Origin of the sequence: Amycolatopsis sp. NBC_01488, assembly GCF_036227105.1 — a bacterium.
In the GTDB taxonomy this organism is placed as follows: domain Bacteria; phylum Actinomycetota; class Actinomycetes; order Mycobacteriales; family Pseudonocardiaceae; genus Amycolatopsis.
In genome coordinates, this window is the sequence record NZ_CP109434.1 from 5,664,667 (window position 1) to 5,722,337 (window position 57,671).

The window sequence follows — 57,671 nt, forward strand, 5'->3', positions numbered from 1 at the left end:
GGCTGTTCCTGCCGATGATCCCCGAAGCCGTGGTCGCCTGCTACGCCGTCGCGCGGCTGGGCGCGGTGCTCGTGCCGCTGTTCTCCGGGTTCGCGCCGGGAGCCATCGCCGCCCGGCTGCGGGACGCCGACGCGAAGGCGGTGATCGTCGCGGACGGGACAGTGCGGCGCCGCCGGGAAGTCGCGATGAAACCGTTGCTGGACGCGGCTTTGCGGTCGTGCCCGTCCGTGCGGCACGTCGTCGTGGCCGGGGAGTCCGGGTGGACGGGGCTGCCGGACGGCGAGCCGGTCGCGGCGGAACCGATGGCCGCCACGGGCACGCTCCTGCTCGCCTACACCTCCGGAACCACCGGAAAGCCCAAAGGCGCGGTGCACACCCACGCCGGGTTCCTCGTCAAGACGGCCAGCGAGGTCGCCTACTCCTTCGACGTCGGCGCGGACGGCGTCTTCTGCTGGATCACCGACATGGGCTGGATCATGGGCCCGCTGTCGATCTTCGGCACGCACGCCAACGGCGCGACCCTCGTGCTGTACGAAGGATCACCGGACGTGCCCGACCTGGACCGGTTGTGGCGCCTCGTCGAACGCCACCGCGTCACGATGCTGGGGGTGTCGCCGACGCTGATCCGGACGCTGCGGACTTCGTCGCCGGCGTCCTTCGACCTCTCCTCGGTGCACACACTGGGCTCGACCGGCGAGCCGTGGGACCCGGACTCCTACGAGTGGCTGGCGGTCGAGGTCTTCGGCGGCCGCGTTCCCATCATCAACTTCTCCGGCGGCACCGAGGTCGGTGGGTCGTTCCTCGCGCCGTATCCGGTCGAGCCGATCCGCAGCTGCTCGCTCGGCGGGCCGTCGCTGGGGATGGACGTCGACGTCGTCGACGACGCCGGGCACCCGGTGCGCGGCGAGGTCGGCGAGCTGGTGTGCCGCCAGCCGTGGCCGGCGATGACGCGCGGGGTGTGGAAGGACGACGAGCGCTACCGGGAGGCGTACTGGTCGACGTTCCCCGGGATGTGGCGCCACGGTGACCACGCGCTCGTCGACGCCGACGGCCAGTGGTTCCTGCGCGGCCGTTCCGACGACGTCATGAACATCGCGGGCAAGCGCCTGGCTCCGGCCGAGGTGGAAGCGGTGCTGACGGCACATCCGGCGGTCGCGGAGGCGGCCGCGGTCGGCGTCCCGGACCCGAAGAAGGGCGAGACGGTATGGGCGTTCTGGGTCCCGCGCGCCGGGGCTGCCGAGGACGTCTCGGCGGAGCTGCGGGACCTGGTCGCGGCCGAGGTCGGCAAGCCCTTCGCGCCGAGCCTCGTCCGGCGGGTGACGCAGCTGCCCAAGACACGCTCGGCGAAGATCCTGCGCCGCGCGGTCCGGGCGGCCGCGCTCGGCCAGGACCCGGGCGACCTGTCCGGCGCGGAAAACCCGGAAGCCCTGGAAGGCATCCGCGCGGCCGTCGCCGACGCGTGATTGACGCCGTAACTCGCGTGATCAGCGGCGTAACTCGCGTGATCGGGCGCGCATCTCACGTGATTGAAGGGGCATCTCGCGTGATTGGCGGGGCATCACCGTGATGCCCCGCCAATCACGGGTGATGCCCGCCCAATCACGCGTGATGCCTGTCGGATCACGAGTCTTCGACGAGGATGTCCGTGCGCTCGTCGACCTGCAGGACAGCTTCGGCGTACGCGTGGACGTGCCGGCTCATCCGGCGGACGGCCGCGTCGGGGTCCTGGGCGCGGATGGCGTCGGTGATCGAGCGGTGGGCGCGGACCGTGGTCTTGCGGACCTCCGCGTCGACGAACTCCTCGTTCTCCGTCGCCGCGTAGATGGCCCGGGACAGCGCGGTCATCAGGCCGGTCAGCAGCTCGTTGTGGCTGGCCGTCGCCACCCCGACGTGCCAGTCCACGTTGGCCTGCAGGAACTGCGCCAGGCTGCCGGACGAGTCCGCGATCGCCTTGTTCGCCGCTTCCAGCCGGTCCAGGTCCGCGTCGGTGCGGTTGCGGGCGGCCAACCGAGCACAGAACGGCTCGATCGCTTCGCGCGTTTCCAGCAGGTCGGCGAGGCGGATCTGCTGGCCGCGGATGAGCAGGCTGACCGACGACGCCACCGAGTCCTGGCCCGGGCGCTGCACGAACGCACCGCCGGCCCGGCCGGTCTTGATCCGCACCAGGCCCTGGACCTCGAGGATGCGCAGCGCTTCCCGCACCGTCGTGCGGCTCATCGCCGTCTGGGTCACCAGTTCGCGTTCCGGCGGCAGCGCGGTGCCCTCCGGGTACTCGCCGTTGAGGATGCGTTCGCGAAGTTCGTTCGCGAGCACGTCAGAGGCCTTCGGCACCTCCATCGGAGCGAGCCGGACCGGCGATCGGACGGTCTTGGGCTCCTGCGCGCGAGCGCCCGTCATGTGGTTCTCCCAACAAGTGGTCTAACGGTCTGACCTAAGTTACCATTTTCGCAGTATCGTCCGCGATGCATTGAAGCAGTAGTCGGCACCGGAATCCGGGAGGCGCGGGCATGCGGTGGACCCTGACCGAGGACCAGGAACTGTTCCAGGAGTCCTTCAAAGGCTGGCTGGAGCGGTTCGCTCCGACGGACCAGGTGCGGCGCTGGCTGGAGTCCGGTGATCCCACGCCGTTCGAACGCCGCTTCGTCGAAGAAGGCTGGTTCACCGTCGGCACGGCCGAAGAACACGGTGGTCAGGGCGGCGGCCTGGTCGAACTCGCGCTGGCCGCCGAAGAACTCGGCCGTTCCGCGGCGCCCTCGGCCGCGTGGCTGGCCGCACTGCTGGCCGCTCCGTTTTTGTCCGGAAAGCCCGAGCTGGCGGCCGCTTCCCTGGAGGACGGCGAATTCGTCGTACTCGCCCTGAGCGCCGACCGTCCGCTGGACGCCGACGGTCGAGCGGGCGAGTACGTGCTCGCCGGCGATCGGGCGCGACGATTCCTCGTGCCGGACGGCGATCGGGTGCTGCTCGCCGAGGCTTCCGCGGTGCCCCGCAAGCTCTTGGACCGGAGCCGGTCGGTCGCCGACCTTGCGGTGCGGGCCGGGGAGACCGTGGTTCCCGAGGGGGCCCGGAGCTTGCGGCGGCAGGCGGCCTTGCGGGCCGCGGTGCTCGTCGCGGCCGACAGTCTCGGTGCGGCGGAACGGATGCTCGAACTCGCGGTCGAATACAGCAAGCAGCGTCACCAGTTCGGCGTCCCGATCGGCTCGTTCCAGGCCGTCAAGCACGCGGCCGCCACCATGCTGGTGGACGTCGAAGCAGCACGCTCGCTCGTCTACTACGCGGCCGCGTCGGTCGAGGCCGGTCACGAGGACGCGGCTTTGCACGCGGCCGCGGCCAAAGCCCAGGTCTGTGCGGCAGGGGAGCGGATCGCCGACAGTGCGCTCACCGTGCACGGCGCCATCGGCTACACCTGGGAGCACGACCTGCAGCTGTTCTACAAGCGCGCCAAGCTGAACAACCGTCTCTTCGGTGGCCCCGGCGTCTGGAACGAGCGTCTCGCCGCCGCGCTTCCGCTGGTGCCGGTGGCCTAGATTTTTGGTCAGTCCTTTTGTATAGTTAGTCCATACAAGGAGTAGCGGGAGACTTGCTGTGGACTTTGAGCTGACCGAAGACCAGGCCACGATCCGGGCGGCGGTGGCCGACCTGGCGGGCAAGTTCGACGACGACTACTGGCTCGCCAAGGACGAGGCCCACGAGTTCCCGGCCGAGTTCTACGACGCGTTCGCCCAGGGCGGCTGGCTCGGGATCACCACGCCGGAGGAGTACGGCGGCCACGGCTTCGGCATCACCGAAGCCGCGCTGCTGCTGGAAGAGGTCTCCGCGTCGGGTGGCGGGATGAACGCCGCCAGTTCGATGCACCTGTCGATCTTCGGCATGCACCCGGTGATCAAGCACGGCTCGGAGGAGCTGAAACGCCGGACGCTGCCGAGGATCGTCACGGGCGACCTGCACGTCTGCTTCGGCGTCACGGAACCCGGCGCCGGCCTGGACACCACGCGGATCACGACGTTCGCCCGCCGCGACGGCGACCACTACGTCGTCAACGGCCGCAAGGTCTGGATCTCCAAGGCGATGGAGTCCGAAAAGGTCCTTCTGCTGACCAGGACGACCAAACTCGAAGACGTCGAGAAGAAGACCGACGGGCTCACGCTGTTCCTCACCGACCTCGACCGTGCGCACGTCGACATCCGGCCGATCCGCAAGATGGGCCGCAATGCCGTGACGTCGAACGAGCTGTTCATCGACGACCTGCGCGTGCCCGTCGAGGACCGCGTCGGCGAAGAGGGCGAAGGCTTCAAGTACCTCCTCGACGGCCTCAACCCCGAACGGATGCTCGTCGCCGCCGAAGCCCTCGGCCTCGGCCGGGTCGCGCTGAAACGCGCCGTCCGCTACGGCAACGAACGCGAGGTGTTCGGCCGGCCGATCGGGATGAACCAGGGCCTGCAGTTCCCGCTGGCCGACTCGCTCGCCCGGCTCGACGCCGCGGAACTGGCCCTGCGCAAGGCGACCTGGCTCTACGACAACGGAAAACCCTGCGGCCGCGAGGCGAACACCGCCAAGTACCTCTGCGCCGACGCCGGGTTCCAGGCGGCCGACCGCGCCCTGCAGACCCACGGCGGCATGGGCTACTCGGAGGAGTACCACGTCGCGCGGTACTTCCGCGAAGCTCGGCTGCTCAAGATCGCCCCGCTGAGCCAGGAGATGGTCCTCAACTACCTCGGCTCGCACGTCCTCGGCCTCCCCAGGAGTTACTGATGTTCCGACTCAACGGCCGCGCCGCCCTGGTCACCGGGGCCGGCGGCGGCATCGGCGCGGCGGTGGCGAAAGCGTTCGCCGACGCGGGCGCCAAAGTCCTCGTGACCGACATCGACGAGCAGGCGGCCAAGACGACCGCCGAAGCCATCGGTGCGGAGTACTGCGTACTCGACGTCCGCGACGCGCAAGCCGCGGCCGACGCGGCACGCCAGGCGGCGGCCCTGGCGGACGGCACCTTGCACATCTTGGTCAACAACGCGGGCGCGATCGCCCCGGCGATGTTCCCCGACCTCACCGAAGAGGCGTTCCGCCGCATCCTCGACATCCACGTCGTCGGAAGTTTCGTCTGCAGCAAGGCCGTCCTGCCCTACCTGCCGGAGGACGGGACCGGCCGGGTCATCAACGTCACCTCCGCCGCCGGTCTGACCGGCACGATCGGTCAGGCCAATTACGGCGCCGCGAAGGCCGGGATCATCGGCTTCACCAAGTCGCTGGCCAAGGAACTCGCACGCCGCAACGTGACCGTGAACGCGCTCGCGCCGCTGGCCGCGACGGCGATGACCGAGAACATCCGCGCCAACGAGAAGCTCGCGGCGAGGACCCTCGCCCGGATCCCGCTCGGCCGCTGGGCCGAGCCCGACGAGATTGCCGGCAGCTTCGTGTTCTTCGCCTCGGACGCCGCCGGGTACATCACCGGCCAGGTCCTCCCGGTCGACGGCGGGACGGTGATCTGATGCGCCACGGACGCGAAGTGCTCATCGCCGAAGCCGTGCGGACCCCGATCGGGAAATCCCACCCGGAGCGGGGCTGGTACCGCGACACGCACCCGAACACGATCCTCGCGGCCTGCTACACCGAGCTGCTGACCCGCGGCGGGTTCGCGCCGGACGTCGTCGAGGATCTCGTGATCGGCTGCACCGCGCCGTTCGGCGAACAGTCGCGCAACATCGGCCGCAACGCCTGGCTCCAGGCCGGCTACCCGCCCGAGGTCCCGGCCGTGACGCTCGACCGGCGGTGCGGTTCCGCGCAGACGGCGATCGAGATGGCGGCGGGTCTGGTCGGCACCGGCACCCACGACGTCGTCATCGCGGGCGGCGTCGAGCACATGGGGCACGTGCCCATCGACTCGCCGGTGAAGATCCAGGAACTGTACGGCGACCCGTGGCCGCCCGAGCTGCGCGACCAGTACGCCTTCGTGCACCAAGGCGAAAGCGCCGAGCTGATCGCGGACCGCTGGGACATCGGCCGGTCCGAACTGGACGAGTTCGCCGCCCGCTCGCACCGGCTGGCCACCGAGGCCCGGGACGCGGGCCGCTTCGACGCCGAGATGATCCCCCTCGACCTGGCAGGGGAGACCCGCCGGAGCGACCAGAGCATCCGTCCCGGCACCAGCGTCGAGACCCTCGCCGGGTTGAAACCCGCGTTCCGCAAGGAGAACGGCCGGATCACCGCGGGCAGCTCGTCGCCGATTTCGGACGGCGCCGCCGCGGTTCTGCTCGCCTCCCGCGAGGCCGCCGAGGAGCACGGACTGCGGGCACGAGCGCGGATCGTCGACCAGCTGACCGTCGGCGTGGACCCGATCATCATGCTGACCGGGCCGATCCCGGCCACTCGCAAACTGTTGGACCGCAACGGCATGTCGGTCGGCGACATCGACCTCTTCGAGGTGAACGAAGCCTTCAGTTCCGTGGTCCTGGCCTGGGAACGCGAGCTGAAGCCGGACATGGACCGCGTGAACGTCAACGGCGGCGCCATCGCGCTCGGCCACGCGGTCGGCGCGACCGGCGCCCGGCTGGTGGCGACGATCGTCGCCGAACTGGAGCGCCGGGACGCCGAATTCGGTCTGGTCACGATGTGTTGCGGTGGCGGTCTCGGCACCGCGACGCTGATCCAGCGGCTCGGCGCATGATCGACCTCAGCCCCTACGTGCGGCCGGGCTCGGGCGTCTGGTGGAGCCAGGCGAGCGCCGAGCCGACCCCGCTCGTGCACGCCCTGCTCGACCAGGCCGACGCCCTCGGCCCGGTGCGCGCGTTCTGCGGCCTGAGCTGGGACGAACGCCTGACGCGGCAGCTGCCGGAGAGCGTCACGCTGTCGTCCTACGGCGCGCTCGGCGAGCTGCGGCGGCTCGACCGGCTCGACGTCGTGCCGTGCCACTACTCGGCCCTGCCGCGCCTGTTCGCCGAAGGCGCCCTGCCGTCCGATGTCGGCTTCGTGCAGGTCTCGCCTCCGGATGCCGACGGCAGGTGCTCGCTCGGCGTCGGCGTCGACTACATCGCCGACGCTCTCGAGCACACGCCGGTGCTGCTGGCCGAGGTCAACCGGCGGATGCCCGCGACCACCGGGACCCCGCGCATCCCGCTGAGCCGGTTCGCCGCGGTCGTCGAGACCGATCGGCCCCTGGCCGAAGCGCCGGCTCGCGCGGCCGACGACGTAGAGCTGGCCATCGCCCGGCACGTCGCCGAGCTGGTCGAGGACGGCGACACCCTGCAACTCGGCGTCGGGTCGCTGCCGACCGCCGTGCTCGACGCGCTGGCTGGACACCAGGACCTCGGTGTCCACTCGGGAATGATCTCCGACGGCGTGCTCCGGCTCGTCGAGAAAGGCGTGGTCACCGGCGCCCGCAAGGAGATCGACCGGGGGCTGGTCGTCACCGGCGCCGCTCTCGGCAGCACCGAGCTGTACGACCGGCTCTCCGAGCTGCCGGTCGAGTTCCGGCCCGCGAGCTACACCCACGCCCCGCACGTCCTGGCCCGGCTGGGTTCGTTCGTCTCGGTCAACTCGGCGATCGAGGTCGACCTGACCGGCCAGGTGGGCGCCGAACAGCGTCGCGGAGTCCACATTGGAGCGATCGGTGGACAAGTCGACTTCTCCCGGGCGGCCGCGCTGACCGGCGCGCGGTCGATCATCACCGTGCGCGCCCGCTCGCGACAGCACTCCACGATCGTCCCGAGGCTTGACGGGCCGGTCACCACCGGACGGTCCGATGTGGACCACGTGGTCACCGAGTACGGCGTCGCGCACCTGCGCGGCTGCGACCTGACCGAACGGGCTCGGCGGCTGGCCGCGATCGCGGCGCCCGAGTTCCGCGAAGACGTGCTGGAGGGAACGAAATGAGGCCAGACCGGGTGCACGTCCGCGAGGTCGGGCCGCGCGACGGGTTTCAGAACGAGCCCGAGCGCATCCCGACCGGCGAGAAGGTGCGGCTGATCAACGCGCTCGCCCGCACAGGCCTCAAGCGCATCGAGGTGGCGAGTTTCGTCCGCGCGGACGTCATCCCGCAGCTGTCCGACGGCGCCGAGGTGCTCGACCGGATCGACGTGCCCGGCGACGTCCGGCTGATGGTGCTCGTGCCGAACAGCAAGGGCCTCGACAACGCGCTGAAGGCTCGCGAGAAGTTCCACGAAGCCGCGATCTTCGTCAGCGCTTCGGAGACCCACAACAAGAAGAACGTCAACCGCGCGATCGCCGACACCATGGCCGACAACGACGTCATGGCCCGCCGGATCACCGACGCCGGACTCGGGTGCGCCGCGGTCATCGCGACGTCGTTCGGCTGCCCCTACGAGGGCAAGGTTCCCCTGGACCGCGTTCTTGGTCTGGCCGAACGCTTCGCCGAGGCCGGCGCGACCGAGATCGGTTTCGGGGACACCACGGGCATGGCGAACCCCGCGTACGTCTCGGAGTTCTTCGCCGCCGCCCTGGACCGGCTGCCGGGCGTCGAGGTCACCGCACACTTCCACAACACCCGCGGGCAGGGCTTGGCCAACGCCTTCGCCGCTCTGGAAGCCGGGTGCACGAGCTTCGAGTCGAGCTTCGGGGAGCTGGGCGGTTGCCCGGTCCCGCCCGGCTCCACCGGCAACATCGCCACCGAGGACCTGGTCAGCATGTTCCACGAGATGGGCGTTGCCACCGGAATCTCCCTGCCCGCGCTCATCGACGCCGCACGGGACGTCCAGGACGTCCTCGGCCGCAAGCTGACCAGCCATTCGATCGTCGCCGGCCCCGTCCAGTGGGCTCACGCGTAAAGGAGAGAACATGAGCAATCGCGTCGCCCTCGTCACCGGTGGTGCGCAGGGCATCGGGCAGGGCATCGCGCTGGCCCTCGGCGAACACGGGCACCGCGTCGCCATCGCCGACCTCAACCTCGAGGCCGCGCAGGCCACGGCCGAGAAGATCACCGCGGCCGGCGGCACCGCCCTCGCGGTGCAGGCCGACATCACCGACACCGCGTCCGTGCAGGCCGCGGTGAAGACGGTCACCGACGAACTGGGCCCGATCGAGATCGTCGTCAACAACGCCGGCTGGGACGACTTCATGAAGTTCGTCGACACCGACGAGGACTTCTGGGACCGCATCCTCGACATCAACTTCAAGGGCGCGCTGCGGGTGATCCGGACCGTCGTCCCGGGCATGATCGAGCGCGGCTTCGGCCGCGTGATCAACATCGGCTCGGACGCCGGCCGCGTCGGCTCGTCGCTGGAAGCCGTCTACTCGGGCGCCAAGGGCGGCATCATCGCCTTCACCAAGACCCTCGCCCGCGAGGTCGCGACCAAGGGCGTCACCGCCAACACCGTGTGCCCCGGTCCGACCGACACGCCGGCGCTGCGCAAGTTCGCCGACAGCTCCGGGCAGGACGCCGACAAGGTGCTCGGCGGCATGGTCCGCGCGGTCCCGATGAAGCGGCTCGCCCAGCCCGAGGACATCGCCGCCGCCGTCGCGTTCTTCGCCTCCGACGCGGCCGGGTACATCACCGGTCAGACCCTTTCGGTCAGCGGCGGATTGACCATGGCATGAGCGTGGACTGGAAAGAGGCAGGGTCTTACGAAGACATCCGCCTCGACTACAGCGGCGACGGGATCGCCAAGATCACGATCTGCCGTCCGGAGGTGCGCAACGCGTTCCGGCCGCAGACGTTGGTCGAGATCTCCGACGCGCTCGACGCCGCCCGCGAGGACACGTCGATCGGCGTGATCATCCTGACCGGCGAAGGTGAGCTGGCCTTCTGCTCGGGCGGCGACCAGCGCGTCCGGGGCGACACCGGGTACGTGTCCGAGCCCGGGCGGCCGGGCCGGTTCCACGTCACCGACCTGCACGTCCAGATCCGGCGGCTGCCCAAACCGGTGGTCGCGATGGTCGCCGGGTACGCGGTCGGCGGGGGACAGGTCCTGCAGCTCGTCTGCGACCTGGCGATCGCCGCCGACAACGCGTGGTTTGGTCAGACCGGTCCCCGCGTCGGCTCCTTCGACGGCGGCTTCGGCGCTGGGCTGCTCACCCAGCTCGTCGGCGCGCGCAAGGCCAAGGAGATCTGGTTCCTGTGCCGCCAGTACGACGCCCGCCAAGCCCTCGAAATGGGCCTGGTGAACACCGTCGTCCCGCTGAGCGAGCTGGAGAACGAGACCGTCGCGTGGTGCCGGGAGATGCTCGAGCTGTCGCCGTTCGCGCTGCGGCTGCTCAAAGCCAGCTTCCACGCCGCCGAGGACGGGCTCGCCGGGATCCAGCAACTTGCCCACGACGCCAACCTGCTCTTCTACGCCTCCGAAGAGGCCAAGGAGGGCCGCGAGGCGTTCAAGGAGAAACGCGCCCCCGACTTCGCGCGGTTCCCGCGCCGCCCCTGAACCAGTCCACTGTGGAGGAAGACGATGACTGACGACGCCGTCAGCGTCCGCGACGCCGGTCCTGGCATCCGCGTGCTCACCCTGGCCCGGCCCCCGGCGAACGCGCTGGGCCTGCCGATCATCGACGGGCTGAACGCGGCCCTGGACGACGCCGGGGACGCCAAGATCATCGTGGTCGCCTCCGAAGTGCCCGGGTTCTTCGCGGCGGGCGCCGACATCAAGCACATGTCCGGTATCGACGCGGCTTCGTTCACCGCCTACGGCGACCGCCTGCGCGGGGTGCTCGACCGGCTGGCCGCACCCGAGCGCGTCACCATCGCCGCGGTGGACGGGCTCGCGCTGGGCGGCGGCCTGGAACTGGCCATGGCGTGCACGCTGCGGGTGGCCGGCGCCGACGCCCGGTTCGGTCTGCCCGAGGTGAAGCTGGGTCTCATCCCCGGCGCCGGCGGCACGCAGCGGCTGCCGCGCTTGGTCGGCCGTGGCCGGGCCCTGGACATCATGCTCACTGCCCGGCAGGTGCCCGCGGCCGAAGCCCATGCCATTGGTCTGGCCGATCGGCTCGTCGACGCGGGCAAGGCCGAAGCGGCGGCGCTGGAGCTGGCGGAGAAGCTCGTCACGCTGTCCCGTCCGGCGTTGAGTGCGGTGGTCCGTGCGGTCGACGCGGCGTTCGACCTGCCGCTCGAGCAGGGCTTCCGCTACGAGGTCGAGCAAGTACAGGACCTCTTCGAAACCGGTGAGGCGCCGGAAGGCCTCGCCGCGTTCCTCGGCAAGCGCCCGCCGAAGTTCGCGTGAGGGGAAAGCCATGTACGGACTGACCATTTTCAGCGCGGGCGCCGGACCCGAGCGGTTCCGGCGCGCCGCGGACCTGGCCGTCCGGGCCGAGGAGGCCGGGTTCGACGCCGTCTGGACCGGCGAGCTGTACAACCGCTCGGCCACGGTTCCCATGGCCGTGCTGTCCCAGACCACCGAGCGGGTCCGGATCGGCTGCAACATCGCCTACGGGGTCGGCCGCACGCCGCTGGTCTGGGCCGCGGAAGCCCGTGACCTGGACGAACTGTCCGGTGGCCGGCTGGTGCTCGGCTTGGGCAACGGCACACCGCGGATGATGGAGGACTGGCACGGCGTCAGCGGCGAAGCGCCCGCTGAGCGGATGGAAGAGCTGGTCACCGTCCTGCGGAAGCTGTGGCGGCTGCACGAGGGCCCGGTCGAGCACGACGGCCGATTCTACCGCGTGCACCTGCGCCCGACCGCCGACACCGCACCACCGGTCCAGGAACGCCTGCCGATCTGGACGGCGGGCGTGAACCGGCTGATGGTCCGCGTCGCGGGCCGGGTCGCCGACGGGCTCGTCGGGCACCCGATGTACACCGGCCGCTACATCGCCGAGGTCGTGCGTCCCGAACTCGACGCCGGGGCGGCCGAAGCAGGCCGGGACCCCGCTGAGATCACGTTGATGGGGATCCTGATGTGCGCAGTCGACGAGGACGAGCAGGCCGCGCGTCGCCGGCTCGCCTTCGCGGTGGCCCAGTACGCCGCATCGCGCGTCTACGACCGGCTGTTCGCGCTGCACGGCTGGTCGTCGGCGCAGGAGCGGATCCGCGAGGCCGTCCGCGCCCGCGACGAAGAGGCCGTGGTCGCCGCCGTCCCGGACGAGGTGCTCGACGCCGTCGGGGTGGCCTGCCGCCCGGCCGACCTGCGGGCGCGGGTGGCCGAGCACGCCCGCGACTACGACCACCTGAACCTCGTCGTCCCGCCGTGGGGCCTGAAACCGGAAGAGGCGGAAGCCGCGACGCTCGCAGTCCTCGAAGGGATGCGCTGATGGAGACCATCGACCTGACCCGGCCCGCCGAGGGAGTCGTGCTGGCGACGCTGAACCGCCCGGACCGCTACAACGCCATGACGGTGACGATGTTCGCCGAGCTGGAGGACTTGGCGTTCACCCTCGGCGAAGACGACGACGTCCGCGCGGTCGTGCTGACCGGCGCCGGGAAGGCGTTCTGCGCGGGCTACGACTTGGACGACGCCGACGAGCTGGCCGGCCTGACCGCGTTGGGCATGCTCGACCGGCAGGAACGGGCCGCTCGGGGGCTTTCCGCCCTGCGCGCGCTGCGCGTCCCGGTGATCGCCGCGGTGAACGGCGCGGCCGCCGGCGGCGGGCTCTCGCTGGCACTGGCCGCGGACATCCGCCTGGCGGCCCGCTCGGCGAAGTTCAACGCCGCGTTCGTCCGAATAGGACTGTCGGCGGGCGACCTCGGCGCGTCGTGGCTGCTGTCCCGGACCATCGGGCCCGCGCTCGCCGCCGAGATCGCCTACACCGGCCGGTTCGTCCTGGCCGACGAAGCTGAGCGGATCGGGCTGGTGAACAAGACCGTCGACGACGACCGATTGCTCGACGAAGCCCTGTCGATGGCTCAGCTGATCTGCGCCAACTCCCCGGGCGGCGTGCAGCTGTCGAAGCGGGCGCTGCAGGCCAACATGGAGATCGGTTCCTACGCGGCCGCGCTCGAACTGGAGAACCGCGGCCAGGCGCTGCTCACCCGCGGCGAGGACATGCCCGAAGCGCTCGCCGCCTTCAAGGAAAAGCGCGCCCCGAACTTCACCGGACGTTAGGAGACCGCTGTGCCCGACTTCCGGACGCTCCTCGTCGAGGAACCCGAACCCGGTGTCCTGGTTCTGAAGCTGAACCGGCCGGACCGGATGAATTCGATGACCGTCGAGATGTTCGGCGAGATCCGTACTGCCGCGCGCGCCTTGCGTGACAGCGGCGCTCGCGCGCTCGTCCTCACCGGCGCCGGCGAACGCGCGTTCTGCGCCGGGTTCGACCTCGCCGAGATCGAGGTCATCACGCGCATGGGCGTGCGGGAGTTCCTCAAGTTCCAGGAGCTCGCCACGGGTGGTCTCGCCGCGCTGCGGCAGTTGCCGTTCCCGGTGATCGCCGCGATCCACGGGGCCGCGTCCGGCGGCGGGCTGTCGCTGGCGCTGACCGCGGACATCCGGCTCGCCACGCCGACGGCGAAGTTCAACGCCGCATTCGTCAAAGTCGGCCTGTCGGCGGGCGAGCTGGGTACGTCGTGGCAGCTGACCCGCCTGGTCGGTCCCGGCCGGGCCGCCGAGATCGCCTACACCGCAAGGATTGTCGAGGCTGACGAAGCGCTCCGGATCGGCTTGGTGAACCGGGTCGTGCCGAGCGAGCGTCTGCTCGACGAGGCCCTCGAGCTGACCCGGCAGATCGCGGGAAACTCGCCGGGCGGGGTGAAGCTGTCGAAGCAGGCCCTGCAGCGCAACCAGGAGATCGCGTCCTACGCCGGGGCCCTGGAACTGGAGAACCGCGGGCAGGCGCTGCTGACCCGCGGTGAGGACATGACCGAAGCGCTGGCCGCGTTCAAGGACAAGCGCCGGCCGCAGTTCACCGGAAGGTGAGGCATTCATGACGACGCTCGGAGACATCGACCCCGGTTTCGGGCCTGCCGACGACCTCCGGCACCGCCCCGCACCCGGCGGCCGGATGCGTGACAGCCTGTTCTGGGAACTGATCATGCCCGACGAACAGCTCGGCGTGCAGATCTACCTGTACCTGACCGACCGCGGCAAGACCGGCTACAACGTGTCGGTGTGGGGGCCTGATCCGGTCGCGGTGAAACTCTCGCAGGGCGTAGTCGGCGAAGACGAGGATCTCGACAACTTCCACTTCGACGGCCTGAGCGTCAAGCAGCCCGAGCTACGGCGCACGGCCTCGGTTTCCTACACGAGTGACGACGTCAAGCTGGAGTACAACTTCACGGCACTGCACGACGCGTTCAGCTACCGATCCAACCCGGACGGGCTGCCCGCGTGGTTCGCGGAGAACCGCCTGGAGCAGACCGGCCACGTGACCGGCTTCCTGGAAGTCGCGGGCAGGCGGATCGCGTGGGACCGCAAGGGCCACCGCGACCACTCGTGGGGCGTGCGGAACTGGGGCGTGCCACACCACTGGAAGTGGTTCATCGCCTACACCGAGAGCGGTCGGGTGGTGAACGGCTGGATCTGGATTGCCCGCGGTGAATGGGGTTTCGCCGGATACGTGGTCAATGACGGCGTCACGATCCCGGTGTCGCACATCCGCCACCACGCCGAGTACCACGACGACATGACGCAGAAGCGCCTGGAGGCCGACGTCGTCGACATCACGGGCGAAACGACCCGGCTGGTGCTGGACGCGTTCGGCGTCGTGAAGCTGCCGACTCGCGATCCCATGGGCACGGTCATCACCGAAGCCGCCTGCCGGGCGACCATCGACGGCGAGGAGGGGGCCGGTCAGTTCGAGACGCACTGGCCGGGCCAGTACCTCCAGCACCTGATCGAGAGTGCGCGGTGACCTGGGACTGGGACGCCTCTTCGCGCTCTCTTCTGGAGGGGTTCCTGACTTCGCGGGGCTTGTGTTCCGGCCCGGTGACGACCCGCCGCATCGGCGACGGCCATTCGAACCTGACGTTCCTGGTGACCGACGGCTCCCACCAGGTCGTCGTCCGGCGCCCACCGCCACCACCGGTGCCACCGGGCGCGCACGACATGCTGCGGGAGGCCCGGCTGGTCGGCGCGCTCGCGGGCACGGAGGTCCCGGTGGCTTCCGTACTGGCGGTGGCGTCCGCGGGCGAGGTGCTGGACGTGCCGTTCTACGTCATGAGCTACGTCGAGGGTCCGGTGGTCACCGAGCGGACGCCCGCTCCGCTGGACACGCCCTCCGCTCGCCGGGAGATCGGATTCGCGCTGGTGGACACCCTGGCGGCGCTGCACGCGGTCGACTGGCGTGCCCGCGGCTTGGCCGACCTGGGCCGGCCGGAAGGGTTCAACGCCCGGCACTTCCGCCGCATGGGCCGCCTTGTCGCGGACTCCGACGGTCAGCCGCCGCCGGAGTTCGCCGAGGTCCACGCCTGGCTGGCCGCGCACGTCCCGCCGGAGTCCGGCGCGTCGATCGTGCACAACGACTACCGGCTGGGCAACGTGGTCCTGGCCGCTCCGGGCCGCATCGCCGCGGTGTTGGACTGGGAACTCGCGACGATCGGCGACCCGCTCTTCGACGTCGGCTACTTCCTGGCGTCGTGGCCCTCGCCGGACGCTCCGCTGACGCCGACGGAGGAGTTGGGGATCGCGGCACTGGAGCCGGGGTATCCGACTCGGGCCGAGCTGGCGTCCCGGTACGCCTCGCGGACCGGGCGGGACCTGTCCACACTGGACTGGTACACGACGCTGGCGCTGTGGAAACTGGCGGTGCTGTACGAATACGGCCGCCGCCGCGCGGTCGACGAGTACTACGCGGATCCGGTGCTGGTGAAGTCGTTCCTGGAGGCGGCTCAGCGCGCGACGGGCTGACTCGGCCCGTCGCGGACGTTGATCGTTCAGACGCCGCACCACTTCTCCGTGAAGACCGCAGGATCACTCGCCGGCTCGCTGCGGGCCGCGATCTCGGGCGGCGGCAGGGAAACGCACTCAACGCCACTCGTGGATCCAGGTCAGGTGATACGAAGAGAGGACCCGGAGTCACCACGGGCCCTCTCTTCGGCCTTCAGACCGACCGCTGCGACTTCGCCGCCGCACTCGCCGCCTGGCTGCGTTCCCGGATCTCCCGCCAGTCCTCATCGGACAGTGACATCAGTCCGGCGAATGTCCCCGGTCCGGCCAGCCGTTGCCCACCGTCCATCGCGATCGTCTCGCCCGTCAAGTAATTACAGCCGTCCGAGAACAAGAACACCGTCAGGTTCGCCAGTTCCTCGATCGTGCCCGCGCGGCCCATCGGGATCTGGTCCGTCTGGGTCGCGCCCACCGCGCTGCTCTCGGTCGGGTTCAGCATCTCCCACGCGTAATCCGTCGGGATCGGGCCCGGTGCCAGCGCGTTGAGCCGGATCCCGTAGCGGGCCCACTCCACCGCCAGGGACATCGTCATCGCGTGCACCGCCGCCTTGGCCATCGCCGACGGCACCACGAACGCCGATCCCGACCACACCCACGTCGTCAGCGTGGACAGCACCACGCCCGGGAGACCCTCGGCGATCCACCGGCGGCCCGCCGCGTGCGTCGTGTTGAACGACCCGTTCATCACTGTCCCGCTCACCGCCTCGAACGCCCGCGTGCTCAGGCCGGCCGTCGGGGCGATGAAGTTGGCCGCCGCGTTGTTCAGCACGCCGGTGAGCGGTCCGTGGCGATCCCAGATCTCCGCCATCGCCGCGTCCACCAGGTCTCCCTTGCGGACGTCGACGGTCTGGAAGTGCGCACCGGCTTCGGAGGCCGCCTCGGCCAGCACCGACTCGCGCCGGCCCCACAGGTGTACCTCGGCGCCGTACGCGGTCAGGTGCCGCGCGACGCCGCGGCCGAGCCCCGTGCCGCCGCCGGTGATGAGGATCCGCTGGCCGGACAGCACGTCCGGGGCGAAGATCGGCTTCATCTGCCACCTTCCCGATCAGAGCCCGAAGCTCTTGCCGATGATCTCGCGCTGGATTTCGTTGGCACCGCCGTAGATCGGCGGGGCGAGCGCCTTCCGCACCTGGCTCTCCATGCCGTACTCGCTCGCGTAGCCCGCGCCGCCCATCAGCTGCATCGCTTCCAGGGTGACGAGCTTGGCGACCTCGGTGCACTTGAGCTTGGCCATCGCCCCTTCCCGGGCCAGCTGCTCCTCCTCGCCGGCGTCGATGCGCTCGGCGACCTCGTAGACGAAGGACCGGCTGCACGCGATCTCGGTCGCGAGGTCGGCGATGCGGTGCCGGACGGCCTGGAAGCTGCCGATGGTCCGCCCGAACTGCTCCCGCTCCTTGACGTAGGCGACGACGTCGTCGAGCGCCCGCTCGGCCGCGCCCAGCGACATGGCGGCGATGATCAGCCGCTCGACGCTGAGCCCGCGCATGAGGTGCCGCCACGCCTGGCCCACCTCGCCGACGACGTTCGCCGCCGGCACGCGGACGTCGGTGAAGTACAGGTCGTTGACCGTGTGGGTGGACATGGTCGAAATCGGGCGGATCGCGAGCCCGGAAGCGTCCGCAGGGACCACCAGCAGCGTCAAGCCGTCGTGCTTCTTGGCGCCGGTGGTCGTGCGGGTGAGCACCAGGACGTGGTCGGCCAGGTGCGCCGCCGTCGTCCAGGTCTTCTGACCGGTGATGACGTAGTCGCCGCCGTCGGCGACCGCCTTCAGCCGCGCCGAGCCCAGATCGGAGCCCGCACCCGGTTCGGACAGCGCGATGGCTTCGACCCGGCCCCGGCACAGGCCGCCGACGACGTCCTTCTTCTGTTCCTCGGTGCCGTAACGCAGGTAGGTCTGCGCCGCGGTGAGACCGGTTCCGTAGGCGTGGATCGGGGCGAGGCCGCGAGCCGTCTCTTCGAGGAAGAGGCATTCTTCGACCATCCCGGCGCCCGCCCCGCCGTACTCCTCCGGCACGGAGACGCCGAGCCAGCCGTGTCCGGCGAGCTTCTCCAGCAACGCCCGGCTGGTGTCGAGCGCGCCGCCGTCGGTGAGCGCGTCGCGCTGCGCGGAAGTGCCGCACTCGCGGGCGCAGAACTCACGCACCGCGGTGGCGAAGGTCCGTTGTTCGTCGGTGAACCGCATCGTGAACGACCGTTATCAGTTGCCGCGGTAAGCGGCGAAGTCGGGCTGGCGCTTCTCGTTGAAGGCGGTGATGCCCTCCTGCGCCTCGGCCGATTCGCCGAACAGCTTCAGGTGCGAGTACGCCAGCTGCCCGACGCTGGCGAACTGCTCGGTGTCGGTGTTGAACGACTGCTTGAGCACCTTGAGCGCGGTGGGGGAGAGGGCCAGGATCTCGTCGGCCCACTTGCGCACCTCGTCGTGCAGCTCCGCGGCGGGGACGACCTGGTTGACCAGGCCCCAGTTCTCCATCTGGGCGGCGGTGTAGCGGCGGCAGAGGAACCACACCTCGCGGGCGCGCTTCTCGCCGAGGATGCGGGCGAGGTAGCCGGTGCCGAAGCCGGCGTCGAAGGATCCGACGCGCGGGCCGTTCTGCCCGAACTTCGCCGTGTCGGCGGCGATGGTGAGGTCGCACAGCACGTGCAGCACGTGCCCGCCGCCGATGGCGAAGCCGTTCACCGCGGCGATGACCGGCTTGGGGACGTCCCGGATGACGTGGTGCAGCGCGTCGATCTCGAACAGCCCGGAGTCGGACGGGCCGTAGTCGCCGGTCTCGGCCCGCTGCTTCTGGTCGCCGCCGGTGCAGAACGCCTTGTCGCCCGCTCCGGTCAAGCAGATCACGCCGACCTCGGTGCTGTTCCAGGCCCTCTTGAACGCCTTGACGAGCTCGTCGACCGTCCGCGCCCGGAAGGAGTTGTACCGCTCGGGGCGATTGATCGTGATCCACGCCAGGCCGTTGTCGACCTTGTACGTCACGTCGGTGAACTCGTCCATCGGACGGTGGTCCTTTCGTCGTCGGAAGAACAGCGGGACGGCGGCACCCTCGCGACCGCCCGTGACCCCGAATCTAGGTCTGTGAACGATCGTTATCAAGGATGCCGCCGCCGGTGAGCAGGTATTTCTCCCTTAGGGGAGAGCCCGCCTACCCCTTTCCGGGTCGAGGTAGACGGTCTTGAAGACCTGGTAGGAGTGCAGGCCCTCCGGCCCGAGTTCGCGGCCGATCCCGCTGGACTTGATCCCGCCGAACGGCGCGGCCGGGTCGTTGACGTAGGCGTTGACGCCGATCGTGCCCGAAGCCACCCGCCGCGCCACGGCCTCACCGCGGTCCGCGTCGGTGGTCCAGACGGTGCCGCCCAGGCCGTACTCGGTCGCGTTGGCGATCGCGACGGCCTCGTCCTCCGACGAGTACGGGATGACCGACAGGACCGGCCCGAAGATCTCCTCCTGCGCGATGGTGTGCCCGTTGTCGACGTCGGCGAACACCGTCGGCTCGACGAACCAGCCCTGGTCCCGGTCCGCCGGCCGCCCACCGCCGGCGGTCAGCCGGCCGCCGTCACCCAGGCCCTTCGCGATGTAGGACTCGACGCGGTCCCGTTGCCTCGACGACACGAGCGGACCGAGCTGGGTGGTCTCGTCCAGGGGATCGCCGATGCGCAGTGACTTCGCCAGGTCGGTCACGGTGTCGACGATCTCGCCGTAGCGGGACCTCGGGGCGAGGACGCGGGTGCCGAGCCAGCAGATCTGGCCGTTGTTGAGCAGGGTCGCGGCGAAGAAGCTCTCGATGGTCGACGCCAGGTCGGCGTCGTCGAGGACGATCGCCGCCGACTTCCCGCCCAGCTCGAGGGTCACCGGCCGCAGCAGCCGCCCGCACGTCTCGGCGATCGTCCGGCCCGCCGTCGTCGACCCGGTGAACGACACCTTGTCGACGCCCGGGTGCGCCACGAGGTACGCGCCGAGTTCGCGGCCGCCGGGTACGACGCTGAGCACGCCTTCGGGCAGCCCGGCCGCCGCGGCGGCCTCGCACATCAGCAGCGCGTCGAGGACGGTTTCCGGGGCCGGCTTCAACACGACCGTGCAGCCCGCGGCCAGCGCCGGGGCCAGCTTGAGGAAGGTGATCGCCTGCGGCACGTTCCACGGCACGATCGCCCCGACGACGCCCACCGGTTCCCGGATCACCCGGGAGCTGCCGCCGAGCATCCCGGGCCGAGTTTCCTCCTGCGGAGTACCGGTGACCAGGCCGGTGAAGTAGCGCAGCAGCAGCGGTGGGAAGCCGCCTTCGAACTGCTGGGCCAGCCCGATCGGCATGCCGTTCTGCGCGCTGACCCGGCGTGCGGTCTCGCCGCCCCGCTGCTCGAGTGCGACGGCGAAGCGTTCGAGGACTTCGGCGCGCCGTGCCGGGTCCCAGCGCGGCCAGCCCGCCGGGTCGTCGAACGCGCGCCGGGCCGCGGCGACGGCGTCGTCGATGTCGGCCTCGGCGCCCTCCGGGACGCTGCCGAGGAGTTCCTCGGTGGCCGCCGCGTGCACGGGGATCCGCTCTCCGGTGGCCGGAGTGGCCCAGTGGCCGCCGACGTACAGCCGGTCGTAGTCGATCGTCATGACAGCTCCTGGGTTCCGTCGTGCACGAGCACGATCTTCACGGCGTCACCCCGGTGCTGGGCGGCCACGGCTTCGTTGATCCGCGAGAACGGCATGGTGGTGACGAGCTTGTCGAACGGGAACCGGCCGGTCCGGTGCAGTTCGAGCAGTTCCGGGATGAAGACGTCCGGATCGCTGTCGCCCTCGACGATCCCGATCACCCGGACGCCGAGGACCTGCGCCTGGATGAGGTTCAGCGCGAGCGCCGCCTCGGGATCGGCGGGCACGCCGATGATGCCGACGGTGGCCCGGTGCGCCAGCGCCTGCATCGCCTGCTGGAGCACGTCGGCGATGCCTGTGGTGTCGATCACGTAGTCGGCGCCGTCCGGCACGATCGCCCGCACCTGATCGGCGAGGGGTCCGGCGGCCGGGTCGAGTGCGTGTGTCGCGCCGAGTGCCAGCGCCAGGTCACGGCGTCCGGCGTGCGGCTCGACGACGATGATCTGCGCGAGCTCGCGTACCGCGCCGGCGAGCACGGCGGACAGGCCGACCGACCCGCCGCCCAGGACGAGCAGCGCCGAACCCGGTTGGCAGTCCATGGAGTTCAGGACCGCACCGGCGCCCGTCTGCACCCCGCAGCCCAGCGGGCCGAGCACCGCCAGGGGCGCGTCGCCGGGCACCTTGACGACGTTGCGTTCGTGGGCGATCGCGTGCGTGGCGAACGACGACTGCCCGAAGAACTCCGAGCCCAGCGGCTGCCCGTCGCGGTGCAGGGTGCTCCGGCCGTCCGGGCGTGCGCCGCCGAAGTTGTACGCCATGAACTCGTGGCAGTACGCGGGTTCGTCGCGCCGGCACTCGCGGCAGTCACCGCAGCTGTTGAAGCTCAGGACGACTTTGTCGCCGACGCCGACCTTCGTGACGGACTCGCCGACGGCGGTGACGATCCCGCTGCCTTCGTGCCCGAAGACGCCGGGCAGCGGGAACGGCAGGTGGCCGTCCTTGGCGGCGAGGTCGGTGTGGCAGAGCCCGACCCCGGCGATCTCGACGACGACCTCACCAGGGCCGGGATCGTCGAGCACGACGTGCTGCAGGGTGAACTCGCCACCCAGCTCGGTGGCCACGGCGGCCGTGATGTCCATGCGAACTCCTTTGTCGGGTGGGGAAGGGATTCAGCCGTTGGTGCCGGGCACGGTGACCCGGACGCCAGGGCAACCGTCGGTGAGGACGAGCTGGCACGACAGCCGCGAGTTCGGCTGCGCGCCTTCGGCGTATTCGAGCAGCTCGCGCTCCTCGTCGGTCGGTTCGTCGAAAGTGGACTGTCCTTCTTCGACGAACACGTGGCAGGTGGCGCACGAGCAGCTGCCGCCGCACTCGGCGACGATGCCGGGCAGGTTGTTGCGGACCGAGCCGTCCATCACCGTCTGTCCACAGGGGACGTCGACGTCGTGGCGGCTGCCGTCGGGGAGTTCGTAGGTGACGGTGGGCACGGTTTCCTCCGGATGATCAGGCGACGGCGTCGCGCAGCGGGGTCGAGGAGTCGGCCAGCCGGGCCGGGTCGAGCCGCGCGCCGGACGCGAGGAACTTCTTGCCCGCCATGAACTCGGCGGGGCTGTTGGCCGACTCGACGGCGGTCAGCGCGCCGCCGTCGAGGTGGAACAGGGCGAACCGGCCGGTCGCGGGGTCGCCGCGGAGGACGGTGCTCGGCTCGGCCGGGACGAGCCCGGCGATCTTGAGCTTGAGGTCGAATTGGTCGGACCAGAACCACGGAACCTCGGGTGGAACCGGAGCGCGGCCGGTGATGGTGGCGGCGGCCTGGCGGGCCTGTTCGGTGGCGCTGGGGATGCTTTCGAGCCGGACGAACCCGGGCCGGCGGGTGACGTCGCCGATCGCCAGCACGTGTGGATCGCTGGTCCGGGCGTGCCCGTCGACGACGACACCGTGGTCGCAGCGCAAGCCCGCGGCGGCGGCCAGTTCGTCCCGGGGTTCCGCGCCGACGCCGATGAGGACCGCCTCGCAGGGGATTTCCGTGCCGTCTTCGAGTACGACGGCGGTGACTCGGCCGTCGTGTCCGGCGATCCGGGCGAGCCGGGCTCCGGTGACGATCCGGCTGCCGCGGGCGCGGTGGTGGTCGGCGAGGATCTCCGAAAGCCGGGGACTGGCGACGCGGGCGAGTACGCGTTCTTCCCGTTCCAGCACGGTGACGTCGACGCCGTTCGCCCGCGCGACCGCGGCCACCTCGAGCCCGATGTAGCCGCCGCCGACGATCACCAGCGCCCGGCGCTCGTCGACGCACTTGCGCAGAATCCGCGCGTCGGCGAGGGTCCGCAGCGTCACGACTCCGGCCAGGTCCACGCCGGATAGCGCCAGCCGTCGCGGCGCGGCTCCGGTGGCCAGCACGAGGTGGTCGTAGTCGTAAGCGTCACCCGACGCCGTGCGCACCTCGCGCGAGGCCGTGTCCAGCTCGACGACGTGCTCGCCGAGCCGCAGCGTGATGTCCTGTTCCCGGTAGAACTCTGCCGGGCGCAGCCACTGCTCCAGCTCACCCACGGCGAACTTCTTCGACAGCGGCGGCCGGTGGTAGGGCAGGTCCACCTCGTCCCCGAACAGCTCGACCGGGCCCCGGTGGCCGGCCTGCCGCAGCAGGCCGGCCAGGGTGGCGCCGGCGTGCCCGGCGCCGATGATCAGGACCCGGCTCACTTCAGCTCCAGCCGCACGGGCAGCTTCCGCAGCCCGCCGACGAAGTTCGTCATCACCGCCTTGCGCTCGCCGGCCACCTCGACGCTCTTGATCAGCGGCAGGAGCTCTTCGAACATGATCCGCAGCTCGAGCTTGGCCAGGTGCTGGCCGATGCACATGTGCGGGCCGTAGCCGAAGGCGATGTGCCGGTTCGGCTTGCGGTCCACCCGGAACTCGTCGGGGGCGTCGAACACGTCGGCGTCGCGGTTGGCGGACTGGTACAGCAGCATGAACCGGTCGCCCTTGGCGATCTGCTGCCCGCGTAGCACGTAGTCCTGGGTCGCCTGCCGGGTGAACTGCTTGACCGGCGAGACCCAGCGCAGGCTTTCGTTGACCAGGTCCGGGATCAGCGCCGGGTTCGCCTGCACCTTGGCCAGCTGGCCGGGGAACTGCGCGAGCGCTTCGATCGCGCCGGACATCGTGCTGGACGTCGTGTCGTGGCCGGCCGTGGCGATCGCGATGAACCAGCCGTAGGCGAACGTCTTGCGGTAGTACTCGCCGTCGCTGTCTCGTGCCCCGGCGATGATCGTCGCCAGGTCGTCGCGCGGGTTCGCGCGGCGGTCTTCGACCAGCTCGTCGAAATAGGCGTAGAAGTCGTTGATCGCGGCGGACCACTGCTGCGCGGCGGCCTCCGGCGTGAGCGGCTCGACGTCCGCGCGCTGCGCGTCCGGGTCGGCGGTGCCGAAGAACTCTTGGGTCAGGGTCATCATGCGCGGCTCGTCCTCTTCCGGGACACCGAACAGGCTCATGATCACGTGCAGCGGGTAGTACAGCGCGAACTGCTGGACGAAGTCGATCTCGTTCGTGCCGCTGCGGAGGTGCTTCGCGATGGCCTCCTTGGCCAGCTTGCGGATCCGGTCCTCCCACTTCTTGAGGTTGGCCGGGCGGAACCAGTCGTTCGCGATGTCCTTGACCTGGGTGTGCTCGGGCGGGTCCAGGTAGGTCAGCGTCTCGAGGATGCGCAGGCTGCCGCCGGTGAGCTGCTTGGTGAACGCGTCACCGGCCTGGTTCTGCAGGATCGGGTTGTGCGAGCCGGGCTCGTCCCCGCCGCCGCTGGTGAACACGTGCGGCTGCCGCTCGATCTCCATGATGTCGGCGTGCTTGCTGACCAGCCAGACCCGGTCGTAACCCTCGACGTCGGCCTGGCCGAGCGGGCTGTTCTCCCGCAGCCACCGGTAGGCCTCGAACAGCGGGGCGTCGTAGCGGTGGCCTTCCGGCAGCACGACCTGCCGGGCGATCTCGTCCGGGATCGGGCGGGTGGTGACCTCGGGCGTGGTGGTCATCGGGTTTCCTCCGGGAGACGGGCGACGGTGCACGTTATTGGTCCAATCTTTGGGCCAAGAGACGTGGCGTGCATCACCCCCGAGGAAGAGATTCCTCTCCCGTTCCTCTCCCGATGAGCGGCTACCGGCGGATCAGCGCGTGGTAGCGCGAGGTCGCTTCAGCTCGGTTGGCGACGCCGAGCTTGCGCAGGACGTGCTTGACGTGCGTCTTCACCGTGCCGGGCGAGACGAAGAGCTCGGCGGCGATCTCGGTGTTGGTCCGGCCGCGGACCAGGAGCCGCAGTACGTCGAGCTCGCGCCGGGTCAGCTCCGCCAGCGGCCCCTCGAGGCGGCTCAGCGGGTCGGCCGGCGCGACAGGTGCCGCGAGCACGTCGGAGCCGAGGAAGCCGTCGATGAGGTCGCCCACGGAGCGTGTCTGCTCCTGCAGCCGGCTGCGCAGCGCACCCAGCTGTTCGAGGAAGACGACGCGCTCGAAAACGCAGCCGACGCCCTCGGCGAACAGGCCGAGCAGCCGCTGGTCGAAGTCGTCGACGCTCGGGCGTTCGGCGTGCTGGTCGGCGTGCAGCAGACCGACGACCTCGCCGCGGCCGACCAGCGGCGCGACGACGTAGTCCTTGGTCCGCGCCAGGTTGATCAGCCGGTGGTGCACCCTCGGGGTGTGCTGCGCGTCTTCGACCAGCACCGGCAGCCGCTTGCGCACGACCTCGGTCTCGGGCAGTTCGCGGCCGATCTGCCCCGGCAGCGAAGAACCGACCTCGACCAGGTCGCGCGCCAGTTGGGGATCGTCGTGGGCGAACGCCGCCCGTGCGCTCCACTGCGGACCGGAGACACGGGACAACAGGGCGCGGCGGTACCCGAGCCGGTTGATCTCCACCGGGATCTGCGTGGTCAGGTCCCGCAGCGACGTCACCGAACGCAGCCGGCCGAGGGCGTGCTGCACGCCGGTGAGGGTGGCGGCCCGTGCTTCGAGGCGGAGGTCCCGGATGGCGGTGAGCGTGGTTCCCACCTGGGGGAGAGCGGCCGCCAGCTGCGCAGCGGCAGTGCCCTCGCCGTGGCCGAGCCGCTGCAGCACCAGGTGTTCGGCCCCGCGGAGCGCGGATTCGGCGGAAGTCAGGTCCCGCGCCGCGCCGGCGAGGTCGGTCTCTCCGGTGAGCGTCGCCACGGCGCGCAGGACAGCACGTGCGGTCCGCAGGATTGCGTCGGCCGGCTGAGGAGCGTGCCACCGGGGCGGCACCGGGTGACCGTCGTCGTCCACGGCCGTCTCCCATCGTCGGTTGCGCTGTTCGGCCGATTGTGAACGCGGCCCCGGTCAATGCCCAGCCAGGGCGGATTTCTGCCCCCCAAGGGGAGAGGAGAACATCCCCCGATGGGGGTCGAAAGGCAGGTGCTGGGTAAGGCAGGGTGGGCCGACTGAGGAGGCGACGATGCCCGACGCGAAGTTCACCCTGCCCGACGACGTCACCGCGTACCGTTGGGAGCCGGCCGGGGCGCCCGTCGGGGTGGTGCAGCTGACCCACGGCATGGGCGAGCACGTCCTTCGCTACGAACGGGTCGCGCGGGCGTTCGCGGACCGCGGCTTCGTGGCCTACGGTCAGGACCACCGCGGCCACGGCGCGTCCGCCGGTGCGGTGCCGGGAGACCTCGGCCCGGGCGGCTGGCCGGCGTTGGTGGCCGACATCGGCGTCCTCACGGCCCGCGCCCGGGAAGAGCAGCCGGGGCTGCCGGTGGTTCTCCTGGCCCACAGTATGGGTTCCTTCGCCGCTCAGCAGTACCTGCTCGACCACTCCGCGGACGTCGACGCGGTGATCCTCACCGGCACGGCGGCGCTCGACGTCCTGGAGCCGGCGCTCGATCTCGACCAGCCGCTGGACCTCGCGGTGTTCAACGCGCCGTTCCAGCCGCAGCGGACGGACTACGACTGGCTCAGCCGGGACGAGTCCGAAGTGGACGCTTATGTGGCGGACCCGTTGTGCGGCTTCGGCATCGACCCCGCGAACACCAAGGCCATGTTCGCGGGCGCGCGCCGGCTCGCGGATCCGGCGGAGGTCGCGCGGATGCGCTCGGACCTGCCGGTGTACCTGGCGGTGGGGGACCAGGACGCGGTGAACGCCAACCTCGCCCTGTTCGACGTCCTGGTGCGGCGCTACCGGGACGCGGGCCTGAAGGACCTGACCGTGCGGGTGTATCCGGAGGCCCGGCACGAGATCCTCAACGAGACGAACCGTGCCGAGGTGGTCGCGGACATGCTGGCGTGGGTGGAGAAAGCGGTCGATCGTGCAGGCTGACCGGCTGCCCCGCACCGTTCGGGTCACGTTCTGACCGGGCTAAGCCGGTGCTTTCGGGGCTTTCGGCCAGCGTGCGGAACGTCGCCCGGGCTCGGCGAGCGCGGCGGCGTCCCAGTCGCGTTCGCCGAAGTACCGTGGTTGTCCGCCTGGCCCCGACGGCAGCGGCGCACGCACTTCCGCAGCCGAGTCGCGTCGCGGAGCGGGGACCACGGGCGCTCTTGGTGTGAAGCCTCGCTTCGCGATTGCGGCGCCGTGGCAGGGTGCGCAGGCCGGCACGAACGCCTTGGTCGGGCTTCCCGGGAGCTGGACGGTTCTTCCTGGTTCGGCTGTGCCGGTGCAGATGTGGTGCTGGTGACCGGAGGGGGCGCACAGGCACCGGCATTCGGTGGTCGGGATCGTCATCGGGTGCGTCCCGGTCAGGCGTAGGTGTGGAAGCCGCGGCCGGTCTTGCGGCCGAGCAGACCGGCGTCGACCATGCGGGCGAGCAGCGGCGGGGGTGCGTAGAGCGGTTCCTTGAATTCCTCGTACAGCGATTCGGCGACCGCTTTGGTGGTGTCGAGGCCGATCAGGTCGGCGAGGGCCAGCGGTCCCTGCGGGTGGGCGGCGCCGCGGACCAGGCCTTCGTCGATGGCTTCGCGGGTGGCGAAGCCCGATTCGAGCATGCGGATCGCGGCGAGGATGAACGGGATCAGCAGCGCGTTGACCACGAATCCCGCGCGGTCCTGGCAGAGGATCGCCTGCTTGCCGAGCACGTCCTGCGCGAACGTCCGGACCCGGTCGAGCGTCGGCTGAGCGGTCAGCAGGCTGGGCACGAGCTCGACCAGCGGGAGCACCGGCACCGGGTTGAAGAAGTGCACGCCGACGACCTGGGCGGGACGTTCGGTGGCGGTGCCAAGCTTCATGATCGGGATCGAGGAGGTGTTCGACGCCAGGACGGCGTCCGGTGCGGACACCACCTTGTCCAGCTGCCGGAACAGCTCCGTCTTGATTCGCTCGTCTTCGACGACGGCTTCGACGACGAAGGTGCGGTCCGCGAGGTCGTCCAGTGTTTCGGTGACCCGGATCCGGTTCAGGACCTCGACGGCGTCGGGAATCTTGCCCTTCTTCTCGGCGCGGGCCAGCGAAGCCTCGAGGCGGCCCTGCCCGGCAGCCGCTGCGGCCGGGTCCGATTCGACGACCACGACGTCGAGACCGGCGCGAGCGCACACCTCGGCGATCCCGGCCCCCATCTGCCCGCACCCGACCACGCCCACGCGTTCCATCGCCGCCACCTCTCTGGGACTCGATACCATCACCACGGTACTGAGTACCGGCGAGTAACTGAAGGCGTCGCTCCCCGGTATGACGACCGCCACGTCCTAGGCTGGGCGGCGGCCGGGAGGAGGAGCGGATGTCGAGCAGGGAACGGCTGGTGGAGGCCGCGTTCGCGCTGTTCGCCGAACGCGGCTACGACCAGACGACGATCGACGACATCGCCGAGCGCGCCGGCGTCGGCCGCACGACCTTCTTCCGGGCGTTCCGGACGAAGGAAGACGTGATCTTCCCGGACCACGAGGTGCTGCTGCGGTCGCTCGAGGTCCGGCTGGCCGGCTCGACCGACGACACGGCGCTGATCGCGGTGACCGAAAGCGCTCGGCTGGTCTTGCGGCACTACCTCGCCGAGGGGCAGCGCGCCCTGACCCGCTACCGCCTCACACGCAGCGTCCCGGCCCTGCGCGACCGCGAGATCGCCGGAGTTCAGCAGTACCAACGGCTGTTCCGCGCCTTCCTGCACCGCTGGATGGGCGGCGGCCAAGACACGGCGTTGCGTGCCGAGCTGATGGCCGGTGCGGTCGTGACCGCGCACAACCACGTGCTGCGCCGGTGGCTGCGCGGCCAGGTGGACGACCCGGAGCGGCAGTTCGACGCGGCGATGGCGGAGACCGTGGACCTGTTCACCCGCCCCGGCGATGACAGCGAAACGTCGATCGTGGTCATCCGGACGAAGAAGGAACTCGCCGCCGTGCTGCCCGAGCTGAACCGGGTGCTGGGTCCGCACCAGTCGCCGAGCTAGACGGCGTTGTACCCGAACCTCGTGACCGAGCGGGCATGACCGCGATCGCGCGGGTCCTTTCCTCCTGCGGGAAATGCGACGCGCCCGTGTTGTCTGGGCTTCGACGAAGGCTTGGGAGAGGCCGGTTTTCGGTTCGAAGGAGTCGAAGTAGTGGTAGGCGCGACGCCGGAGCCGTCGATGCCGTCGCGCTTGAGCCGTCGGCCGGCCGTCGCGATGATCCGCTGTCTTGTCTCCTGTTGTGTTCTTTCGTGTACCGCATCACGCGTCGGTGGGCATCCGGTTGAATCTGCGGATGACGCGGTCGAAGATCCTGGCCGGGGCGATGCGGTACACCGCGTTGATGGTCCGGGCGGTCGTGCCGGCGGTGCGGCGCAGTTTCGGCTTCCGGTCGGTGGCCGCCGCGACGATCACCTTGGCGACGAGGGCGGGGTCGTCGCCGCTGCTGAGGTTCTTCGCCAGCAGCTCGTCGTAGTTCCGCCGCCCCGCCGCGTAGAGCGGCATGGGGGTGTCGGCCTCCACGCTGTGGCCTGCGAACGGAGTGTTGATCGGGCCGGGCTCGACGAGCAGGACCCGGACGCCGTGCTCGCGGACCTCGTGGTCCAGCGACTGGGAGTAGCCCTCGACCGCGTGCTTGGTCGAGACGTAGAGGGTCATGAACGGGCTGGGGACGAACCCGCTGAGGGACGAGACGTTGATGATGCGTCCCTGCCGTTGCGCCCGCATGTGCGGCAGGACCGCCTTGGTCGTCCGCATGACGCCGTAGACGTTGATGTCGAAGATGTCCTGCGTCTGGGTGATCGAAAACTCCTCGGCTGCGCCGGTCGAGCCGACGCCCGCGTTGTTGACCAGGACGTCGATGCGCCCGAACCGGTCGATCACCTGCTTGACCGCTGAGGCGACCGATTCGTCGCTGGTCACGTCGAGGTCGAGGTGGGTCACCCCGGCTGGCGGGGTCGCGCGTGCGGTGCTGCGGCCGGTGCCGATCACCTCGAAGCCCGCGGCGGCCAGCGCGATCGCTGCCGCCTTGCCGATGCCCGAGGTGGCGCCGGTCACGAGCGCGACCTGCTGGGTTGTTGTCATCACTGGCTCCCGACCGTTGAGATTACGATCGTACTACGATAGCGGCCCGGTGAGTCGAGAAGCAAGACGTTCCAGAGATTAAATTATAATCATACTCGCAAGGGGGGCGCCGTGGGTTCAAGACCGCGTCGTATGGTTCGCCCCCGGCGCGCGGTTCAGCGACCTCTTCGACACGTTCGCGCTCGCGGACAGCTTCCGGTCCGACCTGGCTGCCGCGTCGCGCCGTGGCGAGGCATTCGACCGCACGCAGGGTTTGGTTGCGACTCGCGGCTTCCCCTCGGCAAGGCGTGCAGGACACCACCACCGCCGGCTGGCATGCTGGGCGCCATGACCGACCCGCGTGACCAGTGGCGTGCTTTCCATTTCTCCCAGAGCAACCCGGAAGGGCCGGGGCAGGGCGACGTCGCCGCGCTGCTACGTCGCGTCGCCGACGCGGTCGAGAATCTCGGCGACGTCCAGGTCCAGGACATCACCTTCACTTCCGAGGTCACCGGCGGCGAGGACAACCTCACCATGACTGTGTACTACGACCGTGAGCCCCGGCGGCGATAAGCGCCAAGGGGGCACCAGCCCCATCGGTGAAAAAGCAAAGCGGAGGCAATGACAAAGAGACACTTCTTTCTCAAGCCTCGAACCAAGGTCACTCGGATGGCTGATGGGCCCAGCAGTCCGGCGCATTAGATTTCCCTGGCGGCCTTATCGGAAGGCTGTTTCTGGGGGAGGGTTCCTGCCGTGTCCGGTCGTGCGCGAAGAATTGCCCGGTCCCTGACGCTCTTGCTGAGCACGTCCGCTCTTCTCGCGGGCACTGTGTCGGCGACCCAAGCCGCTCCCCGGCCACCGGCCGCGCCCCAGTCTGACACCGCGCCCAAGCCGGTCGATTTCGGGCCCGGCGCGGCGAAGTCCGCGGATGTCGCCATTGACGGCTGGGGCGACGCCCTCGGCTACCACCTCGAGTTGGGCCGCGAGTCCGCCGGGTTCGCCTGGCAGGAGATCGCGCTGATCCACCCGGCGGGCTTCGACGACTCCTCCTGGACCGGCTACCAGTGCGTTTCCGGCGACGGGAAGTTCGCTGCGCTGGCGATCTTGCCCGCGTCGGCGGTGAACACCCAGGCCGCGCGCGACCACGGTGCCTTCGCTTACTCCGTCGACCTGGCCTCTGGTGCGGTGCGTGCGCTGGCCGGTGGCGTCGGCTTGAAGTACTACTCGCCCGGCTGCGGTGCCGGCGACGACGCCGTCTTCACCGTGGCAGAGGACCAGACCACCCGGATGCTGAGCGCGAACCTCGCCACCGGCAAGATCGACGCGTCGGTCACCGCGCCTGGCCAGATCACCTCCGCGGTGCCGGCCGTGAACGGCGTCGTCGGCGTCGCGGGCAGCCGCCTGGTCTCGGTGCCCGCCAACGGAAAGCCGTCTGTGCTGGCGACGTTCCCCGGAGATGCTTACCAGCTGCGGCCGGCCGCCGACGGTGGGGTCAGCTTCCTGCACACCGACCCCGGCGGGAAGACGGCTACTGCGGCGCACGAGAACGCCGGCAAGGTGACGGTCCTCGGCGAAGGCGACCTCGCCCGCGTCCAGCTTTTCCAGGGCAGGGCCGGGCGTGCCGTCCTCTCGGGCGCGAACCCCGCGGCGGCCGACGTCCTCGCCGGCGCCGGTGTCACGAGCGTGAAAGACGGTGGTCTCGCTCGGGGCGCCACGGCGTCGTCGCTGGACGGCGACGCTCTGCTCGGTCCCGATTCCGATGGCCGGAAGTCCGCCCCGGTGGTGTTGGCGACGAAGACCGGCAAGGTCTTGACACCCGCCATTCCCGCCGGCGCCGCGAGGGCGGCCACCGCCGTGCCGACGTACTCCGCCGTGCCCAAGGCCGCGGCGGCCGTGCCGCGCGTGAACCGCTTGAGTCCGAAAGCCGACGCGGCGGCGACACCGAACACCACCCAGGTCCAGTCGCCGAAGTGCGCGGTGCCGCCGCTGAACGCCAACCGGCAGGTCATGCAGCCGAATCCGGCGCAGGTCAACTGGGCCGTCCAGTTGGCCGAGCAGGGCCTGCTGACCGGTAGCGCCTACACGCGCCCGGCCGGGTTCGCCAACATGGGCCTCGTCGCCTACGCGCCCAACAGCGACTTCCCGCTGATCCCGCTGTCGCACCCCTCGGGCGGGACGAACACGGTGCCGCGGTCGATCTTCGAGGGCATCATGGCCCAGGAGTCGAACTGGTCCCAGGCTTCCTGGCACGCGCCCGCCGGCACCGCGGGCGACCCGTTGATCGCCAGCTACTACGGCGCGGGCGGCGACATCGTCTCGATCAACTACGCCGCTTCCGACTGCGGGTACGGGATCAGCCAGGTCACCGACGGCATGCACATCGGTGACCATTCGTTGTCCGAGCACGGGCAGTGGAAGGTCGCGGTCGACTACCAGGAGAACATCGCCGCCGGCCTGCAGATCCTGGAGACCACCTGGAACCAGCTCTACAGCGCCGGGATCACCGCGAACAACGCCGACCCGCGGTACCTGGAGAACTGGTACTTCGCGGCCTGGGCCTACAACTCCGGCATCCAGCCGAACGCGGCCAACGGCAACACGACCGGCTGCACGCCCGGCCCGTCGTGCACCGGCCCGCACGGCACGTGGGGGCTGGGCTGGACGAACAACCCGGCGAACCTGGACTATCCGCCCAACCGCGACCCGTACCTGCAGGACACTTACGCCGACGCGGCGCACCCGGCGAGCTGGCCGTACCAGGAGCGCGTGCTGGGTTGGACGGCCAGCCCGCTGATCCGCTATGGCAGCGCGGCGTATGCGAAGCCGACCTACAACGGCGGGCAGCGCTGGGTGCAGCCCGCGCCGTTCACCGCGATGTGCTCACTCGCGGCGAACCAGTGCGACCCGAACGCCACCAACACGTCCAACCCGGGCGCGAGTCACTGCATGCTGGATGACTTCCAGTGCTGGTGGCACAACCCGGTGACGTGGATTCCCAGCTGTGCCACGACGTGCGCGACCAGTCCGTACGCGGTCTCGGGTGGGTCCGAGCCGGCGAACCCGTCGCAGAACCCGCCAACGTGCAGCCAGGACACGTCGAAGGTGCCGAGCGGGTCGATCATCGTCGACGACGAGCCGAGCCGGCTGAACCTGCAGGGCTGCGGCGGTGCGAACTGGTCGGACAACGGCACGTTCGCCTACACCTACGGGACGAGCTCGGCGGGTGACCCGATCGGCGCGATCGACACCCACCAGCTCGGCACCGGCCTCGGCGGCCGGGTCCTGTTCACCCACACCGAGGACGGCTCGAACCCGGCGCTGATCAACACCGGAGTGTGGACGCCGAACCTGCCGTCCCTGCAGTACTACAAGGTCAAGCTGCACCTGCCTGGCTTGGGCGCGCAAGCGACAAACGTCGTCTACAACGTCAATCCCGGCGGCGGGGTCGCGCCGTGGAAGATCCGGGTCAACCAGGCGTGGAACTCCGAGCAGTGGGTCACCATCGGCACGTTCGCCATGCAGAACGGCGGCAACGTCACCCTCACCAACAACGGTAGCTCCCAGGATCAAGGCGGCTTCGGCTTCTCCGACTTCGACGTGGCGTTCGACGCCGTCGCGTTCGTCCCCCAGGGCGGCACACCCGGCCAGCCGATCGGTGGGCCGCCCGGCATCCAGGACGCCCCGAAGGGCTCCAACCCCGCCTGGGTGAACTGTGGCTGCGGTGCGCGCACCGCGGGCGACCCGGTGGACACCTCGACCGGCTACTTCGGGGACACCTTCCCCGACCTGTCCACCCCCGGACGCGGCAAGGCGCTGGAATTCACCCGCAGCTACGCGGAGAGCATCGCCGACCCCCACGGCCCCAACGGCTCCGCGGCGGCCGACGGCCCGTTCGGCTGGGGCTGGAACTACTCCTACAACCTGAGCGCCACGACCGACAGCGCCACCGGCAACGTCACGATTCACCAGGAGGACGGCTCGCAGGTGCCGTTCGCGAACAGCGGAGGAAGCTACGCCCCGACCGCTCCGCGCTACGACGCCGGCTTGGTCAAGACCGGCAGCAGCTACGTCTACACCCGCCGCGGCACCAGCATCTACACCTTTGACGTGGCGTCCGGTCACCTGGCCGCGGAGTCGGACCTCCCCGGGAGCAAGGCGTCGCCGGCGTACCGGACTTCGCTCGCCTACGACGGCAACGGCCACCTGAGCACCATCACCGATCCCGGCGGCCGGTCCTACACGCTGACCTGGAGCGGGAACCACATCACCGGGCTCAGTGACCAGGCAGGCCGTCAGGTCACCTACGGCTACGACGCGGAGGGCAACCTCACCGACGTCTTCGGGGTCGGCACGACGCGGACGCCGACGGTGAAGGACGACGACCACGAGCAGTACGGCTACGCGCCGGGCACGCACCTCATGACGTCGATCCGCACGGCGAAGAACTTCGGCGGACCCGCCGGCGCGGTGACCGCCATGACCTACGACTCGGCCGAGCGGGTCACGCGGCAGACCGATCCCGACGGCGGCGCAACGACCTTCGCGTACGGACCGGACGGCGGCCTGGCCACCGGGCAGACCCTGACCACCGATCCGTCCGGGCACAAGACCCTCGACAGCTACCAGAATCGGCTCCTCGTCTCGGAGACGAAGGGTTACGGCACCACGGACGCCGGGACGTCCAGCTACACCTACGACCCGGTCACCCTCGGCGTCTCCGGCGAGACCGACCCCGACGGCGGCCTGTGGACCTACACCTACGACGACCACGGCAACCGCACCTCCGCGTCGAACCCGGTCGGCCTCACCACGAACTACGCCTACGACGACGCGGGCAACCTGATCGAATCGATCGATCCGGCCGGCGTCGCCGTGGTCAACCAGTACGACCAGGACGGGCACGTCCCAGCCGGCGCGGCGGGCGAACGGATGGTCACGTCCAGCACGATGACCAAGGCCAACAACGTGGTCGAGTCGACCACCGGCAACTTCGGCCCGGCACCGGTGCGCACGGTGAACTCCTACTACGACGACGCTGCGCATCCCGGCGACCGCAACCGGGTGGTCGATCCGCGGGGCAACACGGCCTCCACCGCGTACGACGGCTTCGGGGACATCGTCTCCACCACCGACCGGATGGGCGGCCGCACGCTTCGCGGCTACGACACGGCGACCGGGCAGCAGACGTCCACCGTGGACGCCAATGGCGCGGCCGCCGGCGTGACGCCCGGTTGTACGCCACCGGCGAGAGGCTGCACGACGTTCGCCCACGACGCCTGGGGTCACGTCACCGCCACGACAGACCCACTGGGACACCGGACTTCCGCTGAATTCGACGCAGACGGAGAGCAGACTTCGGCGACCGACGGCAACAACCAGAAAACGATCACGGGGTACGACGCCGCCGGGCGCGCGGTGCGAACCACGCTGCCGGACGGCACCGTCCAGAACGTCGAATACAACCCCGACGGAACCGCGTCGGCCACCGTCGACGGCGCGGGAAACCGGGTTGGCTACGGCTACGACGGCCAGGGCAGGCGCGCGAACCGGGTCGACGCCGACCAGCGCACGACCGCGTCGCACCTCGACCCGGCCGGACGGCTGGTCACCACGACCGACGCCGTCGGCCGCACGACGACGCTGGGCTACGACGGCGCGGGCAACCCGACTTCCGTGTCCTATTCGGACGGTGTGACGCCGGCGGTGCACTACACCTACGACACCGATGGCCGGCGGGCGACCATGACCGACGGCACCGGGACGTCGAGCTGGAGCTACGACGCCTTCGGGGAGGTCGTCAAGCAGCAGCAGGGGTCCGGCGCCGTGGTCACCTACGGGTACGACGACAACGGGAACAGGACTTCGATCGGGTACCCGGGCAGCACGGCCAAGACGGTGAGCCAGGTCTTCGACAACGCCGACCGGCCGACGTCCATCACCGACTGGAACGGCAAGGCCACCGGGTTCGGCTACGACGCTGACAACGACCTGACCACCACCACCTATCCCAACGGCGACGTCGTCACCACCACGTTCGACCCGACCGGCCGGCTCTCCGCGCTCGATGTCGCTTCAGGCACCACGACACTCGCCTCACTGACCTACACCAGAGACGGCGCAGGGCAAGAGCTGAGCATGACGCCGGTAGGGCTCCCCGGCGGCGCCCAGACCTACACCTACACCGCGCGGGAGCAGCTGAAGTCGTCCACGACCGGCACCACGACGGCGCCGTACGCCTACGACGCCGCGGCAAACCCGACAACGACCGCGGGCTCGAGCCAGGCATTCGACGCGGCTGGGCAGGCCTGCTGGACCCTGCCCAACGCGGCGAGCACGGCCGGGTGCACCGCCGCTCCCGCAGGGGCGACCACCTACGGCTACAACGCTCAGGGCGATCGGATCACCGCCACGCCGGCCACCGGTGCGGCGAGCACGTACAGCTACGACCAGGCCGAGCGGCTGACTTCCGTCGCCGGGCCAGGCGGTGCAGCCCAGTACTCCTACAACGGTATGGGGCTGCGCACGACCAAGACGTCGGGGTCCACGACGAACACGTTCACCTGGGACGACAATCAGATCGCGGACCTGCTCACCGACGGTGTGACGGACTACGTCTACGGCCCTGGCGGGGTCCCGATCGAACAGGTCACCAGCGCGGGCACCCACTGGTTCTTCCACGACGCCCAGGGATCGACTCGGGCCCTGCTCGGTGCGAACGGCGCTATCGCCGGGACCTACGCGTACGACCCGTACGGCAAGGTGATCGCAGCGTCCGGGGCCACGACCCCGATCCAGTACGCGGGTGGCTACACCGACGCCGAGACCGGGTTCAGCTACCTGCGTGCCCGGTACTACGACCCCGTCACCACGCAGTTCCTGACTGTCGATCCGCTGGTCGATGCGACGCAGGCGGCCTACACCTACGCCTCCGACAACCCGCTCGCCTTCACCGATCCTTCCGGGCTCTGCGAGACCTACGCGATGGGCAAGGGTGGTGGTGGGTACCGCCCGGGCGGCCAGGCCGGCCCCCAGCTCAGCGCCGACGAGCAGGCAGCGGTCGACGCCAAGAAGGCCGGCCAGCCCTATGACCAGAAGGCTTACAAGCGCGCGCAGCAGAAAATCAAGGAAGGGCAGAAGTACGACGGCACGCGAAACAACGCGAAGCGACAGAACAACAACAAGAGCAACTTCAGCAACGTCGTGCAGACCGGCCTCGAAATCGTGGCGGTGGTGGTGGTGGTCGTTGTGCTCGTGGTGGTGGCGGCGGCGCTGCTCTCCGGGGTCGGGGAAGCGGTGGCGGGAATCGCTGCCGGTCTTGCCGCATTGTTCGCCTGGTAGAACAGAACCCAGGCCGGCTCCCGGCCGCCGGCGCGCGCCCACCACGGCCTGGGCGCGACTCACCGGCCCGCTGGAAACCTCGCCGAAGCCAGACCCCATCTCCAAGCCGCTCTGTCAACGTACGCCGAGCTCCGCGCTGGTGAAGCTGAGAACTACGCGCTGCTCAGTGTGTCGGTGGCAATCGGCACCAGGCCGCCGTAAGTCGGCACGGCGGCAACGGGTGTCGCTCGGCCACACCGCCGGCCGCCACAAGACCCTCTACTTGCGCGAGGCTCAGCGCGCTCAGCTGCAGAAGGCTTTGGACGGCCTGGCCAAGAAGCAGGAGTCGGTTCTCGAGCAAGCGATGAACGGAGACCCCGACGATGCCTTCACCAAGGCGCTGCGGGGGCGGTACAACGACCTCGAAGTCCAACGTGCCGATCTGGCCGCCAAGCTCGCTGCCGTCGACGAGTCGGACGGCGCCGAGCCGGACAAGCCGAGCGCCGAAGCCCTCTCGATCCTCGACGCGCTGCCGTACCTGGCGAAGGCGCCCGAGGATCTCCTGAGGACCCTCTTCGAGGTGGTTCAGCTCGGCGTCCAGGTCCACGACCAGGGCGAGCATGCGACAATGACGATCACCCTGCCCGCCGACCAGGTCAGCGAGGTCGCGGACACAGCAGAGAGGATTGGCGACCAGATGAACCCGCAAGGGACGCCCGAGGGGCGTGCCGGTGGGGTTCTGGATCGTGCCCCCGGTGAGATTCCGGCAGCTATCACACCAATCGTTCTGCCCGACGGGCTGCTGATTCGGGTCGATGTACGGCTGGTGATGGAGCGTCGGCCGCGGTGGAGTGTGCGATGAGCGGGGCACGCGGGTTTGGGTTTTCACCAGGGTGCCGCCCAGATGAGGTCGTCGCTGACCAGCGGTTTTCGGCTGGAAAGTTCTTCATCGAGGGCAGCTTCCGGCTCGGTCGGGGTGGACGGGTGTGATGGCCACTCCTGCCCGCGATTCGGCCACCGCTGTCCGGGCTGTGTCGGTGATCATGGGAACGGTGGTGGGGCTGACGTTCCTGTTCGGCTTCGGCAATGTCCTCAGCCTTGCTCTCCGTCTGGGCGTGTCGGTCTGGGTGGCGCCGCTCGTAGCGCCTGCGGTCGACCTCTCGATCCTGGGCCTCCTAGTGGGCACGAGGCGTCTGGCTCTCGCCGGCGCGTCGCCTGAGGTGCTACGTCCAGCCCGCCGGCTGTTGATCTTTGCCAGCGCGGTCACGCTGGCGCTGAACGTGGCGGAACCACTCGTGGCGGGCGAGTACGGCAAGGCGGCGTTCGATGCCGTTGGACCGCTGCTGCTGATCGGTTGGGCGGAGGCCGGTGCCGGCTTGCTGCAGGCGATCGGTGCAGCGAGTCAGTCGCAAAGCCCTGACGCCGTCACTGGTGAAGTCAACGTGGCTGGACAAGCAGGGGAGAAGTTGGACAACTCGGCGAGTGCTCACTTTGAGCCTAGTGGGCAGGCCGACGGTCATCCGGTGATGGCCCCGCGCCCGCCGGAGGCGCTCTTGGACCGCGCTCGGCAGGAAGATGCGGCACATCGCGCGACTTACCACAGGCCGATATCTGCCGAAACGCTGCGCGTTCGCTTGCAGATCGGTGCCGGCCGAGCGCGCCGGCTCGTCAGGATCGTCCGTGCGGAGGGCGAGGCGGACACGCCTGCGGCCGTCTGAGGAACGCCGGGGCTTGGCTGAACGGGTCAAGTACCGGTGGAACTTGAGCCCGCTGGTTAAGAGATCGCTTTTGGGGTGTTCGGCTAGCCAGCGGCCGTCATCTGTGTCGGACTATACCGCGTTCTGCCGTCGTATGCGCGACCTCTCGGGCTCGTCCGTGCCGGATTTTGCCGGGCTATTCATCCAGGTCAATCGCGCCGAGCGTGGTTCCGGGTGGGGAATGCCAGGGAGGGCGGTCGCTGTGTTGAGCCCGAGCGAGGGACGCGATCCAGTGTTGTCGGCGGTCGCGCTGAGCGTGGGGATCATCGTGGCTCTGACCTTCCTCTTCGGTTTCGGAAACGTGCTCACGTTGGCACATCGGCTGGGAGTGCCGGCCTGGGTCGCGCCGATGGTGGCGCCTGCGGTCGACTTGTCGGTGGTGGCGCTGCTGATCGCTATCCGGTCTCTGTCGATGCGGGGCGCCCCTGTTGAGGTGATCCGGCCGGCTCGGCGGCTGCTGTTGGCCTCGAGTGTGGTGACCTTGGCGTTGAACGTGGCGGAACCGTTGATCGTCGGTGAGGCGGGGAAGGCGTTGTTTGATGCGGTGGGTCCGTTGTTGCTGATCGGCTGATCGGCTGGTCGGAGGTGGGACCGGTCCTGCTGCAGGCGCTGGCCGCCCTACCAGCCACCAAGTCGCCAGTTGGCGTTGCCCAGACCCAGACCGCCGACTCGGACAGCACATCGACGGAGCAAGCAGAAGGCGTGAACGTCGACGTAGAGTTGCTGGAGCAGGCACGACATGAGGATCGGCGGCATCGCGAGTTGTATCAGCGTCCCATCTCTGCCGAGAGTCTCCGGAAGGTGCTGGGGGTAGGCGCCGGGCCCCGTCACTCGCGAGCGCCCGATCTCCGCGACCTGGCATCGAACGCAAGGTCGTCGGTCAGACAGCGGATAGCGGTCTCGGTCGGTGGCCTCAGCAGGCGGCTCTGCCGGCCGATCCGAAGGCATCGGGCAGGCTAGGTGTTGCCGATGGGACTGCTCTCAAACTGCGACGTCGGCAGCGTCTCCGCCGCCAGCGCAACCTGAAGAGCAGCCATCGGCCCGCCGAGAGGGGCGGGTATCGGTACCAGAAGGGGGAAGATTGACCTCCGTCCGCGGCGACGAATCCGTCTCACATTGACATCTTGACTTCACGCTGGGCAGGCTTGAGCGGAGCGCAGAAAAGCACCTAGGCTGAACAAGGAGTTCAGGTGAACCAAGAGCGGGTCGCCCGGCGGTTGCTGAGGTCGTCGGCCGATCGATCGTACGACCCGCAGGTGGATGTCGACTGGTGCGCGCCGCACGAGCAGGACAAGCTGTACTTCCCGACGCATCGGTTACCTCTGTACGGCACCTCGCTGTGGGAGTCACTCTCGCGAGGGCAACGAATCGAGCTGGCGCGACAGGAAGCGGTCACGTTGTCGTCGGTGGTCATCCACGCTGAGCTCAGTCTCATGCGGTCACTGCTCCGCGCGGTACAGGAGGGCGCTCCGGCTTCGGATCCTGCCCTGTACGCGCTGACCGAAGTCGCTGACGAATGTCGGCATTCGACCATGTTCGCCAGAGCGATAACGTGGCTCGGCGGTTCGGTCGTACCGCAGTCGAAGCTCGTCACCAAGCTGGTGAACATTGTGTCGGCGGTCATCCCGCAAGGTCCGTTCTTCTGGGCCAGCGCCCTGTTCTTCGAGGAACCTGTGGATCGCCTGCAGCGCGAGGCGATGAGCGACGAGAGCATTCAGCCATTGCTTCGGATGGTCTATCGGATCCACGTCTTGGAAGAGAGCCGGCACGTGACGTACGCTCGCGAGGCGGCACTGCGGACGATGGCGGAAGCCGGACCGCTCTCACGCCGGTTGAACCGAATCGGCGTGGCATTGCTGGCGTGGTCGCTGGGGCGTGCGCTGCTCCGGCCGGCGACCTACCGGCGAGCCGGGCTAAGTTCGCGGGCTGCCTATCGTGCGGCGCTCGCCAATCCGCATTACCACGAGTCCTTGCGCTGGATGTCCGAACGGCTGGTGGCCTTCTGCGCGGACGCCGGTTTCATCGAGGGCAGGCTCACCTCAGCCATCTGGCGACGATCCCACCTGCTCTGAGCAAGACCCACCCAACGTGACCATATCGCTTCCGCCGACTTCGTTCACGATCTGCCGCGTGCCGCTCTCTGTGTCACCCCTGACTTGAGGCATTGACGGTTACTGGCAGGGAACCTGGGCATGAACGAAGCCGCCGAAGAACCAGATCGGTCCTTGCACCGACCCGTCGGAACGAGTCAGGTATCGACGTTGTGCTGCGGCGCTTTCCAGGTCTTCGACCAGTTGCAGCCGGTGTGCGGCGAGCAGCTCTTCGACGCCGCCCCGCCGAATGCCCCACTGCCATGGCTCACCGCGCGCAGCCACCTGCCGGAGGACTGCCTGAGCCTCCGGGATGACGGCCGTGCCGTCCAGGATTTCCTGCCAGCAGTAGTCGAAGACCAGAGAACTGCCGGGCGCCAGTCGCGCGAACCAGCGCAGCGTAGCTTCGACGCCTTCTGCCCGCAAGTACGGCGTCACACCGGACCACAGCACGACGGTCCTGACGGCCGGATCGAAGCCGGCCTCCTGCAGAACTCCGGTCAGATCGCCTTCCTCGAGATCCACAGCCAGATACCGGACACCGTACTTGGGCAGGGCGCGGACGCGCTCCTGCTTGCGCACGGACATGTGCGGTTGATCCACCTCGAAGACCGACGCAGTGCCAAACTCCTTCCGCATACGATGGGCACGGCTGTCGAAGCCGGCACCGAGGAGGACAACCTGAGTCGCGCCGGCCGCTGTCGAGGCGGACAACACGTCATCCATGTATTTCGTCCGAATCACTTCGTACCACATTCCGGCGGCCCACTTCTTCCGGATTGCCCGGGCGATCAGCAAGCGCAGCCCGGGAACCTTGATCAAGGCACGCAGAGGTGGCCACCACGGTAGGATCCGGGACGCGAGCAGGTCAGGATTGCGCAGCTCTCGCTCCGGCTGAAGGGCCCCCGCCGCCCGCAGCAGCGTGACTGATTCCGCGGTCGATGCTGTGGGCATCGCAGTTCACCTCACATGGCTGTGGCGGGCATCCAGACGGTCTCGTACTCGATCACTTTCCGGGACGCCCAGCTGGTCGTAGAGTTCCAACGCCTGCTGCCAGTGAACGATTGCCGAACGTGCATCACCGGCCTCCAAGCGGGCATCGCCCACCCCTTCGTGTGCGCGTGCCTCTTCGTAGCGGTTTCCGGTCTCTTTCGCGAGGTGAAGTGCTTCCTCGTACCTTTGACAGGACATTTCAGGTTCACCAACGCGCCGGTGGATCTCGCCGAGCGTTCGAAGCGCTCGGTTTTCGATGTTTCGGTTCCTGATCCGGCGCGCCAACTCCAGCGCTCGCACGCAATGCTCGAGAGCCTTGCGGTGCTGGTTCATGTCAGAACAAATTTCGCCCAGAGCGCGGAGTGCGTAGCCCTCGATCGTGTCGTTTCCCGCTCTGCGGGCAACCGACACGGCTTCCTCGTAGCTGGTGATGGCGTCCTCATGCCTGCCTAGATTGAAGTATATCTCGCCGAGGCCCCGCAACGCATATCCCTCGAGGTCCTGATCGCCGGTTTCCCGACCGGCGGCGAGTGTGCGCTGGAGGACTTCTCTGGCTTCGTCGTTTGACCCCAATCTCGTGTGAACCAGACCCAGTGCGTGCAGTGCTCGGCCTTCGAGACTGCGGTCGCCCCTGTCAGCCGCGATACGAACGGCGGCTCGACAGTCGGTGAGCGCCCGCTGATAGTGACCGAGGAACCAGTTGATGTATCCGCGGCTGGCCAGTGCGTCTGCCTCGAAGAGGGCGTTGCCGAGGGCCGACGCCGCGACGAGCGCGTTCGTGTGCACGGCCAAAGCCTCGTCGTGGTTGCCGCAAATGTGAAAGTATCGCCACACCGTAGACGAAAGCAGGGATGCGTGGGTCGGCCAGCCGTGCGAGACGGTGAATTCCGACATCGTGACCAGATTCGAACATTCGGCGTTGAGCCAACCGAGGGCCCGGTCGTAGTTCGACACGTCCGCAGTCACCGCTGCGCGCTCGGAGAGCCTCGGACGGTGTGGCCAGTCTGTCGGCGCGACCGAGTCCATCGCCTTCGACGCCGTGGAAAGGTAGAAGTCGAACAATCGAGTGAGGGCCGCGCGGCGGTCCGCTTCACTGTCGACGCTTGCCGACAGCTTGGACGCGTGCGCCCGGATCAGATCGTGGAAGCGGTACCGGCTAGGTGTTTGCTGCTGGAGGAGGTGCGCGTCGACAAGGTTCTCGAGCTTCCTCTCCGCCTCCTCCGGCGTGCATTCGATCAGCGCGGCCGCCGCGTGCGGCTCGATGTCGGCGCCGGGAGCCAGCGCGGCCAAGCGAAAGGCCAGCTTCTCGTCGCTGGGAAGTTGTTCGTAAGACAGGGAGAAGGCGGTCGCGACGCTGAGGTCGTCGGTTTCGAGTTCTTCGAGCCGCCGGTGGTCGTCGCGCAGGCGCGCCGCCAGGTAAGAAGTGGTCCACGCTGTCCGATGGCGTAGCCGCGCTCCGGCGATCTGGATCGCCAAGGGAAGGAATCCGCACAGTCGCAGCACCTCCTCGGTGGCGTCGGGCTCGGTGAACGGCCGGTCGTCGCCGACGACTTTCTCGAACAGATCCCGCGCGTCGGCGAGGGGCATGACATCGAGCGAGATGAGGTTGGCGTCGAGGTTGGTGAGCCGCTGCCTGCTGGTGACCAAGGCCATGCTGTGCGGGGACCCGGGGAGCAGGGGCGTGATCTGCGTGGTATCGGACGCATTGTCGAGTACCACCAGGACGCGTCGACGGGCCAGCTGCGCCCGCCAGAGCGCTGACCGGTCTTCGACCTCCGGCGGGATCACCTCGGTGCCCAGTCCGAGCGCCCGCAACAACTTCTCCAGTGCCGTTGACGGCGACATGGGAGCCCCGCCGGGCGTGTGCGCATTGAGGTCCACGAACAGTTGAGCGTCCGGGAACTTGCCGGCTAGGCGGTGTGCCGCGTGTACGGCGAGCGTAGTCTTGCCGACGCCGGCCATCCCGTCGATCGCAGAGATCACCGTGATCGTGCCCGCCGGAGTCGTCGAGGCCGACAGGAGTCGTTCGAGCGCGAGCTGTCGTCCGGTGAAGTAGCTGATGTCGCGCGGTAGGTCGTTGCGTGGCGTCCAGCGCTCCGGTGCAGGGAGCAAGGCCGCGTCGGTGACATACTCGCGCAAGCGCTTCAGGTCGGTTCCCGGCTCGATGCCGAGTTGTTCGCCGAGGGCACTTTCGATGCGCTGGTAGGCGACCAGTGCCTGGGCACGTGAACCCGATCGGTGCCACGCCAGCATCAACAGACCGGCGAGCCGTTCGCGAAGGGGGTGTTCTTCCGCCCACCGCGTCAGCTCGTCGGTAAGCTGCCGATGCCGGCCGAGTTCCAGTTCGAGCTCTACGCACTCTTCGTAGGCAGCCAGCCGTTGTTCGTGCAGCCCGGTGATTTGCGGAATCAGGCCCGGACAGTCAAGGCCGACCAAGACGGCGCCTCGCCAGAGGCTCAGTGCGGCACGGAATTCGTTGACAGCTTCCGTGTTGCCCGACATTTTCCGCAATTCTCGGGCTCGGTCGAGTCGATCCGTGAAGTCGATCATGTCCAGTCGTACGGCTGCGGCCAAGGAATATCCGGCCGCTGTCGACTCGATTACGTGCGCGTTCCCGGCCAAGGCGCTCCGAAGGTTCGACACAGCGTTGCGGATCTGCTTCTCGGCGCTGGCAGGAGGTTCGGCCTCCCAGACTACGTCGATGAGGGTCTCGATGGGGACGACGTGGCCATGGGCCAACAGGAGAGCGGCGAGGACTTTCTGCTGCTTCGGTCCGCCGAGTTTCAGACGCCGGTCACCATCTGTTACCTCAAGAGGTCCCAGTACGCCGAATCTCACACCGCCCCCTCCTTCGACGAACCCGATCATGGCAACGATAGCAAGATTCGAGGACGTGCCGAGGATAGAACAAGGACCGCCTGGGGCAGCATCGTCCGGGGCCGGTCGCATCGCTGTGGGGTGACTGTCAGTCGAGCCGGCAGAAGGGGGACTCGCGAGGTGCCTGAACGTGAAGGTTGACCTGCCGAATGGTCGGATGGTGATCCGCGCTCTGGAAGAGCCGGGGTGTAACACGAAAGCCCTGATCAGGACAGAGGCAACCATAGCAATCCGGAGGTGCGCCAGGCGCTGGGCGGCACGCCGGGAGTCGTCCGGCCGGAGTGCTTGCCGACGAGGAACTCGCCACGGCCGGACAGCGAAGACGCTTGGCAGGTCGCGCAGTTCGCCGCCACGAACGCGGCCCTGGCGCCGACGTCGGCTGCCGGCCCGGTATGGGGATTCGCCGACGGGCCATTCCGGAACTTCGCGACGCAGTTCGGCTGCGACCGGCCCGCCGAGGACTCTCTCGCGAACGTGGCTCTACAGCGTGCAGAACGATTGCGAATCTATGTGTAGGAATTGTCGATGGAGGGGGTTTTGTGGTATTGAATAGCAAGTCGGCGTCGCAAGGCAGATCCGGACTCGCTGGGTACCTGATCACTCAGCGCGCAGCCCTGCGCTGGTCGCAGGAAGAACTCGCCAACCGCTCGTCGGTGAGTGTTCGGACTATTCGAAACATCGAGACCGGCGCCACCCGGTCGCCTCGGCGTGCCTCGGTTGAGCTGTTGCTGACCACAATTTCTGGGGCGGGCGGCGCTCTGCCGATGACGGTCAAAAGCAGCGCCGGCCCCGGTTGGGCCGGATTGTGCATCAATCTGGATCCGCTGGTTGGCCATGCCGGTGAGGTCGAGAAGGTGGCGGACGCTCTTTGGGAGAGCCGTTGCCTGACGCTGACCGGCCCCGGCGGGGTGGGGAAGACCCGGCTGGCGGTGGAGGTCGCAGGGCGGGTCGCTCGACGCGATGCCGAACCGATCGTCGTGATCGGCGCGGAGGCGCTGGCTGGAGGCGACTCGGAGATCGGTGAGCTGACGCGCGAGCTCGACATGGATGGGGAGAAATTTCGCGGCATCGTGCTGTTCGACGGTGTCGAACGGATTCTGGACGAGGCCGTCGACCTGGTGTGGCGGTTGCTCGGTGCGTACCCCGGTATCCGGGTGCTGATCACCTCGCGTCGAGCTTTGCTCCTACCGGGGGTGCCCGTCTGTGAAGTCCGGCCCTTCGGGGTGAGCGAGGACACTTCCGGTGGCTATGCGGCAGAATTTCTGTTCCGACGGCTCGCAGTGCTGTGTCCGACCTTGGATCTCAGCAGTCGGCTGCCGGCGATCCTGAGGTTGTGCAACCTACTTGACCACATGCCCGGAGCATTGGAGGCCGCCGCCGTCTGGCTGCGTTCCGCGTCCTTGGACGCCTTATTGCAGACCGACCCGCTCGAGGCGGTGCTCAGACAGTCGACGGGTCGCGGTCTGCCGCACCAGCGCACGCTGGCAGACAGCATCGATTGGAGTGTGGACATGCTCGACCCGAGGCAGCGTGCGATGCTTCGCGTGTTGTCGGCGTTGCCTGGTCAGTTCACCGTCGCGGACGTTTTCCGTGAGGCGGAGGGCATGCAGTCGATCGGACAGGACGTCGTTGCCCAGCTGGCCAAGCTGGTGGAACTCTCGCTTGTACAGGTGCGGCGCGGTCCGGAATACGCCTACAATGTGCTCGGCTACGTCCGGAGATTCATGAGGTCCGCGTCGGTGAACCTGACCGGTCTGTAACTGGGGACCACAGGTGGCTCGGGGCGAGGGCGCTCGGCGTGTACACACCAAGTGAACTGATCAGCATTCGAAGCTCGAGTGTCAGCGCCTCGACCAGCTGTACCAGGCCGTGGCGAGGGTTTTCGTCCACCGCGATCAAGGCGGCTCGCCCCAGGCCGACCGACCGTGCGCCGAGCGCCAAGCATTTCACTGCGCGGGTGCCTTCCCAGATCCTGCCGGAACTCAGCAAGCAACCGGACGAGCCTTGAAGCAGGTCCATGCAGACGCCGAGGGGCAGTCCGACGCTCGTGAGAAATGCCCTGGGCGCCCAGCCTGTGCCGGCTTCCGCTCCATCGACCGTCACCGCGTCGGCTCCGGCTTCCCAAGCCACCGTGGCGGCGTGGGCGATGTCGGATGCGGGGGGCAGTTTGACCCATACTCGAGCGCGTGGGAAGTTGTTGCGCATCATGCGTACCTGGTTGACGAGTATCTCCTCGGTGAAAGTGCCCGGAATGCTCGTGCGCAGGCTGGCGGCAACCGATCCGAAGAGAGGGTGAGTCGCATACTGTGAGGTGAGTGAGGCGGCGATGCGGGCGTCGACAACGGTCATCCCGCCCAACCCGGGTTTCGCGCCCTGCCCGACCTTGAGCTCGAACCCCAATCGCTCCGATCGAAGGAGCGGCTCGGTGGCGGGATCACTGTAAATGTCGTTCCAGACCTCGGCGTCGGCGTCCTCAGTGGATTGCTGGACGACCACGCCGCCGGCACCGTCCGGTACGGCGCCCAGGTAGGCATCCACTCGATCTGCCAGTACGGATCGCGCGGCGGAGCGAGAGCCGTGGATCGGAACCACATTTTCCCCGACGACCATGGGTAGACCGAGGCTGCCTGCTTGCCTGCTCGCCTCCACCGCGTGGGAGGCGCTGCCCAGCTGAGTCGAGCCGAAGGCTGAGAGGTAGACCGGCAACGGCGACCGGAACCCGCCGATCCTGGTATCGAGATCGACGTCGTGAAAAGCCGGTTCACGGCCGAGCTCGACCATTTTGGCGAGTCGGGCGGGCATGAAGACGGGCGGAACGATGCGAAGAAGGGCAAGTGGATCCCCGGTGAGTTCGACAGCCGCGGACTGGCCGTAGACGTCCTGGCCGTACCCTTCGAGCGGTGGGAAGATCGCGGCCGATCCGGTGCGGGCTCGTTCGCGTACTTCTGCTTCCGGGAACCCGGTGGCGTGTAGCTGCCTCATGCTCCCAACTGTCCGGGAACCTTGGGATACGCGGTCGTTTGCCACAGATAGTCCAATCCGGTGATGAATCGGGTCAGCCGCTCAAGGCCGAGTCCGAATCCCGAGCTGGGCGGGATGCCGTCGCGGAGCACGTCGAGGTACCAACCGTACTTCGCAGGGTTTTCTCCGGTCTCTCGCATTCTGGTGACCACTCGCGTGTAGTCGTGCTCCCGCTCGCCGCCACTGGCCAGTTCGCCGAAGCCGCCGGGTGCGAGGAGATCGAAATTGCGCAGAAGATCACGCTCGTCGGGGTCTTGACGGTCGTAGAACCCGCGGGACCCGCGCGGATAATGAGTTATGAAGAACGGTCCGGCTGCTTTTTGTGAGAGCAAAGCCTCGCCTGACCAGCTGATCTCCGCATGGAGGTCCTGCGTGTGCTGAAGCTCGCGCAACCGAGTCACGGCCTCCCGGTGGGTGAGCGTTTCGAACGGCTCGTGGAGGAGCGAAACGAGGTTCGTCGGGTCCCTGCCGAGTGCGGTGAGATCTGCGGTGCACGCTTCGGTGACGTGCTTCACCACGTGCGTCACGAGTCGTTCGAGGAGCTCCTGGGTGTCCGAGCGGGTCGCGTGCGCCAGCTCGACATCGATCTGGTTGAACTCCACCAGGTGCCGCGCGGTGTCAGCGGTTTCCGGTGGTTCGGCACGCAGATTCGCGGCGACGCAGAAAAGGCGTGACGTCGCGGTGAGCGATGCCTGCTTGTATAGAATCGCGCTCGTCATCAATTTGTACCGGTGGCCGTAGAGGCTGACGTCGAGCTGCTTCGCGCCGCGCGCACCGGGATCGGTCACCGGGCCGACGACCGGCGCCGGCAGCTCGATGCACCCTTCTTGCCGGAGGAAGGCGCGAGCGGCCACCAGGACCTGGTCCTGGACTCGCAGCGCCCGCTGAGTGACCGGTGAGCGCAAGTGCTGACCGGGCGGCGGCGGGAACCGACGGTCGGGGTCCGTCATGAGAGTCTCGATTCAGCGGGTGTCATGCCAGTTGCTCCGATCGTCGCGGCGCTGTCGTACTTACGGCGAACGTAGGACAGGTACTCGAGCAGACCTCGTGAACTCAGGTCCGCCTCTTCGGTGGTCTCGCGGTGGATTGGCAATGTCCCGGTCGCGGCCCAGCGGAGTTTGCCGCGTGCGTCGATGAACGCCCTCGTCGCGCCGGCGTTGTCGGGGTGCAGGCAGTAGGGTATGTCCAGGTGCCCCTTGGCGAACGCGAGGATCAGCGCGGCCCCGATGTCGTGCCCGAAGCTCAGAACGGCGTCGAGGAACAGTCGTGCTTCCCTCTCTACTCCGGTGTCCTCCACCTCCGGCCGGTGGCCGATGTGACAGCGCTCGGCCGTTTGTGCCGCTCGTTCCAGGGCGGATACATTTTCGGCTACGGTCGGTATGCGGTGGGCTTCGGCGCTGGTCTTGACGATGAGCCGGGCCGCGCCTTCCTCGACCGCCAATCGGGTCGCGTCGTCGAGCACGTGTTCGGCGCCGGAGCGGGTGGCCGGGTACATCCCCATGTAGGCGTAGAGCACGATGTGCCATTCCGCCTCCGGCAAGTACTCCCCGGCGAGGCGACGCAGCGCACGGATCGCCTCTCGGTCCTGGTCGGCATCGGCCTGTTGCGCGTAGCTGAGCGAAACGCTGTCGATCCCGTGCTGCACGAAGAACATCGCTTCGAGAATGCTGAGCGCCACCAGGAGGCCGGGCGGGCACAATTGTCCCATCATGCAGCCACCGAACGTCTCCAGATGCGGCCGGCTGCCCTGGCCGCGGGCGGCGGCGAGCGTTTCGGCGGCGACAGCCCAGTTGCGCACGGAATCGCGGAGGGGAAAGCGTCCGTAGGGCAGGCAGTAGGATACCGGGCCACCTTCGGTGGCGTCCATGCCCGCGTCGATCAGCGCAACCATGATCCGTTGGGGTACTGGAGAGCCGTGGCGTACCTGGACAGGGAAGTCAGGGGTCTGCAGTCCGTCGAGGACGGCACGGGTGACGTCGGTCCTCGTCGTCACCAATGGATATCCGTTGAGGTCGAGGCCTTCGAGGACGGCCAGCGTCGCCGACTCGAGGTCGTCGAGGCGGGTGTAGCTGTCGACGCTGATGGTGCCGACTGTAGTCGCGGCCGCGTGTTTCGTGGCGAGCAGGCCCTCTCGCATCACGCGCGGGTCGGACATGCCCATGCGGGGTTGCACCACGAGCCGGCGTCGAGCGGCGGCAGCGGCCACGGCATCTCCGAACGATCCGGGCACTGCGGTTTTCATTTCCCGCCTCGGACCACGAGCGTCGCGAGCAGAGTCTGCAGGCGGCTCATGCCGTCCTCCCCGTCGAGCACTGCACTGAAGCCTTCTGAGAGAAGCCGTTCCCGATACCGGCGGCCGCCGAGACCAATCCCCAATTTGCCGCCGATGACCACTCGGATCGCGCGCAGGGACGGCACCGCGCGAAGCGCGCGGATCAGCTGTAGACCGTCATTGACGCCGTGGCCATTCACCGTGCTGACCACGATGAGGTCGGGCACCACGTTCGTCGCTTCAGCGATGACCAGCCCGACAGGCGGACAGGGGCCGAGGTTGCGCACTGCCAGCCCGGATTCTTCAAGCCATCTCTGTAGGAACACGAGGTTCCAGGTGTGCGCGTCCGAGATGGTTGTGGTCAGAAGCGCGGCGGGGCCTGACGAGCTGGACCCGTGGCTTATTGTGGACGTGTTGGCCCTTCGGCCGAACTGCTGCGCGTCGGGCCTCATCAGTCCTGCCTTTCCTGAGATTTCCTGCAATTCTCGCAGTGTCCTCGGGAGCTCACCAGGAACGTGCCCGGCAACTCGTGCGGAGTTGCCCCTTGGGACACCTTGATCCAGACAGTGGTCTGGAGGGAGGACGTCCTGGTGTCGCGTTCGAGGTATCCGGAGCAGTTCCGTCGGGATGCGGTGGAGTTGGTGAACTCGAGTGATCGGCCGTTGCGGCAGGTCGCGCGGGAGCTGGGGACAGCCACGAGACCCTGCGGTCCTGGGTGAATTCGGCCTAGCCGGCCGCGGAGGCTGGGCCGTCGGCCGAGGATCCGGCGGTGACCGATGAGGTGGCGCGGTTGCGGAAGCAGATCGCTGAGCTGCAGGTGGAGGAGGAGATCCTGCGAGAAGCGGCCAAGTGAGTGGATCCGGTCGGCCGCTACTACAACCACGAGCGGCTGTGCTCCACGTGTTCCGATTCGCGTGGTGTCATTGCTTCCCCGGCCACCGGGCAGTCCGTACCGAGCGGCTGAAGGTGGCGCAGGCCACGCCGAGCAGGAGAACCGAGGCAAGGGTCAGCAGTGTGGTCCGCGGGGTCGAATAGTTCATCAGCATCCCGGCACCGATCATGCCGATCGGTAAGCTGAGGCTCAGGAGAGTGAACACACCGCTCAGCGCCTGTCCCCTTCGCTCGTCGGGAATCTGGCGGATGACAAGGACGTCGAGGAGCACCCGCACCTGTGGCAGGCCCAGACCGAAACACAGGCACATCAGCGCCGCCCACCAGGGCCCCAGCGACAAGGCCAGCCCGGCCAGTGTGGGCACTTGGGCGAGCCCGACCACAAGGAGGAGGGCACCTGGACCCAGACGCCGCTGGAGCGGTGCCACGAGCATCGTGCCCGCCAGTGCGCCGACGGCGAACCCGGCAACCACGAGGCCGACCAGCCAGGGCGCGACGCCGTGCTGTTGGAGCAGCACGATCGTGACGAGCTGGGCGATCCACGCCACGGAGTTGATCAGCATGAGAACCAGAATCGCGGCCCGCATGGCTCTCTCCCGCAGCGCAGCGGTCAAGCCCTTCAGCACCTCGCCGGAGGCGGCCGGTGGCTGTGTCCTGGCCGGTAGCCGGACCAGCCACGTCAGCCCGGCGGACACCGTGAACAGGGTCGTGGCAGCCAGCAACGGGAGTACGGGAGACAGGGCGAACAGCACGCCGCCCAATGGTGGGCCTGCGAGCTCGGCGGCGTTGTTCCGGACTTCCTCGCCGGTGACCGCGGCGGTCAGTTGTTCGTCCGGGACACTTGCCCGGACGAGGAGCATCCGTGCGGTGCCGACGGTCTGCATGCTGCCCAGGACCACCGCGATCGTGATCACGTGGGCGATCGTGAGCTGGCCGAGCCACAGGGCGAGGGCGAGCGTGGCCAGCGCGACCGCACGGGCCGTCTCGGCGAGCACGAGCAGTTTCCGGCGGTCGTAGCGGTCGAGCAGCCAGCCCGCCGGAGCCCCGCACAGGACGGTGGTCGTGGTCTGAACAGCAGCGAAGACGCTGGTCAACGCGGGGGAGGACCAGGTACCCAAGATCAGCAAAGGCATTGCCGTCTCGAGCGCGAACAGACCGAGGAAGGCGCCGGCGGACCCGGTCCACAGCAGCCGGAAGTTGCGGTTCCGGTGCAGCGGGATCACCGCGTGCCCCGTCGGAGTCGTCACAAGCTCTCCCCATTCAGTGGATCGACAACATTCATGATAGCGTGAATGGGTCGACGCCGCGAGAGACACTTGGAGAAGTTTGCGACGATGACAAGATGACCGATGAGCCTGTCCCACCCGTCGTCCCGGTCCGGTACGTGGACGACGTCGAGTCCTTGCGCGCCCTGGCCGACCCGCTGCGTCTGGCAATCATCAACCTCTTGATGACGCGTGTCGACGTGCCGGTGGGCGGCCTCACAGCCAAGGAGATCGCGCGCGAGCTCCAGGTCTCGCAGACGCGCCTGTACCGGCATCTGAAGCAGTTGGTCGGCACTGGTCTGGTCCAGGTGGCAAGCAGCAGGCTGGTCAGCGGGATCGTCGAGCAGGGCTACCGGGCCGGTCAGCGGTCGGTGCGGATCGAAGAAGCCTTCCTCGGTGGGGCCGCGGCCTCCGACGAAGTGCTGCGCACCTTCGGTGCGGTGCTCGACCGGCACCGCACCGACCTCTTCCGGGCTATCCGCGCCGGACACGCCCGGATCGGTGGCTACGACGGCGAACTCCCACCGTCCACCGTCGCGGCTCTGGACGTCCGGCTCTCCGTCGAGCGAGCGGAGTCGTTCGCGAAGCGGCTCTCGGCGCTCGTTGCCGAATTCGCCGAGGCCGAAAGCGATCCGGATGGCGTGCCGACGGCGATGGTGGTCACCTACTACACCACTCCCGATCCGCGCTGACCGGCTGCGGTGTTCAACCTCGCGCCAGCAATATCCCGAACTGCAGCCCCGTGGTGTCGACCCGGGGGTCTGTTTCGGCCTCCGAAACACACGTTAGTCCGACGCGCTGGAATAGCTCGACCCACCATTGCCGGCTCTGGAGACGCTGCTCAGTGATCGAGTGGATGAGGAAGTATGGGTTGTAGAAGCTCAATGCGAGTCCGTGTGCCATCACCGGTGCTTCGGGTCGGTAATCCATTTCGACAACCAGCCAGCGAGCCTCGGGATGATTTCGAAATGTCGATCGGAGCAGTTCTTCGACCGCATCCTCCCCCTCCTGCTCGAGCATCTCCTGCAGAACGAAGGCGGTCATGAAACAAGTACCGTGTCCATTGCCGGGCAGGTCGAGGTCCGCTGCCGCGTCCGCGGCTCCGATGACCATCTCCAGCCGGTCGCCGAGCCCTAGCTCGGCGCGAGCGGACTCGCCCAGCCGCACCGAGGCCGGGTTCGGTTCGATGCCCACGCCGCGCAAGCCCGGCCGTGACAGCAGGACGTCCATGAGAAACCGTCCGTCGCCGCATCCCAGGTCGATGACGGAGGAGGTCTCCGGAGATGCGCTCAGCAGGGCCTGCACGACCGGGACGGCGTCGTAGCGGCCGATGCCGCAGCTACCTGCGCCGACCCGGGTGGTGTCGCGGGTCGCCCAGGGGGCGTCAGGACGGAGCACCTCGCCGAGCTGCTGCATGGTGGAGGCATAGCCACCCACCAACATCTCGTACCAAGGCGCGAAAACCGGCAAGCCTTCCCCCAGCGCCGTCAACCGCCAGCCGTCTTCGTTCACCACGAAGCCTTCGTTCTGAAGGAACAGCAAGAGACCGGGCAGCCGGCCGGCATCGAGACCCAGCTTCGCCGCCAATGCGGTGGCGTCGACGCCGGAGCGCTCGTCAAGCGCCTCGAAGATTCCGAGGTCAAGGGCATGATGCAGCGCCTGGGCGACGAAAAAGTGCCGGATCGGGCTGATGGCGTCGATGAGGCGATGCTGGAAATCGGCAGGAATGGTCACAGAGCGTCCTCGCTTCGATTATTTCGATACCGACGGGATTCGGGTCAGCGGACCGGGACATTGGACAGGCAGAGAGCGAGCCGGCGATGGTCGTCCGCCGTGCCGACGCTGACGCGGAGCCATCCCGGCAAACCGAATGAGTCGCAGTGCTTGACCTGTATCCGGTCGCACAGCAACGCGTCCAGCACCGGGTCGGCGCGGTCCGGCCGGAGTTTGGCCATGACGAAATTGGCGTGCGTGTCGCGCACCTCGGCGAAGACACCGCTGTCGCGCAGGATGGTGGCCAGCGCCGGGCGAGCAGCGCGCACGTGGTCGGCGAGCCGTTGGATGAAGGCAGGTGTTGTCAGCACGCCCGCCGCGGCTGCGAGACTGACCGCGTCGATCGGCATGAACCGTCTCGCAGGCGCCAGTTCGGCGATCATTCCGGCCTCCGCGATGAGGCAACCCACGCGGATGCCTGCCAGCCCGAACGCCTTCGCGAAGCTGCGGTATACCAGGAGGCCGCGGCCGGGGCGAGCGCCGCTGAGCATGCTCGGCGCGCCGGAGAACTCTTGGTAGGTTTCGTCGAGAAAGAGGTACTCGGCCTTCTTGCTTACTTGGGACAGCCACTCGCCGGAGACCATCGTGCCGGTCGGGTTGTTCGGTTGCGCGATGAACACCATGTCGCCGTTACCCAGCTCCGGCGGTATCCCGACCGGTTGCCAATCCGGTCCGAGGCGAATGGGCAAGAATTGCTTGCGCCCGACCCCGGCGCGGTCGGGATAGGCGTCGAAACCGGGTTGTAGCGCCCAGGCTCGGTTCACAAGAGGCAATGCGATGTCCACGGCCTCGTCCACCCCCGCGGTCAGGAGCAGCTCGTCCTGACCGACGCCGAAGTGTTCGGCCGCCAGCACGCCGACTTCGGCGAGAAGACCGCGGGGGTAACGGTGCAACCGCCGGACGGCGTCGACAGCGCGAGCGACCGCCTCGGGTGGTGGGCCGAGGGGGCTCTCGTTCCAATCCAGCAGCAACATGTCGTCGCCGGAGATGATGCATCGGTCCATCGCGGCCTCCTGGATCGTGGCCGGGGTTCCGGTCCGCACCGATGTTCGCGGGATTCGATCGTCATCGGCCAGGCAACAACCCAGGCAACAAATTCCTGTCGAGGTTGCCCCTGCCCTCGTGCCAGTTGCCGGGCATGTGTCCTCGAACGCCGGCCCGATCGCTGGAACCGTGGAAGGTCCGGAGCCGCTTTGCGGCCCCACAGTCACCAGCAGGAGGCTGAACCGGCTCATGAGCACGATTCATGAAGCACTGCGAGCGCGAACCAGTCGCACGCCGGCCGCGATCGCCGTGGCGTGCGGTGACCACGAGCTGAGCTATGCCGAGCTGGACGCCGCTGCGGACCGGCTCGCGACCCGGCTGCGCCGCTTCGAGCTAACGGGACCAGTCGGAGTCCTGCATCGGCGTTCGGCGTGTCACGTGGTCGCCCTTTTGGCCGTGCTCAAGGCGGGCGCAGCCTACGTTCCGATCGATCCCCGGCTTTCCCTGGCCGCGCGTGCCGAGTTCCTCCGCGATGCGGGCGTGCGGGTTCTGGTCAGTGACGGAGCGCCGTCGGAAGCGGACGTTGCGCTCGGGTTGCCGATCGTCGAGGCGGGAGCCGAGGAGGCCGGCAGCGGGCCGGCGGATGTGGGACGCGTGTCGCCGGACGCACTGGCCTACCTCATGCGGACCTCGGGATCGAGCGGCCGTCCGAAGGTGATCGGCATCAGCCACCGCAATGTGCTCGACCTCGCGGCGGAGCCGCGCTTCGGTGCGAACGGGGACCTTCGTGTGCTGCTCCACTCCGCAGAAGCGTTCGACGCCAGCGTCTTCGAGCTGTGGGTGACGTTGCTCAACGGCGGACAGGTCCTGCTGTGGCCCGAGCCGGAGCTGGACATCGCCACGTTGTCGCAACTCATCACCGGGCGGCAGCTCACCCGGATTTGGCTCACCGCGGGCGTCTTCGCGGCGGTCGCCGCCGAGCAACCACAGGCCCTGCAGGGGCTACAAGAGGTCTGGACCGGAGGCGACGTCGTACCCGTGGACGCAGTAACCCGTGTCCTGGCGGCGTGTCCGGGGATATCGGTGGTCAACGGTTACGGCCCCACGGAGACCACGGTGTTCGCGACCAGCCACGCCGTCGGCGATCCGGCCGGCCTCACTTCGGATGTGCCGATCGGACGGCCACTGCTCGGTGTCCGAACCTACGTGCTGGACGACAGCCTGCGGCCGGTACCACAGGGGCAGATCGGTGAACTCTACATCGGCGGCGCGGGAATCGCGCGCGGGTACGCAGGGCAGCCGGCGATGACCGCGGAACGGTTCGTCGCCGACCCGTTCACCGGCGAAGGCAGCAGGATGTACCGCTCCGGCGACCTCGTCCGCTCCGGCGCGGATGCTGCGCTGCACTTCGCCGGGCGTGCGGACGACCAGGTCAAGATCCGCGGTTTCCGGGTCGAGCCGGGCGAGGTCGAAGCGGCTTTGCTGCGATTTCCCGACGTGGCTCGCGCAGCCGTCACCGTTCGCGAAAACGGCACCGGGCAACGGACACTCGCGGCGTATGTGGTTCCAGCCGAGGGATGCGCTCCGGAGCCGGCAGAACTGCGTGCGCGACTCGGCGCACAGCTGCCTGACTACCTGGTCCCGGAAACAGTGCTGCCGATGTCGTCGTTCCCGGTCACGGCCAACGGCAAGCTCGACCGCCGCGCGTTGCCGGATCCGCCGGTGCCAGGACGCGCCGGCGGAAGCGGGAAGACACCCGGCGCCCGGCGCGAGGAGCTGTTCGCCGGCCTGGTCATCAGCGTGCTCGGCATTGCCGAAGCGCCGGTCGATCAAGGCTTTTTCGAGCTTGGGGGTGATTCCATCTCGGCGCTGCGGCTGGTCGCCCGTGCGGCCGGCGCCGGCTGGGGCATCACCCTGCGTGACGTGTTCGCCTGGAACACCATCGCGGAACTCGCCCAGGCGGCGCGGCCGGTCCAGCCCCTCGAGACAACGGCGATTCCCGGACTCGAGCCCGTGCGCCTCGATGACGACGAACTGGCGATGGTGCAGTCGGAACTGGGGAGTGACGCGTGAGCCGGCCCGAGGTCGCGGAAGTTCACCCGCTCGTGCCTCTTCAAGCGGGAATGCTCTTCCACAGCCTTTACGACGAAAACAGCACGGACGTCTACATCGTCCAGTTCGCGTTGGAGCTCACCGGTCCCTTGGACGTGAGCTTGCTGCGCGAATCGTGCGAAGTCCTGATCACGCGCCACGCCTCATTGCGCTCGGCGTTCGTCCACCGCCGGACTGGTGAGCCGGTGAGAGTCGTCGCCAAAGAGGTTGCGATCCCGTGGCGCGAGTACGACCTGACCACAGCGGGCGCCGGGGAACAACGGTCCCGCGAGGACGACGTCTTGGCCGACGAGCGAGCGCGGCGCTTCGCGATGACCCGCCCGCCGCTGGTGCGCTTCTCCTTGATCCGGTCGGCACCGGAAAGGGCGGTGCTCGCGGTGACGGCGCACCACGCGATCCTCGACGGCTGGTCGGTGCCGCTGGTGCTCGAAGAACTGCTCGAGCTGTACGCTCACGGCGCCGATCCGTCGGCGCTCCCGCCGGTGACACCCTACGCCGGCTACCAGCGCTGGCTCGCCGCTCGCGACGACGTCGCCGCCGGGAATGCCTGGCAGGCCGCGCTGTCCGACCTGGCCGGT

The 57,671-nt window shown here is 68.7% G+C and carries 49 protein-coding genes (2 of these 49 only partly in view); 28 read left to right on the forward strand and 21 right to left on the reverse strand.

Annotated elements, in window-relative coordinates; all coding sequences use genetic code 11:
- A protein-coding gene (locus tag OG738_RS26990; RefSeq protein WP_329045028.1) for an AMP-binding protein crosses the window boundary here: on the forward strand, positions 1-1,463 show its 3' portion. 415 nt of this gene lie to the left of the window's left edge; the window shows 1,463 of its 1,878 coding nt (coding positions 416-1,878); its start codon lies off the left edge, out of view; its stop codon occupies positions 1,461-1,463.
- A 157-nt stretch (positions 1,464-1,620) separates the two neighbouring features.
- Here the strand turns inward: OG738_RS26990 and OG738_RS26995 are convergent, their stop codons facing one another.
- A complete protein-coding gene (locus OG738_RS26995) occupies positions 1,621-2,397 on the reverse strand; it encodes a FadR/GntR family transcriptional regulator (RefSeq protein WP_329045029.1) in 777 nt (258 codons plus the stop codon).
- Positions 2,398-2,507: 110 nt separating this feature from the next.
- Here OG738_RS26995 and OG738_RS27000 point away from each other — a divergent pair, with 110 nt between their 5' ends.
- The 14 genes from OG738_RS27000 to OG738_RS27065 are packed head-to-tail and all read left to right on the forward strand — an operon-like array spanning position 2,508 to position 15,713.
- Positions 2,508-3,524: an acyl-CoA dehydrogenase family protein gene (locus OG738_RS27000; RefSeq protein WP_329045030.1), complete on the forward strand. Its 1,017-nt coding sequence runs from the start codon at positions 2,508-2,510 to the stop codon at positions 3,522-3,524.
- A gap of 58 nt (positions 3,525-3,582) precedes the next feature.
- The gene (locus OG738_RS27005) at positions 3,583-4,749 is read left to right on the forward strand and encodes an acyl-CoA dehydrogenase family protein (RefSeq protein WP_329045032.1); all 1,167 of its coding nucleotides are present in this window, start codon (positions 3,583-3,585) and stop codon (positions 4,747-4,749) included.
- Complete coding sequence (locus OG738_RS27010; protein ID WP_329045033.1) at positions 4,749-5,483, forward strand: SDR family NAD(P)-dependent oxidoreductase; 735 nt, start codon at positions 4,749-4,751, stop codon at positions 5,481-5,483. Before OG738_RS27005 ends, OG738_RS27010 begins: the two co-directional genes overlap by 1 nt.
- Complete coding sequence (locus OG738_RS27015) at positions 5,483-6,658, forward strand: thiolase family protein (RefSeq protein WP_329045034.1); 1,176 nt, start codon at positions 5,483-5,485, stop codon at positions 6,656-6,658. Before OG738_RS27010 ends, OG738_RS27015 begins: the two co-directional genes overlap by 1 nt.
- Complete coding sequence (locus OG738_RS27020) at positions 6,655-7,863, forward strand: acetyl-CoA hydrolase/transferase family protein (RefSeq protein ID WP_329045036.1); 1,209 nt, start codon at positions 6,655-6,657, stop codon at positions 7,861-7,863. The genes OG738_RS27015 and OG738_RS27020 overlap by 4 nt, the downstream gene beginning before the upstream one ends.
- Positions 7,860-8,774 (forward strand): hydroxymethylglutaryl-CoA lyase, encoded by a 915-nt coding sequence (locus tag OG738_RS27025; protein WP_329045038.1) that lies wholly within the window; start codon positions 7,860-7,862, stop codon positions 8,772-8,774. The genes OG738_RS27020 and OG738_RS27025 overlap by 4 nt, the downstream gene beginning before the upstream one ends.
- A 10-nt stretch (positions 8,775-8,784) precedes the next feature.
- Entirely contained in the window at positions 8,785-9,543 is a 759-nt protein-coding gene (locus OG738_RS27030) for an SDR family NAD(P)-dependent oxidoreductase (RefSeq protein ID WP_329045039.1), read from the forward strand.
- Positions 9,540-10,364, forward strand: a complete 825-nt coding sequence (gene menB, locus OG738_RS27035; RefSeq protein ID WP_329045040.1) for a 1,4-dihydroxy-2-naphthoyl-CoA synthase — start codon at positions 9,540-9,542, stop codon at positions 10,362-10,364. The genes OG738_RS27030 and menB overlap by 4 nt, the downstream gene beginning before the upstream one ends.
- A 24-nt stretch (positions 10,365-10,388) precedes the next feature.
- Positions 10,389-11,156 carry an enoyl-CoA hydratase/isomerase family protein gene (locus tag OG738_RS27040; protein ID WP_329045042.1) on the forward strand — a complete coding sequence of 256 codons (768 nt, stop codon included), beginning with the start codon at positions 10,389-10,391 and terminating at the stop codon, positions 11,154-11,156.
- A 10-nt stretch (positions 11,157-11,166) separates the two neighbouring features.
- Positions 11,167-12,183 (forward strand): LLM class flavin-dependent oxidoreductase, encoded by a 1,017-nt coding sequence (locus OG738_RS27045; RefSeq protein WP_329045043.1) that lies wholly within the window; start codon positions 11,167-11,169, stop codon positions 12,181-12,183.
- Entirely contained in the window at positions 12,183-12,974 is a 792-nt protein-coding gene (locus tag OG738_RS27050) for an enoyl-CoA hydratase/isomerase family protein (RefSeq protein ID WP_329045044.1), read from the forward strand. Before OG738_RS27045 ends, OG738_RS27050 begins: the two co-directional genes overlap by 1 nt.
- 9 nt (positions 12,975-12,983) lie before the next feature.
- A complete protein-coding gene (locus tag OG738_RS27055; RefSeq protein WP_329045045.1) occupies positions 12,984-13,784 on the forward strand; it encodes an enoyl-CoA hydratase/isomerase family protein in 801 nt (266 codons plus the stop codon).
- A gap of 7 nt (positions 13,785-13,791) precedes the next feature.
- Entirely contained in the window at positions 13,792-14,718 is a 927-nt protein-coding gene (locus OG738_RS27060; RefSeq protein ID WP_329045046.1) for a DUF7064 domain-containing protein, read from the forward strand.
- Positions 14,715-15,713, forward strand: coding sequence for a phosphotransferase family protein (locus tag OG738_RS27065; RefSeq protein WP_329045047.1), 999 nt, complete (start codon positions 14,715-14,717; stop codon positions 15,711-15,713). The genes OG738_RS27060 and OG738_RS27065 overlap by 4 nt, the downstream gene beginning before the upstream one ends.
- Positions 15,714-15,906: 193 nt before the next feature.
- On the opposite strand, the gene OG738_RS27070 is transcribed toward OG738_RS27065, so the two are convergent.
- The 9 genes from OG738_RS27070 to OG738_RS27110 all read right to left on the reverse strand — a co-directional run bounded on the left by OG738_RS27070 (position 15,907) and on the right by OG738_RS27110 (position 25,599).
- A complete protein-coding gene (locus OG738_RS27070) occupies positions 15,907-16,782 on the reverse strand; it encodes an SDR family oxidoreductase (RefSeq protein WP_329045048.1) in 876 nt (291 codons plus the stop codon).
- Positions 16,783-16,797: 15 nt separating this feature from the next.
- Positions 16,798-17,934 (reverse strand): acyl-CoA dehydrogenase family protein, encoded by a 1,137-nt coding sequence (locus OG738_RS27075; RefSeq protein ID WP_329045050.1) that lies wholly within the window; start codon positions 17,932-17,934, stop codon positions 16,798-16,800.
- Between the two features lie 15 nt (positions 17,935-17,949).
- Positions 17,950-18,744 (reverse strand): enoyl-CoA hydratase-related protein, encoded by a 795-nt coding sequence (locus tag OG738_RS27080; RefSeq protein ID WP_329045051.1) that lies wholly within the window; start codon positions 18,742-18,744, stop codon positions 17,950-17,952.
- A 132-nt stretch (positions 18,745-18,876) separates the two neighbouring features.
- Positions 18,877-20,346 carry an aldehyde dehydrogenase gene (locus OG738_RS27085; RefSeq protein ID WP_329045052.1) on the reverse strand — a complete coding sequence of 490 codons (1,470 nt, stop codon included), beginning with the start codon at positions 20,344-20,346 and terminating at the stop codon, positions 18,877-18,879.
- Positions 20,343-21,464, reverse strand: a complete 1,122-nt coding sequence (locus tag OG738_RS27090; protein ID WP_329045053.1) for an NAD(P)-dependent alcohol dehydrogenase — start codon at positions 21,462-21,464, stop codon at positions 20,343-20,345. Before OG738_RS27090 ends, OG738_RS27085 begins: the two co-directional genes overlap by 4 nt.
- A 30-nt stretch (positions 21,465-21,494) precedes the next feature.
- A complete protein-coding gene (locus OG738_RS27095) occupies positions 21,495-21,812 on the reverse strand; it encodes a 2Fe-2S iron-sulfur cluster-binding protein (protein WP_329045054.1) in 318 nt (105 codons plus the stop codon).
- A 16-nt stretch (positions 21,813-21,828) separates the two neighbouring features.
- Entirely contained in the window at positions 21,829-23,022 is a 1,194-nt protein-coding gene (locus OG738_RS27100) for an NAD(P)/FAD-dependent oxidoreductase (RefSeq protein WP_329045055.1), read from the reverse strand.
- On the reverse strand, positions 23,019-24,344 hold the full coding sequence (locus OG738_RS27105) for a cytochrome P450 (RefSeq protein ID WP_329045056.1): 1,326 nt from the start codon (positions 24,342-24,344) through the stop codon (positions 23,019-23,021). The genes OG738_RS27100 and OG738_RS27105 overlap by 4 nt, the downstream gene beginning before the upstream one ends.
- Positions 24,345-24,465: 121 nt before the next feature.
- Positions 24,466-25,599 (reverse strand): LuxR C-terminal-related transcriptional regulator, encoded by a 1,134-nt coding sequence (locus OG738_RS27110; RefSeq protein WP_329045057.1) that lies wholly within the window; start codon positions 25,597-25,599, stop codon positions 24,466-24,468.
- A gap of 169 nt (positions 25,600-25,768) precedes the next feature.
- Between OG738_RS27110 and OG738_RS27115 the strand changes: the two genes are divergently transcribed.
- Entirely contained in the window at positions 25,769-26,629 is an 861-nt protein-coding gene (locus tag OG738_RS27115; protein WP_329045058.1) for an alpha/beta hydrolase, read from the forward strand.
- Between the two features lie 416 nt (positions 26,630-27,045).
- Here the strand turns inward: OG738_RS27115 and OG738_RS27120 are convergent, their stop codons facing one another.
- Positions 27,046-27,900: a 3-hydroxybutyryl-CoA dehydrogenase gene (locus OG738_RS27120; RefSeq protein ID WP_329056850.1), complete on the reverse strand. Its 855-nt coding sequence runs from the start codon at positions 27,898-27,900 to the stop codon at positions 27,046-27,048.
- A gap of 119 nt (positions 27,901-28,019) precedes the next feature.
- Here OG738_RS27120 and OG738_RS27125 point away from each other — a divergent pair, with 119 nt between their 5' ends.
- The gene (locus tag OG738_RS27125) at positions 28,020-28,682 is read left to right on the forward strand and encodes a TetR/AcrR family transcriptional regulator (RefSeq protein WP_329045060.1); all 663 of its coding nucleotides are present in this window, start codon (positions 28,020-28,022) and stop codon (positions 28,680-28,682) included.
- 258 nt (positions 28,683-28,940) lie between these two features.
- Here the strand turns inward: OG738_RS27125 and OG738_RS27130 are convergent, their stop codons facing one another.
- Positions 28,941-29,762, reverse strand: coding sequence for an oxidoreductase (locus OG738_RS27130; RefSeq protein ID WP_329045062.1), 822 nt, complete (start codon positions 29,760-29,762; stop codon positions 28,941-28,943).
- 327 nt (positions 29,763-30,089) lie between these two features.
- On the opposite strand from OG738_RS27130, the gene OG738_RS27135 reads away from it, so the two are divergent.
- The 6 genes from OG738_RS27135 (at position 30,090) to OG738_RS27160 (ending at position 40,887) form a co-directional block, all read left to right on the forward strand.
- On the forward strand, positions 30,090-30,314 hold the full coding sequence (locus OG738_RS27135) for a hypothetical protein (protein WP_329045063.1): 225 nt from the start codon (positions 30,090-30,092) through the stop codon (positions 30,312-30,314).
- A gap of 180 nt (positions 30,315-30,494) precedes the next feature.
- Positions 30,495-37,079: an RHS repeat-associated core domain-containing protein gene (locus tag OG738_RS27140; RefSeq protein WP_329045065.1), complete on the forward strand. Its 6,585-nt coding sequence runs from the start codon at positions 30,495-30,497 to the stop codon at positions 37,077-37,079.
- A gap of 220 nt (positions 37,080-37,299) precedes the next feature.
- Positions 37,300-37,920: a hypothetical protein gene (locus OG738_RS27145; RefSeq protein ID WP_329045066.1), complete on the forward strand. Its 621-nt coding sequence runs from the start codon at positions 37,300-37,302 to the stop codon at positions 37,918-37,920.
- A gap of 127 nt (positions 37,921-38,047) precedes the next feature.
- Positions 38,048-38,776 (forward strand): hypothetical protein, encoded by a 729-nt coding sequence (locus OG738_RS27150; RefSeq protein WP_329045067.1) that lies wholly within the window; start codon positions 38,048-38,050, stop codon positions 38,774-38,776.
- Positions 38,777-38,789: 13 nt separating this feature from the next.
- Positions 38,790-39,386 carry a hypothetical protein gene (locus OG738_RS27155; RefSeq protein WP_329045069.1) on the forward strand — a complete coding sequence of 199 codons (597 nt, stop codon included), beginning with the start codon at positions 38,790-38,792 and terminating at the stop codon, positions 39,384-39,386.
- A 619-nt stretch (positions 39,387-40,005) separates the two neighbouring features.
- Entirely contained in the window at positions 40,006-40,887 is an 882-nt protein-coding gene (locus OG738_RS27160) for an AurF N-oxygenase family protein (RefSeq protein WP_329045070.1), read from the forward strand.
- A gap of 99 nt (positions 40,888-40,986) precedes the next feature.
- On the opposite strand, the gene OG738_RS27165 is transcribed toward OG738_RS27160, so the two are convergent.
- Positions 40,987-41,859, reverse strand: a complete 873-nt coding sequence (locus OG738_RS27165; protein WP_329045071.1) for a class I SAM-dependent methyltransferase — start codon at positions 41,857-41,859, stop codon at positions 40,987-40,989.
- 6 nt (positions 41,860-41,865) lie between these two features.
- The gene (locus OG738_RS27170; RefSeq protein ID WP_329045072.1) at positions 41,866-44,766 is read right to left on the reverse strand and encodes an AfsR/SARP family transcriptional regulator; all 2,901 of its coding nucleotides are present in this window, start codon (positions 44,764-44,766) and stop codon (positions 41,866-41,868) included.
- A 246-nt stretch (positions 44,767-45,012) separates the two neighbouring features.
- Between OG738_RS27170 and OG738_RS27175 the strand changes: the two genes are divergently transcribed.
- Together OG738_RS27175 and OG738_RS27180 are read left to right on the forward strand one after the other, a co-directional pair.
- Complete coding sequence (locus OG738_RS27175) at positions 45,013-45,291, forward strand: hypothetical protein (protein WP_329045073.1); 279 nt, start codon at positions 45,013-45,015, stop codon at positions 45,289-45,291.
- A 23-nt stretch (positions 45,292-45,314) separates the two neighbouring features.
- Positions 45,315-46,535, forward strand: a complete 1,221-nt coding sequence (locus OG738_RS27180; protein ID WP_329045074.1) for a helix-turn-helix domain-containing protein — start codon at positions 45,315-45,317, stop codon at positions 46,533-46,535.
- Here OG738_RS27180 and OG738_RS27185 read toward each other — a convergent pair.
- The 5 genes from OG738_RS27185 to OG738_RS27205 all read right to left on the reverse strand — a co-directional run bounded on the left by OG738_RS27185 (position 46,498) and on the right by OG738_RS27205 (position 52,206).
- Complete coding sequence (locus tag OG738_RS27185; protein ID WP_329045075.1) at positions 46,498-47,757, reverse strand: glutamate synthase-related protein; 1,260 nt, start codon at positions 47,755-47,757, stop codon at positions 46,498-46,500. The two genes, OG738_RS27180 and OG738_RS27185, sit on opposite strands and share 38 nt — an antisense overlap.
- A complete protein-coding gene (locus OG738_RS27190) occupies positions 47,754-48,746 on the reverse strand; it encodes an asparagine synthetase A (RefSeq protein WP_329045076.1) in 993 nt (330 codons plus the stop codon). The genes OG738_RS27185 and OG738_RS27190 overlap by 4 nt, the downstream gene beginning before the upstream one ends.
- Positions 48,743-50,002, reverse strand: coding sequence for a methylaspartate mutase (locus OG738_RS27195; protein ID WP_329045077.1), 1,260 nt, complete (start codon positions 50,000-50,002; stop codon positions 48,743-48,745). Before OG738_RS27195 ends, OG738_RS27190 begins: the two co-directional genes overlap by 4 nt.
- Before the next feature lie 32 nt (positions 50,003-50,034).
- Positions 50,035-50,520, reverse strand: a complete 486-nt coding sequence (locus tag OG738_RS27200) for a hypothetical protein (RefSeq protein ID WP_329045078.1) — start codon at positions 50,518-50,520, stop codon at positions 50,035-50,037.
- Positions 50,521-50,988: 468 nt separating this feature from the next.
- Positions 50,989-52,206 (reverse strand): MFS transporter, encoded by a 1,218-nt coding sequence (locus OG738_RS27205; protein WP_329045079.1) that lies wholly within the window; start codon positions 52,204-52,206, stop codon positions 50,989-50,991.
- A gap of 137 nt (positions 52,207-52,343) precedes the next feature.
- Between OG738_RS27205 and OG738_RS27210 the strand changes: the two genes are divergently transcribed.
- Positions 52,344-52,916, forward strand: a complete 573-nt coding sequence (locus OG738_RS27210) for a helix-turn-helix domain-containing protein (RefSeq protein ID WP_329045080.1) — start codon at positions 52,344-52,346, stop codon at positions 52,914-52,916.
- 13 nt (positions 52,917-52,929) lie between these two features.
- Here OG738_RS27210 and OG738_RS27215 read toward each other — a convergent pair whose 3' ends face one another.
- Both OG738_RS27215 and OG738_RS27220 read right to left on the reverse strand, forming a co-directional pair.
- Positions 52,930-53,958, reverse strand: a complete 1,029-nt coding sequence (locus tag OG738_RS27215) for a methyltransferase family protein (protein ID WP_329045082.1) — start codon at positions 53,956-53,958, stop codon at positions 52,930-52,932.
- Positions 53,959-54,002: 44 nt separating this feature from the next.
- Positions 54,003-55,001, reverse strand: coding sequence for a pyridoxal phosphate-dependent aminotransferase (locus tag OG738_RS27220; RefSeq protein WP_329045084.1), 999 nt, complete (start codon positions 54,999-55,001; stop codon positions 54,003-54,005).
- Positions 55,002-55,230: 229 nt separating this feature from the next.
- Here OG738_RS27220 and OG738_RS27225 point away from each other — a divergent pair, with 229 nt between their 5' ends.
- Positions 55,231-57,054, forward strand: coding sequence for a non-ribosomal peptide synthetase (locus OG738_RS27225; RefSeq protein ID WP_329045086.1), 1,824 nt, complete (start codon positions 55,231-55,233; stop codon positions 57,052-57,054).
- Positions 57,051-57,671, forward strand: the 5' end (the start) of a protein-coding gene (locus tag OG738_RS27230) for a non-ribosomal peptide synthetase (protein ID WP_329045088.1). 5,736 nt of this gene lie beyond the right edge of the window; the window shows 621 of its 6,357 coding nt (coding positions 1-621); its start codon is at positions 57,051-57,053; its stop codon lies beyond the right edge, outside the window. The genes OG738_RS27225 and OG738_RS27230 overlap by 4 nt, the downstream gene beginning before the upstream one ends.

Bases quoted from the DNA above. Each gene is read 5' to 3' on its own strand.
- OG738_RS27070 (WP_329045048.1), bottom strand. From the start codon at position 16,782: ATGAAGCCGATCTTCGCCCCGGACGTGCTGTCCGGCCAGCGGATCCTC.
- OG738_RS27045 (WP_329045043.1), top strand. From the start codon at position 11,167: ATGTACGGACTGACCATTTTCAGCGCGGGCGCCGGACCCGAGCGGTTC.
- OG738_RS27130 (WP_329045062.1), bottom strand. From the start codon at position 29,762: ATGACAACAACCCAGCAGGTCGCGCTCGTGACCGGCGCCACCTCGGGC.
- OG738_RS27170 (WP_329045072.1), bottom strand. From the start codon at position 44,766: ATGATCGGGTTCGTCGAAGGAGGGGGCGGTGTGAGATTCGGCGTACTG.
- OG738_RS27030 (WP_329045039.1), top strand. From the start codon at position 8,785: ATGAGCAATCGCGTCGCCCTCGTCACCGGTGGTGCGCAGGGCATCGGG.
- OG738_RS27090 (WP_329045053.1), bottom strand. From the start codon at position 21,464: ATGGACATCACGGCCGCCGTGGCCACCGAGCTGGGTGGCGAGTTCACC.
- OG738_RS27025 (WP_329045038.1), top strand. From the start codon at position 7,860: ATGAGGCCAGACCGGGTGCACGTCCGCGAGGTCGGGCCGCGCGACGGG.
- OG738_RS27165 (WP_329045071.1), bottom strand. From the start codon at position 41,859: ATGCCCACAGCATCGACCGCGGAATCAGTCACGCTGCTGCGGGCGGCG.
- OG738_RS27220 (WP_329045084.1), bottom strand. From the start codon at position 55,001: ATGGACCGATGCATCATCTCCGGCGACGACATGTTGCTGCTGGATTGG.
- OG738_RS27135 (WP_329045063.1), top strand. From the start codon at position 30,090: ATGACCGACCCGCGTGACCAGTGGCGTGCTTTCCATTTCTCCCAGAGC.
- OG738_RS27190 (WP_329045076.1), bottom strand. From the start codon at position 48,746: ATGACGGACCCCGACCGTCGGTTCCCGCCGCCGCCCGGTCAGCACTTG.
- OG738_RS27115 (WP_329045058.1), top strand. From the start codon at position 25,769: ATGCCCGACGCGAAGTTCACCCTGCCCGACGACGTCACCGCGTACCGT.
- OG738_RS27000 (WP_329045030.1), top strand. From the start codon at position 2,508: ATGCGGTGGACCCTGACCGAGGACCAGGAACTGTTCCAGGAGTCCTTC.
- OG738_RS27085 (WP_329045052.1), bottom strand. From the start codon at position 20,346: ATGACGATCGACTACGACCGGCTGTACGTCGGCGGCCACTGGGCCACT.
- OG738_RS27105 (WP_329045056.1), bottom strand. From the start codon at position 24,344: ATGACCACCACGCCCGAGGTCACCACCCGCCCGATCCCGGACGAGATC.
- OG738_RS27060 (WP_329045046.1), top strand. From the start codon at position 13,792: ATGACGACGCTCGGAGACATCGACCCCGGTTTCGGGCCTGCCGACGAC.
- OG738_RS27185 (WP_329045075.1), bottom strand. From the start codon at position 47,757: ATGAGGCAGCTACACGCCACCGGGTTCCCGGAAGCAGAAGTACGCGAA.
- OG738_RS26995 (WP_329045029.1), bottom strand. From the start codon at position 2,397: ATGACGGGCGCTCGCGCGCAGGAGCCCAAGACCGTCCGATCGCCGGTC.
- OG738_RS27200 (WP_329045078.1), bottom strand. From the start codon at position 50,520: ATGAGGCCCGACGCGCAGCAGTTCGGCCGAAGGGCCAACACGTCCACA.
- OG738_RS27020 (WP_329045036.1), top strand. From the start codon at position 6,655: ATGATCGACCTCAGCCCCTACGTGCGGCCGGGCTCGGGCGTCTGGTGG.
- OG738_RS27050 (WP_329045044.1), top strand. From the start codon at position 12,183: ATGGAGACCATCGACCTGACCCGGCCCGCCGAGGGAGTCGTGCTGGCG.
- OG738_RS27040 (WP_329045042.1), top strand. From the start codon at position 10,389: ATGACTGACGACGCCGTCAGCGTCCGCGACGCCGGTCCTGGCATCCGC.
- menB (WP_329045040.1), top strand. From the start codon at position 9,540: ATGAGCGTGGACTGGAAAGAGGCAGGGTCTTACGAAGACATCCGCCTC.
- OG738_RS27015 (WP_329045034.1), top strand. From the start codon at position 5,483: ATGCGCCACGGACGCGAAGTGCTCATCGCCGAAGCCGTGCGGACCCCG.
- OG738_RS27010 (WP_329045033.1), top strand. From the start codon at position 4,749: ATGTTCCGACTCAACGGCCGCGCCGCCCTGGTCACCGGGGCCGGCGGC.
- OG738_RS27225 (WP_329045086.1), top strand. From the start codon at position 55,231: ATGAGCACGATTCATGAAGCACTGCGAGCGCGAACCAGTCGCACGCCG.
- OG738_RS27150 (WP_329045067.1), top strand. From the start codon at position 38,048: ATGGCCACTCCTGCCCGCGATTCGGCCACCGCTGTCCGGGCTGTGTCG.
- OG738_RS27075 (WP_329045050.1), bottom strand. From the start codon at position 17,934: ATGCGGTTCACCGACGAACAACGGACCTTCGCCACCGCGGTGCGTGAG.
- OG738_RS27080 (WP_329045051.1), bottom strand. From the start codon at position 18,744: ATGGACGAGTTCACCGACGTGACGTACAAGGTCGACAACGGCCTGGCG.
- OG738_RS27125 (WP_329045060.1), top strand. From the start codon at position 28,020: ATGTCGAGCAGGGAACGGCTGGTGGAGGCCGCGTTCGCGCTGTTCGCC.